The sequence below is a fragment of the Paraburkholderia tropica genome (assembly GCF_900109265.1).
Lineage (GTDB): Bacteria > Pseudomonadota > Gammaproteobacteria > Burkholderiales > Burkholderiaceae > Paraburkholderia > Paraburkholderia tropica.
In genome coordinates this window covers 1-56,057 of sequence record NZ_FNZM01000020.1, presented here as the reverse complement: position 1 = coordinate 56,057, position 56,057 = coordinate 1, and the positions used below count along the sequence as shown (strand labels likewise).

52 protein-coding genes, 1 tRNA gene, 2 pseudogenes and 1 riboswitch (1 of these 56 running past the window's edge) are annotated in these 56,057 nt (G+C 66.6%); of the genes and pseudogenes, 31 read left to right on the top strand and 24 right to left on the bottom strand.

Annotated features, from left to right (window positions below; translation table 11 throughout):
- The 5 genes from BMY06_RS29410 to BMY06_RS29390 all read left to right on the top strand — a co-directional run.
- Nucleotides 1–597, top strand: partial view of an ATP-binding protein gene (locus tag BMY06_RS29410; protein ID WP_065059294.1) — the 3' portion only. The gene continues 705 nt to the left of window position 1, outside the view; 597 of the gene's 1,302 nt are visible here — the last part of the coding sequence; its start codon lies off the left edge, out of view; the stop codon is at nt 595–597.
- A 268-nt stretch (nt 598–865) separates the two neighbouring features.
- The gene (locus tag BMY06_RS29405) at nt 866–2,377 is read left to right on the top strand and encodes a DegQ family serine endoprotease (protein ID WP_065059293.1); all 1,512 of its coding nucleotides are present in this window, start codon (nt 866–868) and stop codon (nt 2,375–2,377) included.
- Between the two features lie 253 nt (nt 2,378–2,630).
- Nucleotides 2,631–3,173, top strand: a complete 543-nt coding sequence (locus BMY06_RS29400; protein ID WP_065059292.1) for a peptidase associated/transthyretin-like domain-containing protein — start codon at nt 2,631–2,633, stop codon at nt 3,171–3,173.
- Between the two features lie 360 nt (nt 3,174–3,533).
- Nucleotides 3,534–3,899 carry a DUF427 domain-containing protein gene (locus BMY06_RS29395; protein ID WP_065059291.1) on the top strand — a complete coding sequence of 122 codons (366 nt, stop codon included), beginning with the start codon at nt 3,534–3,536 and terminating at the stop codon, nt 3,897–3,899.
- 75 nt (nt 3,900–3,974) lie between these two features.
- A complete protein-coding gene (locus BMY06_RS29390; RefSeq protein WP_065059290.1) occupies nt 3,975–4,700 on the top strand; it encodes an SRPBCC family protein in 726 nt (241 codons plus the stop codon).
- Nucleotides 4,701–4,779: 79 nt separating this feature from the next.
- Here BMY06_RS29390 and BMY06_RS29385 read toward each other — a convergent pair whose 3' ends face one another.
- Nucleotides 4,780–5,808 (bottom strand): helix-turn-helix domain-containing protein, encoded by a 1,029-nt coding sequence (locus BMY06_RS29385; protein WP_080180651.1) that lies wholly within the window; start codon nt 5,806–5,808, stop codon nt 4,780–4,782.
- A 248-nt stretch (nt 5,809–6,056) separates the two neighbouring features.
- On the opposite strand from BMY06_RS29385, the gene BMY06_RS29380 reads away from it, so the two are divergent.
- A complete protein-coding gene (locus BMY06_RS29380) occupies nt 6,057–6,692 on the top strand; it encodes a cysteine hydrolase family protein (protein WP_065059289.1) in 636 nt (211 codons plus the stop codon).
- A 92-nt stretch (nt 6,693–6,784) separates the two neighbouring features.
- On the opposite strand, the gene BMY06_RS29375 is transcribed toward BMY06_RS29380, so the two are convergent.
- A complete protein-coding gene (locus BMY06_RS29375; protein WP_065059288.1) occupies nt 6,785–7,432 on the bottom strand; it encodes a TetR family transcriptional regulator in 648 nt (215 codons plus the stop codon).
- A gap of 505 nt (nt 7,433–7,937) precedes the next feature.
- On the opposite strand from BMY06_RS29375, the gene BMY06_RS29370 reads away from it, so the two are divergent.
- The 5 genes from BMY06_RS29370 (at nt 7,938) to BMY06_RS29350 (ending at nt 15,828) form a co-directional block, all read left to right on the top strand.
- On the top strand, nt 7,938–9,194 hold the full coding sequence (locus tag BMY06_RS29370) for an efflux RND transporter periplasmic adaptor subunit (RefSeq protein WP_074986745.1): 1,257 nt from the start codon (nt 7,938–7,940) through the stop codon (nt 9,192–9,194).
- Nucleotides 9,195–9,209: 15 nt separating this feature from the next.
- Nucleotides 9,210–12,479, top strand: a complete 3,270-nt coding sequence (locus BMY06_RS29365; RefSeq protein WP_074986744.1) for an efflux RND transporter permease subunit — start codon at nt 9,210–9,212, stop codon at nt 12,477–12,479.
- A 1-nt stretch (nt 12,480) separates the two neighbouring features.
- Nucleotides 12,481–14,052: an efflux transporter outer membrane subunit gene (locus BMY06_RS29360; RefSeq protein ID WP_065059285.1), complete on the top strand. Its 1,572-nt coding sequence runs from the start codon at nt 12,481–12,483 to the stop codon at nt 14,050–14,052.
- Between the two features lie 263 nt (nt 14,053–14,315).
- Nucleotides 14,316–14,750: a DUF2628 domain-containing protein gene (locus BMY06_RS29355; RefSeq protein WP_065059284.1), complete on the top strand. Its 435-nt coding sequence runs from the start codon at nt 14,316–14,318 to the stop codon at nt 14,748–14,750.
- A gap of 97 nt (nt 14,751–14,847) precedes the next feature.
- Nucleotides 14,848–15,828 carry an alpha/beta hydrolase family protein gene (locus tag BMY06_RS29350; RefSeq protein WP_208490357.1) on the top strand — a complete coding sequence of 327 codons (981 nt, stop codon included), beginning with the start codon at nt 14,848–14,850 and terminating at the stop codon, nt 15,826–15,828.
- A 145-nt stretch (nt 15,829–15,973) separates the two neighbouring features.
- On the opposite strand, the gene BMY06_RS29345 is transcribed toward BMY06_RS29350, so the two are convergent.
- A complete protein-coding gene (locus tag BMY06_RS29345) occupies nt 15,974–17,440 on the bottom strand; it encodes a nucleobase:cation symporter-2 family protein (protein WP_244144308.1) in 1,467 nt (488 codons plus the stop codon).
- A gap of 156 nt (nt 17,441–17,596) precedes the next feature.
- Between BMY06_RS29345 and BMY06_RS29340 the strand changes: the two genes are divergently transcribed.
- The 6 genes from BMY06_RS29340 (at nt 17,597) to BMY06_RS29315 (ending at nt 22,540) form a co-directional block, all read left to right on the top strand.
- Complete coding sequence (locus BMY06_RS29340; RefSeq protein ID WP_074986741.1) at nt 17,597–17,848, top strand: hypothetical protein; 252 nt, start codon at nt 17,597–17,599, stop codon at nt 17,846–17,848.
- 234 nt (nt 17,849–18,082) lie between these two features.
- Nucleotides 18,083–19,555: a xylulokinase gene (locus BMY06_RS29335; protein WP_074986740.1), complete on the top strand. Its 1,473-nt coding sequence runs from the start codon at nt 18,083–18,085 to the stop codon at nt 19,553–19,555.
- Between the two features lie 22 nt (nt 19,556–19,577).
- Entirely contained in the window at nt 19,578–20,423 is an 846-nt protein-coding gene (fghA, locus tag BMY06_RS29330; RefSeq protein WP_065059279.1) for an S-formylglutathione hydrolase, read from the top strand.
- A 189-nt stretch (nt 20,424–20,612) separates the two neighbouring features.
- Nucleotides 20,613–20,996, top strand: coding sequence for a hypothetical protein (locus BMY06_RS29325; RefSeq protein WP_065059278.1), 384 nt, complete (start codon nt 20,613–20,615; stop codon nt 20,994–20,996).
- A 79-nt stretch (nt 20,997–21,075) separates the two neighbouring features.
- Nucleotides 21,076–21,534: a PIN domain-containing protein gene (locus BMY06_RS29320; protein ID WP_065059277.1), complete on the top strand. Its 459-nt coding sequence runs from the start codon at nt 21,076–21,078 to the stop codon at nt 21,532–21,534.
- A 4-nt stretch (nt 21,535–21,538) separates the two neighbouring features.
- The gene (locus BMY06_RS29315; RefSeq protein ID WP_074986738.1) at nt 21,539–22,540 is read left to right on the top strand and encodes a CBASS cGAMP-activated phospholipase; all 1,002 of its coding nucleotides are present in this window, start codon (nt 21,539–21,541) and stop codon (nt 22,538–22,540) included.
- A gap of 99 nt (nt 22,541–22,639) precedes the next feature.
- Here the strand turns inward: BMY06_RS29315 and BMY06_RS29310 are convergent, their stop codons facing one another.
- The 3 genes from BMY06_RS29310 to BMY06_RS29300 are packed head-to-tail and all read right to left on the bottom strand — an operon-like array spanning nt 22,640 to nt 25,325.
- Nucleotides 22,640–23,428 (bottom strand): metal ABC transporter permease, encoded by a 789-nt coding sequence (locus tag BMY06_RS29310; RefSeq protein ID WP_065059275.1) that lies wholly within the window; start codon nt 23,426–23,428, stop codon nt 22,640–22,642.
- Nucleotides 23,421–24,368, bottom strand: a complete 948-nt coding sequence (locus BMY06_RS29305; protein ID WP_110328860.1) for an ABC transporter ATP-binding protein — start codon at nt 24,366–24,368, stop codon at nt 23,421–23,423. The genes BMY06_RS29310 and BMY06_RS29305 overlap by 8 nt, the downstream gene beginning before the upstream one ends.
- Nucleotides 24,369–24,395: 27 nt before the next feature.
- Nucleotides 24,396–25,325 (bottom strand): metal ABC transporter solute-binding protein, encoded by a 930-nt coding sequence (locus BMY06_RS29300; RefSeq protein WP_080180653.1) that lies wholly within the window; start codon nt 25,323–25,325, stop codon nt 24,396–24,398.
- A 336-nt stretch (nt 25,326–25,661) separates the two neighbouring features.
- Here BMY06_RS29300 and BMY06_RS29295 point away from each other — a divergent pair, with 336 nt between their 5' ends.
- From BMY06_RS29295 to BMY06_RS29265, 7 genes are all read left to right on the top strand, one after another.
- Entirely contained in the window at nt 25,662–26,465 is an 804-nt protein-coding gene (locus BMY06_RS29295) for an L-iditol 2-dehydrogenase (RefSeq protein ID WP_074986737.1), read from the top strand.
- A 112-nt stretch (nt 26,466–26,577) separates the two neighbouring features.
- Nucleotides 26,578–27,900 (top strand): ABC transporter substrate-binding protein, encoded by a 1,323-nt coding sequence (locus BMY06_RS29290; protein WP_065059273.1) that lies wholly within the window; start codon nt 26,578–26,580, stop codon nt 27,898–27,900.
- 116 nt (nt 27,901–28,016) lie between these two features.
- Nucleotides 28,017–28,964, top strand: a complete 948-nt coding sequence (locus BMY06_RS29285; RefSeq protein WP_065059272.1) for a carbohydrate ABC transporter permease — start codon at nt 28,017–28,019, stop codon at nt 28,962–28,964.
- On the top strand, nt 28,961–29,839 hold the full coding sequence (locus BMY06_RS29280; protein WP_065059271.1) for a carbohydrate ABC transporter permease: 879 nt from the start codon (nt 28,961–28,963) through the stop codon (nt 29,837–29,839). Before BMY06_RS29285 ends, BMY06_RS29280 begins: the two co-directional genes overlap by 4 nt.
- A 22-nt stretch (nt 29,840–29,861) precedes the next feature.
- The gene (locus BMY06_RS29275) at nt 29,862–30,569 is read left to right on the top strand and encodes an HAD family hydrolase (protein WP_074986736.1); all 708 of its coding nucleotides are present in this window, start codon (nt 29,862–29,864) and stop codon (nt 30,567–30,569) included.
- A gap of 88 nt (nt 30,570–30,657) precedes the next feature.
- A complete protein-coding gene (locus tag BMY06_RS29270; RefSeq protein ID WP_074986735.1) occupies nt 30,658–31,767 on the top strand; it encodes an ABC transporter ATP-binding protein in 1,110 nt (369 codons plus the stop codon).
- A 182-nt stretch (nt 31,768–31,949) separates the two neighbouring features.
- The gene (locus tag BMY06_RS29265) at nt 31,950–32,603 is read left to right on the top strand and encodes a hypothetical protein (RefSeq protein WP_074986734.1); all 654 of its coding nucleotides are present in this window, start codon (nt 31,950–31,952) and stop codon (nt 32,601–32,603) included.
- 28 nt (nt 32,604–32,631) lie between these two features.
- Here the strand turns inward: BMY06_RS29265 and BMY06_RS29260 are convergent, their stop codons facing one another.
- The 5 genes from BMY06_RS29260 to mutL all read right to left on the bottom strand — a co-directional run bounded on the left by BMY06_RS29260 (nt 32,632) and on the right by mutL (nt 40,236).
- A complete protein-coding gene (locus BMY06_RS29260) occupies nt 32,632–33,585 on the bottom strand; it encodes a sugar-binding transcriptional regulator (RefSeq protein WP_065059267.1) in 954 nt (317 codons plus the stop codon).
- A gap of 123 nt (nt 33,586–33,708) precedes the next feature.
- On the bottom strand, nt 33,709–35,196 hold the full coding sequence (xylB, locus tag BMY06_RS29255) for a xylulokinase (RefSeq protein ID WP_074986733.1): 1,488 nt from the start codon (nt 35,194–35,196) through the stop codon (nt 33,709–33,711).
- Nucleotides 35,197–35,366: 170 nt separating this feature from the next.
- Entirely contained in the window at nt 35,367–36,773 is a 1,407-nt protein-coding gene (dalD, locus tag BMY06_RS29250; protein ID WP_074986732.1) for a D-arabinitol 4-dehydrogenase, read from the bottom strand.
- Nucleotides 36,774–37,061: 288 nt separating this feature from the next.
- Nucleotides 37,062–38,030, bottom strand: coding sequence for a tRNA (adenosine(37)-N6)-dimethylallyltransferase MiaA (gene miaA / locus BMY06_RS29245; RefSeq protein WP_375790444.1), 969 nt, complete (start codon nt 38,028–38,030; stop codon nt 37,062–37,064).
- A gap of 16 nt (nt 38,031–38,046) precedes the next feature.
- Nucleotides 38,047–40,236: a DNA mismatch repair endonuclease MutL gene (mutL, locus tag BMY06_RS29240; protein WP_074986730.1), complete on the bottom strand. Its 2,190-nt coding sequence runs from the start codon at nt 40,234–40,236 to the stop codon at nt 38,047–38,049.
- A gap of 235 nt (nt 40,237–40,471) precedes the next feature.
- Between mutL and BMY06_RS29235 the strand changes: the two genes are divergently transcribed.
- Complete coding sequence (locus tag BMY06_RS29235) at nt 40,472–41,158, top strand: DedA family protein (protein WP_074986729.1); 687 nt, start codon at nt 40,472–40,474, stop codon at nt 41,156–41,158.
- Between the two features lie 95 nt (nt 41,159–41,253).
- On the opposite strand, the gene BMY06_RS29230 is transcribed toward BMY06_RS29235, so the two are convergent.
- Nucleotides 41,254–42,078, bottom strand: a complete 825-nt coding sequence (locus tag BMY06_RS29230) for a mechanosensitive ion channel family protein (protein WP_065059261.1) — start codon at nt 42,076–42,078, stop codon at nt 41,254–41,256.
- Nucleotides 42,079–42,453: 375 nt separating this feature from the next.
- Here BMY06_RS29230 and BMY06_RS29225 point away from each other — a divergent pair.
- Nucleotides 42,454–43,068, top strand: a pseudogene (locus BMY06_RS29225) (ParB-like protein); the annotation flags it as partial.
- 122 nt (nt 43,069–43,190) lie between these two features.
- Here BMY06_RS29225 and BMY06_RS29220 read toward each other — a convergent pair.
- Nucleotides 43,191–43,613: a hypothetical protein gene (locus BMY06_RS29220; protein ID WP_074986728.1), complete on the bottom strand. Its 423-nt coding sequence runs from the start codon at nt 43,611–43,613 to the stop codon at nt 43,191–43,193.
- Nucleotides 43,614–43,941: 328 nt separating this feature from the next.
- Nucleotides 43,942–44,859, bottom strand: a complete 918-nt coding sequence (locus BMY06_RS29215) for a LysR family transcriptional regulator (protein WP_065059259.1) — start codon at nt 44,857–44,859, stop codon at nt 43,942–43,944.
- A 106-nt stretch (nt 44,860–44,965) separates the two neighbouring features.
- Here BMY06_RS29215 and BMY06_RS29210 point away from each other — a divergent pair, with 106 nt between their 5' ends.
- The 4 genes from BMY06_RS29210 (at nt 44,966) to BMY06_RS29195 (ending at nt 47,852) form a co-directional block, all read left to right on the top strand.
- A complete protein-coding gene (locus BMY06_RS29210; protein WP_074986792.1) occupies nt 44,966–45,529 on the top strand; it encodes a cytochrome b in 564 nt (187 codons plus the stop codon).
- Nucleotides 45,530–45,611: 82 nt separating this feature from the next.
- Nucleotides 45,612–46,199 carry a YceI family protein gene (locus tag BMY06_RS29205; protein WP_074986791.1) on the top strand — a complete coding sequence of 196 codons (588 nt, stop codon included), beginning with the start codon at nt 45,612–45,614 and terminating at the stop codon, nt 46,197–46,199.
- Nucleotides 46,200–46,274: 75 nt separating this feature from the next.
- Nucleotides 46,275–46,865: a YceI family protein gene (locus BMY06_RS29200; protein ID WP_065059258.1), complete on the top strand. Its 591-nt coding sequence runs from the start codon at nt 46,275–46,277 to the stop codon at nt 46,863–46,865.
- Nucleotides 46,866–47,093: 228 nt separating this feature from the next.
- Nucleotides 47,094–47,852: a hypothetical protein gene (locus tag BMY06_RS29195; protein ID WP_234774956.1), complete on the top strand. Its 759-nt coding sequence runs from the start codon at nt 47,094–47,096 to the stop codon at nt 47,850–47,852.
- Between the two features lie 74 nt (nt 47,853–47,926).
- Here BMY06_RS29195 and BMY06_RS29190 read toward each other — a convergent pair whose 3' ends face one another.
- The 10 genes from BMY06_RS29190 to ydfG form a co-directional block, all read right to left on the bottom strand.
- Complete coding sequence (locus BMY06_RS29190) at nt 47,927–48,373, bottom strand: BspC domain-containing protein (RefSeq protein ID WP_231957504.1); 447 nt, start codon at nt 48,371–48,373, stop codon at nt 47,927–47,929.
- Between the two features lie 157 nt (nt 48,374–48,530).
- Nucleotides 48,531–48,606: transfer RNA gene (locus tag BMY06_RS29185), tRNA-Lys, on the bottom strand.
- A gap of 224 nt (nt 48,607–48,830) precedes the next feature.
- A complete protein-coding gene (ybgF, locus tag BMY06_RS29180; protein ID WP_065059257.1) occupies nt 48,831–49,580 on the bottom strand; it encodes a tol-pal system protein YbgF in 750 nt (249 codons plus the stop codon).
- Between the two features lie 24 nt (nt 49,581–49,604).
- Entirely contained in the window at nt 49,605–50,114 is a 510-nt protein-coding gene (pal, locus tag BMY06_RS29175; protein WP_065059256.1) for a peptidoglycan-associated lipoprotein Pal, read from the bottom strand.
- A gap of 18 nt (nt 50,115–50,132) precedes the next feature.
- Nucleotides 50,133–51,425 (bottom strand): Tol-Pal system beta propeller repeat protein TolB, encoded by a 1,293-nt coding sequence (tolB, locus tag BMY06_RS29170; RefSeq protein WP_065059255.1) that lies wholly within the window; start codon nt 51,423–51,425, stop codon nt 50,133–50,135.
- A 123-nt stretch (nt 51,426–51,548) separates the two neighbouring features.
- Nucleotides 51,549–52,559, bottom strand: coding sequence for a cell envelope integrity protein TolA (tolA, locus tag BMY06_RS29165; RefSeq protein WP_065059254.1), 1,011 nt, complete (start codon nt 52,557–52,559; stop codon nt 51,549–51,551).
- Complete coding sequence (gene tolR, locus BMY06_RS29160) at nt 52,556–53,002, bottom strand: protein TolR (RefSeq protein ID WP_065059253.1); 447 nt, start codon at nt 53,000–53,002, stop codon at nt 52,556–52,558. The genes tolA and tolR overlap by 4 nt, the downstream gene beginning before the upstream one ends.
- 24 nt (nt 53,003–53,026) lie before the next feature.
- Nucleotides 53,027–53,704, bottom strand: coding sequence for a protein TolQ (gene tolQ, locus BMY06_RS29155; protein WP_027817805.1), 678 nt, complete (start codon nt 53,702–53,704; stop codon nt 53,027–53,029).
- 154 nt (nt 53,705–53,858) lie between these two features.
- Nucleotides 53,859–54,362, bottom strand: coding sequence for a tol-pal system-associated acyl-CoA thioesterase (ybgC, locus tag BMY06_RS29150; protein WP_065059252.1), 504 nt, complete (start codon nt 54,360–54,362; stop codon nt 53,859–53,861).
- Between the two features lie 67 nt (nt 54,363–54,429).
- Nucleotides 54,430–55,176, bottom strand: coding sequence for a bifunctional NADP-dependent 3-hydroxy acid dehydrogenase/3-hydroxypropionate dehydrogenase YdfG (gene ydfG, locus BMY06_RS29145; RefSeq protein ID WP_074986727.1), 747 nt, complete (start codon nt 55,174–55,176; stop codon nt 54,430–54,432).
- Between the two features lie 251 nt (nt 55,177–55,427).
- Nucleotides 55,428–55,631: riboswitch (ZMP/ZTP riboswitch) on the top strand.
- A gap of 160 nt (nt 55,632–55,791) precedes the next feature.
- Between ydfG and glyA the strand changes: the two are divergent.
- Nucleotides 55,792–56,057, top strand: a pseudogene (glyA, locus tag BMY06_RS29140) (serine hydroxymethyltransferase); the annotation flags it as partial.

The following is a 56,057-nucleotide window of genomic DNA, read 5'->3' as shown; positions in this document are numbered from 1 at the left end:
GCGCAACTGGTTGCGCGCGCAAAGGACGACGACGCGCGCCGCGAAGCGCTCGGCGATCTGCAGGCGGGCGTCACGCGCGCGACGCGTCTCGCGGAGCAACTGCTCGCGCTCGCGCGCTCGGAACCGGACGGCCATGCGCGCGCGCGCAGCGTCGACCTGCACGCCTTGCTCGACGACTGCGTGCTCAACTACGCGCCGCTCGCGCAGCAGCGCGGCGTGGATCTCGGCATCGAGGAAAGCGCCGATGCGCACGTGGACGGCGACGCCGACGCGCTGCGCGTGATGTTCAACAATCTGCTCGACAACGCCACGAAATACACGCCCGCGGGCGGCCGCGTCGACGTGAGCCTGCTGCTCGACGACGGCCATCCGCTCGTGCGGATCGCGGATAGCGGGCCGGGCATTCCCGTCGACGAACGCGCGCGCGTGTTCGACCGTTTCTATCGCGTGGGCGCGGGCGCGAACCGCGCGCGCACCGATGTCGCGGGCACCGGACTCGGGCTGGCGATCGTCCGGCGGATCGCCGATCAGCACGGCGCGACCATCTCGCTCGGCGACTCGCCGGCGGGCGGTTTGCAGGTCGATCTGCGCTTCTGATCGGGCGCGCGGGCCGCATGCCGCGCGTCGGCCCGCTTTCCTCCGATCGATGCGCGCGCAAGGATTGCGCGGGGGCGTTTGAATCATTGCGCATCGACGTGCCGGCGAAGCTTTAATCGAGCTTTCAATTCGCCCCTTATTCGCCTCGCGCGCCCGCAAAGCCCCTCCGGACGGGGCTTTGCGCATGAGTTCCCAAATTAAGACTCCTTTAAGCGACGCCGCTTAATCTTCGTTACGTCGTGACAGCATCCCGCGCAAGGAGTCCGCTATGAATACCAAAGTCTTTACCCGTAGTGCCGTGGCGATCGCCGTGGCCGTGGCGTTGTCGGCCGGTTACGTTGCCGGTCGCCGCGACGTGCCGCCGCCGCAGGTCATCACGCCGGCACAGGCCGCGATGATGCCCGCCGAGGCCGCGGCCAAGACCGGCATTCCCGACTTCTCGGGCCTTGTCGAAACCTACGGTCCGGCGGTCGTGAACATCAGCGCGAAGCACGTCGTCAAGCAGACGGCGATGCGCGGCGGCGCCGGTGGCGGCGCGCAGCAACTGCCGATCGATCCGAGCGATCCGTTCTATCAGTTCTTCAAGCACTTCTACGGCGGCATGCCCGGCATGGGCGGCGACGGCAGCGGCGGCGGCGCGCAGCCCGACACGCCGAGCACGAGCCTCGGTTCGGGCTTCATCATCAGCCAGGACGGCTACATCCTGACCAACGCGCACGTCGTGGACGGCGCGAACGTGGTGACGGTCAAGCTCACCGACAAGCGCGAATTCAAGGCGAAGGTCGTGGGCGCGGACAAGCAGTCCGACGTGGCCGTGCTCAAGATCGACGCCAAGGATCTGCCGACCGTGAAGATCGGCGATCCGCGCCAGAGCAAGGTCGGCCAGTGGGTGGTGGCGATCGGCTCGCCGTACGGCTTCGACAACACCGTGACCTCGGGCATCATCAGCGCGAAGTCGCGCTCGCTGCCGGACGAGAACTACACGCCGTTCATCCAGACCGACGTGCCGGTGAACCCCGGCAATTCGGGCGGCCCGCTGTTCAATCTGCAGGGCGAAGTCATCGGCATCAACTCGATGATCTATTCGCAGACGGGCGGCTTCCAGGGCCTGTCGTTCGCGATCCCGATCACCGAAGCGATGAAGGTCAAGGACGACCTCGTCAAGACCGGCCATGTGAGCCGCGGACGCCTCGGCGTCGCGGTGCAGTCGATGAACCAGACGCTCGCCAATTCGTTCGGCATGGACAAGCCGCACGGCGCGCTCGTCAGCTCGGTGGACGCGAACGGCCCGGCCGCCAAGGCGGGCCTGAAGCCGGGCGACGTGATCGTGGCGGTGAACGGCGAGCAGATCGGCGATTCGTCGGACCTGCCGTCGCTGATCGCGGGCATGAAGCCGGGCACCAAGGCCGACGTCCAGATCTGGCGCGACAAGACCACCAAGGATCTGAACGCGACCATCGGCACGCTCTCCGACGCCAAGGTGGCGTCGAACGATACGCCGCAGTCGCAGATGCAGGGGCGCCTGGGCGTGGCCGTGCGTCCGCTGACGCCGGAAGAGAAGAGCAACGATTCGGTCGATCACGGCCTGCTCGTCGAGCAGGCGGGCGGCGCGGCGGAAAACGCGGGCATCCAGCCCGGCGACGTGATCCTTGCCGTGAACGGCCGTCCGGTCGGCAGCGCCGAACAGCTCAAGCAGATGATCGCGCAGGCGGGCAACAGCATCGCGCTGCTGATCCAGCGCGACGACGCGCAGATCTTCGTGCCGGTCGATCTCGGCTAGGCGCGGCAACCGTCGTTACGATTCGCTCCAGCGGTCCGACGCGCTTTACGCTTCGTCTACCGGGATTGCCGGACCGCTTTTTCACTGCCGCCGGGGCTTGTGCCCGGCGGCAGTTTTCTTTTGTGCGCGCGTTTTGTGCGCTTTTTGTGCACAGACATGCGTCATGTCATCGGCCGATCTCCTATACCTGTTCTCATGGGCACGCGCTTTGCGCTATCCGCCATACCGGAGAAACTTCCAAGGAGTCGTCACGATGAAGATGTTCCGAAACGCACGCCCCGTCCTGTCGGCCGCCGCGCTCGCGGCCACCCTGGCACTCGGCTACGCGGGCAATGCGGCAGCGCAGCAAGCCATGCCGCCAGGCGGCAACGCGGGCTCGTCAGACATGAACGGCACGCAGGGCAACGCCACGGTCGGCGGCTCGTCGTCCGACGATTCGAGCGCCGGCAACACCAACGGCGGCGGCATGCCGCAAGTGCAGCAGCAAGGCGACGTCTCGTATGTCTCGGGCGGCGTCGGTCAAGACGAGTCGAAGGCGCTGCAGGCGGCGCAACGCTCGTGGCCGCTGTCGCTGCGCTTCACGGGCCGTAACGCCGAGTTCCTCGCCGACGTGCGCGTGCAGCTCACGAACGCCCACGGCGCGAGCGTGCTCGACACCACGTCGCGCGGGCCGTACATGCTGGTGCGGGTGCGCCCGGGCCGCTACACGGTGCACGCGAGCCATAACGGCGTCGAGAAGACCAGCACGGTGACTGTCGGCTCGAACGGCAGCGCGCGCGCCGCGTTCGTCTGGTAACGCGCGGGGAAGTCCGCCGGCTCTTGCAGCGTGTTGCAAGACGGCCCGCGCGGGAAGGCGCGGGCCGTTTTGCGTTCGAGTTTTGCGTTCGTTTCGGGTGCATCGTGCCCGACCGCGCGCAGGAAGTGCGAGGCGGTGTTGCGCCGACGCCAGGCCAGTGTGCGCCAGCCGACGCAGCGCGCCGGCCGCCCTGCGCGGGAAGTCGCGCAAGTGCGGCAAGTTTCGCCGATAATGAAGTGACGGGCCCGCCGCGCCGCGAGCCCCCAGGGAGCCTGAAGCCATCCACAACGACCGGCACGCGTTGCCGGAAGAGGCTGCGCGCCGCACCGGCTGCGCCGCCCATCGATCAGGGAGCGGACCATGACGGTCGAACCGGATGCCGGCCATCGCATCGAGATCGTCGTAAATCGTCATCGCGTGCGCGTGATACACGGCGGGATCACGATCGCCGACACGCTGGCCGCGCTCACGCTCTCCGAACCCGGCGCTATCGATACCTGGTATTTCCCGCGCGCCGACGTGAACATGGCGCGCCTCGAACGTTCCGTGCGCACGAGCGCGTGCCCGCACAAGGGCGAGGCGGTCTACTACCACTTGCGCACCGAAGACGGACGCATCGACGACGCCGCCTGGAGTTACGAAGCGCCGCACGACACCGTGCGCGAAATTGGGGGCTATCTGGCCTTCGACGCCGAACGCGTCGACCGCATCGACCAGACCTCCTGATCCGCGCGCGAATACCGCCTACGACACACACGATTACGACCTACGACCTTCTCGAAACGCGACCGGGGAGCCGCCATGGAACTGAACGACGCACTGAGGATTCCGCTCGAGCCGCTTGCCGTCTGGCAGGCGCTGCAGGACGCCGCGCTGGTGCGCGCGAGCCTTGAGCATTGCGAAATGTTCCGGCGACTGGGCGCGGGCGAGTATGCGCTCACGCTGACGGTGCCGCTCGGGCCGCTGCGCGCGCGCTATGAAGTGCGCGCGCATATCGCCAGCGACGTGGCGACCGTGCCGCTCACGCCGCGCCGCGTGCTGAGTTTTCGGGCGCGCGCCGAGGGCATCGGTTCGATGCGCGGCCAGATCGACGTGGCGCTGCGCGAGGAGGAGGTGGCCGCGGGCAAGCCGCCGAGCACACGTATCGATTATTCGGTGTGGGCGACGCTGACCGGTCCGCTCGGCGAATTGCCGCCGCGCCAGATGGAGCACGCGCTGCACGATCTGGCCGACGAATTTTTCACGGAATTCTGCGCGGTGGTCGCCGCCAAGCACGGCCGGGCGCCCAATCGCGCGCGCGGCAAGGAACCGCGCCGTCAGCACGTATTCCTGCGGCCGATCAATCTCGCGGCGGTCGCGCGGCGCGCGCATCTGCTGCCGCATGCGGGCGGCACACTCTCGGGCCGTGCGGCAAGCACGCTCCATCACGAACCCGCGCCGCACGCCATGCCGAGCTGGGCGTGGGCGGCGATGATCTTCTTCGTCGCGCTGCTGCTCTACGCGGCGCGCTTCTTTACGGGCGGTTGACGCCCGCAGTCGTCGCGGCGTTCCGGCGCCGGCATGCTCACGCCGCGCGCCGGCGCGCCATCCGCTTCCCGTCCTTCGTTCACTGACCCCGGAACTCGCGCCGCCATGCCGACGGCGAGGTGCTGAACGCCTGCACGAAATGCTGTCGCAGCGACGCCGCCGAACCGAAGCCCGCGCGCTGGGCGACGGCGTCGATCGGCTGATCGGTGCTTTCGAGCAACTGCTGCGCACGCGCGAGACGCTCGCCGAGCAGCCACGCGCCCACGGTCGCGCCCGTCGTCAGGCGGAACTGGCGGGTGAAGGTGCGGCGGCTCATCAGCGCGCGTTCGGCCAGCGTGTCGAGCGTGTGGGGCGTGTCCAGATTCGCGCGGACCCAGTCGAGCAGACCCGACAGCCGGTCGCCGCGCCCGCGCGCCGCGACGGGCTGCTGCACGTATTGCGCCTGATTGCCTTGCCGATGCGGCGGGACCACGAGGCGGCGCGCGACGTAGTTGGCCGCGTCGGTGCCCGCGAGGCGGCGCAGCAGATGCAGGCAGCAGTCGAGTCCCGCCGCCGTGCCCGCCGAAGTGAGGATGTCGCCGTCGTCGACGTAAAGGACGTGCGGATCGAAGCGCACGCGCGGGAAGCGGCGTGCGAAGGCGTCGGCGGCGGCCCAGTGCGTGGTGGCCGGACGGCCGTCGAGCAGACCCGCTTGCGCGAGCACGAAAGCGCCGAGGCACAGGCCGACCAGCACCGCGCCGCGCGCGCGGGCGTCGCGCAAGGCGGCGCAGAGCGCCTCGGGCGGCGCTTCCTCGGTATCGCGCCAACTCGGCACGATGACGACGTCGGCGTCGGCGAGCGCGTCGAGGCCGTGCGTCGCGCCGAGCGTGAAGCCCGCCGTGGTCGCGAGCGGGCCGCTTTCCGCTGCGCACACGCGCAGTTCGAACGGCGGCACGCCGCCTTCGGCGCGGTCCTCGCCGAACACGATGCAGGGCACCGACAGATGGAATGGGATGATGCGGTCGAAGGCGACCACGGCGATGCGGCGCGCTGACGTGGACGTCGTCGGGCGAATGGAGGGCGCGGGCGCGGAATCGGACGGCTCGGGCAGAACGGCGGCGGTGGACATCGCTAACTCGCTTTTGGGGACGTTCGGGGAGATCGGCGCGACTTGAACATGCCGCCGATGTTTGGCCCGATTCTAGCGAAACTTGTCATTCGGGCCACTGTGCGCGCTCGCGCCGCCACGCAACAATGCGCCATCGTCGTTGTGCCGCCAGGCCCGGCGATGTTGATCCCAAGCATTCCAAACCATCGCGAATTCTTTCGAACCTTCGCGAACCTTCGCTCACACTGCTCGAATCAGGAGGCCTCACCATGTCCGCACAACCGCGCCGCGCGCTCGTCGTCATCGACGTGCAGAACGAATATGTGAGCGGCGATCTGCCGATCGAATATCCGGACGTCCACACCTCGCTCGCCAACATCGGCCGCGCCATCGACGCCGCGCGTACCGCGGGCGTGCCGGTCGTCGTCGTGCAGAACTTCGCGCCTGCGGAGTCGCCGCTGTTCGCGCGCGGCAGCGCGGGCGCCGAACTGCACGACGTGGTGGCGTCGCGCGAGCGCGATCACTACGTCGAGAAGTCGCTGCCGAGCGCCTTCGCGGGCACCGATCTGGGCGCGTGGCTGGCCGCGCGCGGGATCGACACGCTCACGATCGTCGGCTACATGACGCACAACTGCGACGCCTCGACGGCCTTCGACGCCACGCACGCGGGGCTCGCGGTCGAGTTTCTGGAGGATGCGACGGGGGCGGTGCCGTATGAGAATTCGGCGGGTGCGGCGAGCGCCGCGGAGATCCATCGCGTGTTCAGCGTGGTGATGCAGTCGCGCTTCGCCGCGGTCGCGAGCACCGACGCCTGGCTGGCGGCGCTGGCCGAGGGCGCGCCGTTGCCGCGCGACAACATCTACCTGTCGAATCAGCGTGCGCGCAAGGCGCGCGTGGCGGCGTAAGCGATCAGCGGCGAGTCAGCGCCGAGACGAAGAGGGCGGCGACCGCCGCTCTCGCCAGGACAACGATATCGAACGAAAACGCCCGCGCGCGATTACGCGGGTGCGGCCGTCACGCGCAGCGCCGGACTGAAGCGCAGCGCGTCGAACACCGCTTCGACGAGCCGTTCGGCATTGCTCGCCACGTCGAACGCGTCGGGCAGGATCGCCATGTCGCGCAGCGCGCCCGTGATGAACGAATGCAGCACGCGCGCGGCGCGCGGCGCGTCGAGGTCGGCGGGCAGCTGGCCCTTCGACATCGCGTTGCGCAAGCCTTCCTCGATGCGCATCAGCCCCTCGCGCATATTGCCCTGATGGCGCGCCATCACCGGGCCCATTTCCTCGACGAATTCGCACTTCAGAAACAGGATCTCGAACACGCGGCGGCGGCGCGCGTCGCTGGCCGTATCGCACAGACAGAGCGTGCACAGATCCTTGATGCGCCCGAGCGGGTCGGGCTCGCCCGGATCGACCGAGGCGGCCTTGAGTTCGTCGAGCGGCAGGATCACACGGTCGAACATCGCCGTGAACAGATCGCCCTTGTTCTCGAAATGCCAGTAGATCGCGCCGCGCGTCACGCCGGCGGCCTGCGCAATGTCGGCGAGCGATGTGCGCGAAACGCCTTTTTCAAAAAAGACGTGTTCGGCGGCGTCGAGAATGCGGTTGCGCGTCTCCAGCGCTTCCTCTTTCGTGCGTCGGGCCATGATCGTTGGAATACCGGCGTAAGGGCTGTGGTAAGGAGTTAATAAGGGCGCTTTACGCGAACAAAAGCCCTGAAAACCGAAGGACTATTCGGCAAGAGATGCAAAGGGGCGCAATCGGCAACGTATTGATTTGTAATATAGATGTCATGCGCAAAACGCTCTTGACGAACCGTTCATGAGGAATGATTCGTTCTTTTACATTCGTTCGCGAATGTATCTATAATAGCACCCCACCACCTGGGTACCTCAAGTGGTGATGTCCGGTAATATCCGTCACTGGCCCTTTGGTGGTCGTAGAAACCCCCATGCGCGGCGCCCGACGCGGCGGCGCGCTGAAGAACCGTCCGGACGGATGTAGCTGACCGGTATCGCGCTTTTTTCCTGAAGTACCGGGTCATCCGTCAGGTATTGCCAGATGCTGGCGTGCGATGTTGTCCTCCTGCTTGCTCCCGCTCGCGAGGACGCCGCACGCTTTTAATCGTCAGTTATAGACAGAGGTCGCTCCATGCGCGTCGAACGGGTTCCATTCCGCCTAATCAGCTTCGCGACGGCTGCAATCGTGCTTGCAGCGTGCGGGCAAAAGCAGTCGGCGCCGCCGCCGCAAACTCCCGAAGTGGGTATCGTCACCCTCCAGCCCACCGCCGTGCCGGTCGTGTCCGAACTGCCGGGCCGCACCAATGCCTTCCTCGTCGCGCAAGTGCGCGCACGGGTCGACGGCATCGTGCTGCGCCGCGAGTTCACCGAAGGCAGCGTCGTGAAGGCAGGCCAGCGCCTGTACAAGATCGATCCGGCGCCGTACATCGCCACGCTCAATAACGCCAAGGCCACGCTCGCCAAGGCGCAGGCGAACCTCGTCACGCAGAACGCGCTCGTCACGCGCTACAAGGTGCTGGTGCAGGCCAACGCGGTGAGCAAGCAGGATTACGACAACGCCGTGTCCGCGCAGGGCCAGGCCGCCGCCGATGTCGCGGCGGGCAAGGCCGCGGTCGACACCGCGCAGATCAACCTCGGCTATACGGACGTCGTCTCGCCCATCACGGGCAAGGTCGGCATCTCGCAGGTCACGCCGGGCGCCTACGTGCAGGCGAGCGCCGCCACGCTGCTGTCCACCGTGCAGCAGATGGACCCGATGTACGTCGATCTCACGCAGTCGAGCCTCGACGGTCTGAAACTGCGCCGCGAAATCCAGGAAGGCCGTCTGAAGACCAACGGTCCGGACGCCGCCAAGGTTTCGCTCGTGCTCGAAGACGGCCGCACCTACGCGCAACAGGGCAAGCTCCAGTTCACCGACGTCACGGTCGACCAGACCACCGGCTCGGTGACGATCCGCGCGCTGTTCTCGAATCCGGATCACGTGCTGCTGCCGGGCATGTTCGTGCGCGCGCGCATCGACGAAGGCACCAACGAACGCGCCTTCCTCGTGCCGCAAATCGGTGTGCTGCACGACCAGAAGGGTCAGGCGACGGTGCTCGTCGTCAACAAGGACAACAAGGTCGAACTGCGTCCGATCGTGACGTCGGGCTCGCAAGGCCAGGACTGGATCGTCGAAAGCGGCATCAATGCGGGCGACCGCGTGATCGTGCAAGGCACCGAGAAGGTCAAGCCGGGCGCCGAGGTCAAACCGGTCGACGCGCATCTGCCGCCGCCGCCGCCGCCGGGCGCGCCGTCGGCCGACGAAGCGACGGCTTCGGGCAACGCCAGCGCCAGCGCCGCATCGGGCGCGTCCGCTGCCTCCGCCCCCGCTGCTTCCGCTGCGCAATAACAGGGAGCCTGCTTCATGGCAAAGTTCTTTATCGACCGCCCGATTTTTGCCTGGGTGGTCGCCATCATCCTGATGCTGGCGGGTGTGGCGTCGGTGTTCACGCTGCCGGTCGCGCAGTATCCGACCATCGCGCCGCCGTCCATCCAGATCAGCGCGACCTACCCGGGCGCGTCGGCCAAGACGGTGGAAGACACGGTCACCCAGGTGATCGAGCAGCAGATGAGCGGTCTCGACCACCTGCTGTATCTGTCGTCCACGTCCGATGACTCGGGCACGGCCACCATTACGCTGACTTTCGCGGCGGGCACCAACCCGGACATCGCGCAGGTGCAGGTGCAGAACAAGCTGCAGCTCGCCACGCCGATTCTGCCGCAGGTGGTGCAGCAGCTCGGCATCAAGGTCACGAAATCGAGCAGCAGCTTCCTGCTGGTGATGGCGTTCGTCTCCGAAGACGGCAGCATGACCAAGTACGACCTCGCGAACTACGTGGCGTCGAACGTGGAAGACCCGATCAGCCGTATCGACGGCGTGGGTACGGTCACGCTGTTCGGCTCGCAGTACGCGATGCGCGTCTGGCTCGATCCGAACAAGCTCACCAACTTCCAGCTCACGCCTTCGGACGTGACGGCGGCGATCACGGCGCAGAACGTGCAGATCGCGGGCGGTCAGCTGGGCGGCACGCCGTCGGTGGCGGGTCAGTCGTTCCAGGCGACCATCACCGAATCGACGCTGCTGCACACGCCTGAAGAGTTCGGCAACATCCTGCTGAAGGTGAACCAGGACGGCTCGCAGGTGCGTCTGAAGGACGTGGCGCGTATCGGTCTGGGCGGCGAAAACTACAACTTCGACACGAAGTACAACGGTGCGCCGACCGCCGGTCTGGGTATTCAGCTCGCCACGGGCGCGAATGCGCTGCAAACCGCGAAGCTGGTGCGCCAGAAGATCGACGACCTCTCGAAGTACTTCCCGCACGGTCTCGTCGTGAAGTACCCGTACGACACGACGCCGTTCGTGCGCCTGTCGATCGAGGAAGTCATCAAGACGCTGCTGGAAGGCATCGTGCTGGTGTTCCTCGTGATGTACCTGTTCCTGCAGAACCTGCGCGCGACGTTGATTCCGACGATCGCGGTGCCGGTGGTGCTGCTGGGTACGTTCGCGATCATGGCGGCGGTGGGCTTCTCGATCAACACGCTGTCGATGTTCGGCCTCGTGCTCGCAATCGGTCTGCTGGTGGACGATGCGATCGTGGTGGTGGAAAACGTCGAACGGGTGATGGTGGAAGAGGGCTTGGGGCCGAAGGAAGCCACCCGCAAGGCGATGGGCCAGATCACCGGCGCACTCGTGGGCGTGGCGCTCGTGCTCTCCGCGGTGTTCGTGCCGGTGGCGTTCTCGGGCGGTTCGGTGGGCGCGATCTACCGTCAGTTCTCGCTGACGATCGTGGCCGCGATGGTGCTGTCCGTGCTGGTGGCGTTGATTCTGACGCCCGCACTGTGCGCGACCATCCTCAAGCCCATCCCGAAGGGCCATCACGAAGAGAAGAAGGGCTTCTTCGGCTGGTTCAACCGCACGTTCGAAAAGAGCCGCGACAAGTATCACAGCGGCGTCTATCACGTGATCAAGCGCTCGGGCCGCTGGCTCATCATCTATCTCGCGGTGATCGTCGCGGTTGGCCTGCTGTTCGTGCGCCTGCCGAAGTCGTTCCTGCCCGATGAAGACCAGGGCACGATGTTCGTGATCGTGCAGACGCCTTCGGGCTCGACGCAGGAAACCACGGCGCGCACGCTGGCCAACATCCAGAACTATCTGCTCAACGACGAGAAGTCGATCGTCGAGTCGACGTTCACGGTGAACGGCTTCAGCTTCGCCGGTCGCGGCCAGAACTCGGGTCTCGTGTTCGTGCGCATGAAGGACTACAAGGAACGTCAGCACGCGGACCAGAAGGTCCAGGCGCTGGTGGGCCGCGTGTTCGCGCACTATGCGGGCTACAAGGACGCGATGGTGATTCCGGTGAATCCGCCGTCGATTCCTGAACTCGGCACGGCCTCGGGCTTCGACTTCGAACTCCAGGATCGCGGCGGCGTGGGCCACGAAAAGCTGATGGAAGCGCGCAACATGCTGCTCGGCATGGCTGCGAAGGATCCGTCGCTCGCCCTCGTGCGTCCGAACGGCCTGAACGACACGCCGCAGTACAAGATCAACATCGATCGCGAGAAGGCTGAAGCGCTCGGTGTGACGGCGGCGTCGGTCGACCAGACGTTCTCGATCGGCTGGGCGTCGTCGTACGTGAACAACTTCCTCGACGTCGACGGCCGGATCAAGAAGGTCTACGTGATGTCGGACGCGCCGTTCCGCATGACGCCGAACGATCTGAACAGCTGGTACGTGCGCAACAGCGCGGGCGGGATGGTGCCGTTCAATTCGTTCGCCAGCGGCGAGTGGACCTACGGTTCGCCGAAGCTCGAGCGTTACAACGGTATCTCGGCGGTGGAAATCCAGGGTCAGGCGAGCGCGGGCAAGTCGACGGGCCAGGCCATGACGGCCATGGAGCAGATCGCGTTGAAGCTGCCCGCGGGCATCGGCTACGAATGGACCGGTCTGTCGTTCCAGGAACGTCAGTCGGGTTCGCAGGCGCCTATCCTGTACGGCATCTCGATCCTCGTCGTGTTCCTGTGTCTTGCGGCGCTGTACGAAAGCTGGTCGATTCCGTTCGCGGTCATCATGGTGGTGCCGCTCGGCGTGCTCGGCGCGCTGCTGGCGGTCACGCTGCGCGGTCTGGAAAACGACGTGTTCTTCCAGGTGGGTCTGTTGACCACCGTGGGTCTGTCGGCGAAAAACGCGATTCTGATCGTGGAATTCGCCCGCGACCTGCAGGCCGACGGCAAGATGGGACCGATCGAGGCGGCGCTCGAAGCCTCCCGACTGCGTCTGCGCCCGATCCTGATGACGTCGATGGCGTTCATTCTCGGCGTGCTGCCGCTCGCGATCAGTAACGGCGCGGGTTCGGCATCGCAGCACGCGATCGGCACGGGCGTGATCGGCGGTATGGTCACGGCCACGTTCCTCGCGATCTTCATGATCCCGATGTTCTTCGTCGTGATCCGCGCGAAGTTCGCAGGCGAGAAGGAAGACGCCGACGTCGCGCTCCAGCACTACGAAGAGCACCACGCGCACGACCATGACGACGATAACGCCGGTGGCGCGGGCGGCAACGGCGGCAACGGCGGCAACGGCGGCAACGGCGGCAGCGGTGGTGACAACGGCGGCCCGGGTAAGGAAGGACATTGAGATGCATAAACTATCCGTAATTGCAGGGGCCGCTGCGCTACTGGCAGGTTGCACGATGGCGCCGTGGTACCACCGGCCGGATGCGCCGGTGTCGCAGACCTTCCCGCAGGGCGGCGTCTACGCGACGCAGCCCGGCACCGAAGCCGGCCAGGCCGGCGAAGGCGGCGAGGGCACCACCGCGAAGAGCAGCCGCAGCGCCAACGGCGCGGCGGCCACCGACATCGGCTGGCGCGACTTCTTCGTCGATCCGCGTCTGCAGCAACTGGTCGAAATCGCGCTGAAGAACAACCGCGACCTGCGTGTCTCGGTGCTCAACGTGGAAGCGTCGCGTGCGCAGTATCAGATCACGCGCGCCGAGCTGTTCCCCGCCATCAACGGCGTGGGCACGGACACGCGCACGCGCCTGCCGCAGGACCTGGCGACGAGCTATCCGACCAATCCGTACAGCGTCTACAACGTGGGCCTGCAGGCGTCCTGGGAAATCGACTTCTGGGGCCGCATTCGCAGCCTGAAGGATCAGGCGCTCGCGCAGTATCTGTCGACGGCGTATGCGCGCAAGGCGGCGGAAATCACGCTGGTGTCGGAAGTCGCGGACCAGTACCTGACGATGCTTTCCGACGACGACCTGCTGAAGGTCACGCAGGAAACGCTGAAGACGGCGCAGGACTCGTACAACATCACGAAGGCGCAGTTCGACAACGGCACCGGCACCGAACTCGATCTGCGTCAGGCGCAGACCGTGGTCGAAACGGCGCAGGCCAACCTGCAGGCGCAACTGCGCGCCCGCGCGCAGGCCGAGAATGCGCTCGTGCTGCTGATCGGCGAGCCGCTGCCGGCGGAGATGCCGCAAGGCCTGCCGCTCGACGGCCAGGATCTGCTCGCAGACATCCCCGCCGGACTGACGTCGGACATGCTCACGCGCCGTCCGGACATCATGGAAGCGGAGCAGACGCTGCTCGCCGCGAACGCCAACATCGGCGCGGCGCGCGCGGCCTTCTTCCCGAAGATCTCGCTGACGGCGGCGTTCGGCACCGAAAGCCTGTCGCTCGGCGGTCTGTTCAAGGCGGGCACGGCGGCATGGAGTTTCGTGCCGCAGGTCACGCTGCCGATCTTCGAGGGCGGTTCGAATATCGCGAATCTGCAACTGGCCAACGTGCAAAAGCGGATCGAGATCGCGAACTACGAGAAGGCGATCCAGTCGGCGTTCCGCGAAGTGGCGGACGGACTGGCGGCGCGCGGCACCTACGATCAGCAGATCGCGGCGCTCGAGCGCAACACCTTCGCGAACCAGCGTTCGCTGTCGCTGTCGGAACTGCGCTACAAGAACGGCGTGGACAGCTATCTGCCGGTCCTGACCGCGCAGACGAGCCTGTACACGTCGCAGCAGACGCTGATCAGCGCACGCCTCGCACGCATGACGAATCTCGTCGATCTGTATCGCGCGCTCGGCGGCGGCTGGATCCAGCACGCGGGCGAAACGCCGCGCGCGCCGGATGCGCCGGCCGATTACGGCTCGGCCAGCGCGCCGGCGGCGGCTTCGGCTCCGGCGGCGTCGGCTGTGTCGGCGGGTTGAGCGATATTTCAGCGACGCTTCAGTGCGTCCTGAAGTGAAAACGCCACGGGTGACCGTGGCGTTTTTTTTTGCGCGATGCGTCTTAAAAGCGGGGCGAAGCAGCGCACCGCCGCCAGGAGATTTCTCAATCAACCTAAGGACAATTTAGTAATTATCCTATTTTTATTACGATTTGCTGTCACTAGCATGGACCGACCAGAAGTAAGGCAAAGAATCGCAAGGCAAAGGCCGGCAACGAATTTTTTCAGCTAGTGAGGCAACTGATGCAAACCGAACCGACTTCCTCGACCTACCACGGCCTGCCCAAACGCTGGGTCGATCGCTTCGAATTCTTTGATGCGCATGGCGCGCCGGGTTCGCCCGCCTACAAGGCCGCATTCAAGCAGATTCCCTTTCTCCAGCGCATCAAGATCGGCGGTAACTTCTTCGCGTTCTTCTTCGGGCCGATCTACTTCCTCGTCTGCGGCCTGTGGCGTACCGCGATCGCGACCTTGGGGCTCACCTGCGCCGCCTGTGTCATCGCCGCCGTGCTCATGATGTTCGTGCCCGGCGACCGTGCCGCCGACATGATCGCGCGCATGGCCGGACTGGCCGTGGCGTTGATCTGCGCGCAGGTCGCGAACTACGCCGTTTACCGCAAGGAAGTGAAGCGCGAAGCCGAGCGCTGGAACTTCTTCAAGCTGATCCGCTGGATCTGATCGCCGGCGTTGTTCGCCCGGTTTCCCGTGAATTTTCCGATGCCGCCGCGCGTTGTTCGATGACGGCGGCGGCGCTTCTCGCTTACGCATCATGACCATGAATCTTCGACGTTTCGCCGGCGTCGCGGCGGCGCTCGTGCTCGCCGCGTGTCAGGCGAAAGACCCCTATGAAGTGAGCAGCAGTCTCGAAAGCGCGCGCTCGCAGTTCCAGACGCATATCGTCGACCACTCGTTCCAGCCCGACGGGACGCCCGCCAGGCCACCGGCCGGCGTGCTGGATCTGATCCGCTATCCGGCCAGGGACGGCAAGCTCGCAGCCTACGTCACGCCGGATCCGCACGACGGCAAGCGTCATCCGGCCGTGATCTGGGTTGTGGGCGGCTATGGCGGCATCGGCGGCCCGACGGATCAGCTTTTCTGGACGCCCCAGCCGCGCGCGAACGACCAGAGCGGCGCAGCCTTTCGCAAGGCCGGCATCGTGACGATGATGCCGAGCTTCCGTGGCGAGAACGACAATCCCGGCGCGTACGAGATGTTCTACGGCGAGATCGACGATATCGAATCGGCGCGCGCGTGGCTGGCCGCGCAGCCTTATGTCGACCCCCAGCGCATCTATCTCGTCGGCCACAGCGCCGGTGGCACGCGCGCGCTGCTCGCGAGCGAACTGAACGATCGCTTCCGCGCGGTTTTTTCGCTGGGTGGCGTGCCGGATCTGAAGTTGCGCATCGACGCGGGCGAGATGCAGGTGGCGGTGCCGTTCGATCAGACGCGTCCCGACGAATTCCGCCTGCGCTCGCCGATGACGTTCGTCACGTCGATCAAATCGCCCACGTTCTATTTCGAAGGCGAGTCGAACTACTGGCACGAGTTCGATGCCGTGCAGACGGTGGCGCAAAACCACAAGATTCCGCTGCACGTATTCAAGGTCGCCGAGGGCGATCACTTCTCGATCGTCGCGCCGGTTTCCGATGCGATCGCCCGCAAGATTCTGGACGATCGCGGCGATACGTCGAATATCGCCTTCGACCAGGCGGATCTCGCGCGCATCACGGCGGGCATCAGCCGGGAAGATCAGTAGTGCTGTCGTAGTGCCGACGGTCGTCGTGAGCGCGTTCGCTCACGACGCCACGAAAAAAACGCCACGGTTTCCCGTGGCGCCAAACCAGCAAAAGACCCCGGCCGATGCGTCTCGCGCAGGCGGCCGGAGCACCTCTCGCGTCGACTCAGTGTGCCGCGGTGCGCGGCATGTCATGACCGGCTTCCGGGCCGCCAGGCGCGTCGTGCGCATGGCGGCCGTCGAAATCGTGCCCGGCGCGGCGGATGTCGCGGCCGGCGGCGCGTTCGCTCTTCACGCCGTTGAAGATCAGGTTGAGCACCACCGCGCACACCGAGGCGAGCAGGATGCCGCTATGCAGGATCGGCGAGAGCGCGGGCGGCAGTTGCGCGAAGAAGTGCGGCGAGACCACCGGCACGAGCCCGAAGCCCACGCTCACCGCGACGATGAACAGGTTGTGCTGGTTCTTCACGAAATCCACCTTCGCCAGCACCTTGATGCCGTTCGCGGCCACCATGCCGAACATCACGATGCCCGCGCCGCCGAGCACGAAGGCGGGCACCGAGGCGACCATCTGCGCCATCTTCGGAAAGAGGCCGAGCAGCACGAGGATCACGCCGCCCATCGCGCAGACGTAGCGGCTTTTCACGCCCGTCACGCCGATCAGCCCGACGTTCTGCGAGAACGAGGTGTGCGGAAACGAGTTGAAGATGCCGCCGATCATCGTGCCCAGACCGTCCACGCGCAGGCCGCGTACGAGCGTCGCCTGATCGACGGGACGCTCGACCATGTCGCCCACCGCGAGGAACATGCCGGTCGATTCGATGAAGGTGACGAACATCACGATCACCATCGTCGCGATCGGCAGCACGTGGAATTTCGGCATGCCGAAGTGGAACGGCATCACGAAGCCGACCCACGGCGCGTGCGTGATGCCGTCGAGGTTCACGCGGCCGAGCGCCAGCGCGATCGCGAAGCCCGCCACGATGCCGAGCAGCACCGAGATATTGGCGATGAAGCCGCGGCCGAACTTGTTGATCAGCAGGATCAGCATCAGCACGAGCAGCGAGAGGCCGAGATAGACCGGGTCGCCGTAATTCGGATTGCCCACGCCGCCGGCCGCCCAGTTGATGCCCACTTCCATCAGCGAGAGGCCGATCACCGCGATCACCGTGCCCACCACGACGGGCGGGAAGAAGCGCAGCAGCTTGCCGATCATCGGCGCGATGACGATGCCGATCGCGCCCGCCGCGATGGTCGAGCCGAAGATGTCGAGGATGCCGAGCGACGGATTCGTGCCGATGGCGATCATCGGGCCGACCGAGGCGAACGTGCAGCCCATGATGACGGGCAGGCGGATGCCGAAGATCCACAGGCCGAGCGTCTGGATCAGCGTGGCGATGCCGCACGCGAACAGGTCGGCGCTGATGAGAAAGGCCACCTGATCTTTCGGCAGACCGATGGCGCCGCCGATGATGAGCGGCACCGCCACCGCGCCCGCGTACATCACGAGCACGTGCTGGATGCCGAGCGTCAGCAACTGGCCGAACGGCAGACGTTCGTCGCACGGGTGAACCTGGGCGCCGCCACGCTGTCGGGACTGGGCCGGCTCCCGTTCCATACCCTGGGGATGCATGTCGTCTCTCTCCGTCTTCGTTTGGGAATATGGACTCCAAGGTATGCGCGCAAAAAATATGCAACAAGACCGCTGGGGACTATTCCGTGCTTTCCGGGGGCGATATGCGCGCGGGCCGCGCAGCGCGCGCCACGAGGGCGCGATCGTGCGCGGCGCATGAACGCGATGGCGCGCGCGGCGAGGCCGGGGCGCGTCGCGTCGAGGTGGCCGCGACGCGCGCATGCGCCGTTCGTCCCATGTTTCAGGCGGTTTGCGGCGTTCGGCGGCGCGCGCGCAGTGACGGCGTGCGTCGCGCCGGACGCGTTCGACGCAGCGAAAAGCGACGCTGTCGCGGCGCGGCTGACGCCGGCCGGATGCGCGCACGCATGGCGGCGTGGTTATGATCTCTATTTCGCTTTCCGCATGTGAGCCGTTTTGCATTGCGCGCGGTGCGGGTGGGTTTACCCGCGAGCGCGGGCGGTCCGTGGGGTTTCGCGTGATTTCGTGGCGTGCTCGGCGCGTGCTCGGCGCATATGTGCGCGGACTCGCCGCCTGACCCTCGCGCCGGTATCATGAGCCGTTACACCAGCCGCCATTCGGCCCGTTTCGTTTCGCCGTCTGCGGTTCGCGGCCAGCCCTTCCTCTTCTTTCCAGACGCTTCGCATGCACGCATCGTCCGCGCGTTTTCTCGGCATCGACCTCGGCACCGGTTCCCTCAAAGTCGCGATCGTCGATGACGAAGGCGCGGAGCGCTGCGTGGCGAGCATCGCCTATGCGCTCGAAACGCCGCAGCCCGGCTGGGCCGAAATCGACGTGCGGCGCTGGTGGGACGCGCTCGTGCAGGCCTGCGCGAAGCTGCCCGAAGCGGAGCGCGCGGCGGTGCGGGCGATCGGTTTTTCCGGGCAGATGCACGGCGTCGTGCTCACCGATGCGCGCGGTCAGGCGCTGCGTCCCGCGATGCTGTGGCCCGACACGCGCGCGCACGATCTGCTCGACGCCTGGCCCGACAGCGACGCGCATCCGCAGCCCAATCCCGTCGCGCCCGGCATGGCGGGCCCGCTGCTGCGCTGGACGATGCAGCACGAGCGCGTCGTCGCCGACGCCGCGCGCTGGGCGCTGCAACCGAAGGACTGGCTGCGCGCGGCGCTCGCAGGCGGCGCGCCGGAGGCCTTCGTCGCCGATCCGTCCGATGCCTGCGCGACCGCGCTTGCCGCACCCGACGGCCAGTGGGATCGCGCGTTGATCGAGCGTCTCGGTTTGCCGTCGCACTGGTTCGCGCCGCTGGCGGCGTCGGGCGCGGCGAGCGGCACGCTCAGCGCCGACGCGGCGCGCGCGCTCGGCCTGCCGGTGGGCATCGTGCTCGCGACCGGCGCGGGCGACACACCGTGCGCGGCGCTCGGCAGCGGTCTGCACGAGGACGGCGACGCGCTCGTCACCACCGGCACGGGCGGCCAGATTCTCGTGACGGCGCGCAGCGAGCCGCCTGCGCGGCGCGGCATTCATCGCTATCGTTCGGCGTCGGGCGGCTGGTATGCGATGGCCGCGATGCAGAACGTGGGGGTGGCGCTCGAAGCGGCGCGTGGCTGGCTGGTCTACGATTGGCGCGCCGCGTATGACGAGGCGTTTGCCGCGCCCGCGTCGTCCACGCTCGCGTTCCTGCCGTATCTGAGCGGAGAGCGTTCGCCGTGGCTCGATCCGTCGGCGCGCGGCGGCTGGCTCGGCGCGGGACTCGGCGATACGCGCGGCACGCTCATGCGCGCGGCGTTCGAGGGCGTGGCGTTTGCGTTGCGCGCGGGGCTCGACGCCTTGCGCGAAGCGCAGGTCCAGCCCGCGCCGCTCGCTTCGCTCAAACTCGCGGGCGGCGGTTCCGTCGATCCGCGCTGGCGGCAACTGCTCGCCGACGCGCTCGGCGCCGAACTGCACGCCATCGACTGTCCGAACGCGGCCACGCGCGGCGCGGCGCTGCTCGGCGGCGTCGCGTGCGGACACTGGCGCATGGACGAACTCGCGGCGCTCGCGCCCGCATCGGCGCGCGTCGCGCAGCCGCGCGAGGACGCCGCGCTTGCGCAGCGCCACGCGCGCTTTATCGATTTATATGGCCGGGTGCGAAGCTGGTTCGCACCGGCCAGTTCCTGACTGAGAGCGGAGGAAAAACGGGATGCTGATCCTGATTGAAGAACACGCCTGCTACGGCGGCGTGCAACGCATCTACAAGCACGAGTCGGAAACCATCGGCCTGCCGATGCGCTTTTCGGTCTATCTGCCGCCGCAGGCGCGCAACGCGAAGGTGCCCGCGCTCTTTTATCTCGCAGGCCTGACCTGCACCGAGGAAACCTTCCCGATCAAGGCGGGCGCGCAGCGCTTCGCCGCGCAGCACGGCATCGCGCTGATTGCGCCCGACACCAGCCCGCGCGGCGCGAACGTGCCCGGCGAAGCCGATGCGTGGGACTTCGGCGTGGGCGCGGGTTTCTACGTCGACGCCACGCGCGAGCCGTGGTCGACGCACTGGCGCATGTATTCGTACGTGCGCGACGAGCTGCGCGCGGCGGTCACCGAACATCTGCCGATCGACGGCGAACGCCTCGGCATCTTCGGCCACTCGATGGGCGGACACGGCGCGCTGACGCTCGCGCTGCGCAATCCGGATATCTATCGCTCGGTGTCGGCGTTCGCGCCGATCGCCGCGCCCACGCGCTGCCCGTGGGGCGAGAAAGCCTTCAGCGGCTATCTCGGCGACGACCGCGAAGCGTGGAAGCAGTACGACGCGAGCGAACTCGTGGCGACGGCCGCGCACCAGTTCGAGGCGGGCATTCTGGTCGATCAGGGTCTCGCCGACGCGTTCCTCGCGAACCAGTTGAACCCGGACGTGTTCGAGGCCGCCTGCGCGGCGGCGGGCCAGCCGCTCACGCTGCGCCGTCACGAAGACTACGATCACGGTTACTTCTTCATCCAGAGCTTCATCGAGGACCATCTCGCGCATCACGCGAGCGTGCTGCTGAAGTAAGGCGCACGGAGCGGAGCGCGGCAAAAGCCGTGCAAAAGCGCAAGGGCCGTCACGCAACGCGTCGCGGCCCTTTTTTGCGTCCGGCTTCTGAGGATTCGACCCCGTTGCAAAACTTGGAAATCTGGTCAGGTTGGTACTAGAATCTGGTCAGGTTGAACCTGTTAGTTCTTATTTTTTGGAGCCACGATCATGCGAGCACTGCGAGTCGAACCGGAAGCCGGCAAGGAAACCGTCGAGCGCCGCATGGTCGATTTCCAGGCGGCCGTGAAGGCGATCGCCGCGCGCGTCGGCGCCACCGACATCAACGCGGCCGGCACGCCCATTTCCGCGTTCAAGACCAATTATTCGAGCGTGCTCAAGCGCGTGAAGTCGGGATCGGTGGAGATCGTCAACCAGGGCCAGGAGCCGTTCATCATCCTCGGTCTCGATCAGGCGGTCGCGCTGATGTCCAACACGGTCAGCGACCGCACCGTGGCGGAAGTGTTCGCCGGGCTGCCCTCGGTGCCGGCCACGGGCAAGCTGCCGCGCGACGTGTCGATCGACGCCGAAGATCACTACCGCGTGCCGCGTTGAGCGGCCGCGGTTTCGCGCCGCACGCACCTCATTACAACAACCGATCGACATTCGGGGCATTACGAGACAAAGGCCGTCCATGCCGAGATTCCTGTTGGGCACGAATACGCTCATCGACATGTGCATCGAAGACACCGCGTCGCGCAAATGGATGGAAAGCGGCGTGAAGGCGCGCGACATCAACCTCAGCGTGATCAGCGTGGCCGCCGCGCGCCAGGTGATCGCGCAGCACAAGACCAGCGAGCCGCGCCGCGCCGCCTTCAGGAAGGCGCTCGAAGCGCGGCTGGCTGCGCTCGTCGACGACGGCTCGGTGCTGCTGCCGTTCGACCAGGCCGAGGCCGCCGAGTGGGAACAGTGGCGCGGCCATCAGCCGCTCGAAATCGAGAAGGGCGGCAAGCGCCATGCGGTCGGTCAGGACACGCGCATGGTGATCGCCACGGCCGTCGCGAACGGCTGCACGCTCGTCGAGCCCGAAGAGGCGTACCACCGCGAACTGCGCAAGCTGCAGGTGAGCGTGGTGTCGCTGCTCGAGGAATAAGCCCTTGGATCCGCTGGACGACCAGTTCCGCGTGCCTGGCGGCCGCCTCACCCCCGCGCCCGCCTGCTGCCGCGTGCTGAGCCTGTCGGGCGGCGGCTTTCGCGGCCTCTACACGGCGCGCCTGCTCGCGCGCATCGAGGAAAGCGGCAAGTTCGGCGACGGCCCGATCGGCGCGCGTTTCGACCTGATCGCGGGCACCTCGGTCGGCGGCATTCTCGCGGCGGGGCTGGCGGCGGGCGTCAGTGCGCGCGAACTGCACGCGATGCTCGCGCAGTGGGGGCCGTCGATTTTTCCAAAGCTCTCGCTGCGCACGCTCCAGAAACTCTTCAGCAAGAAGGTGTACGCGGCCGAGCCGCTCGAACGCGCGATCGTCGCGTGTCTCGACGGCCGCGCGCACACGCCGCTCTCCGAACTCGACAAGCCGCTCATGCTGACGACCGTGAGCTGGTCGCTCGGCGAGATCCGTCTGCTGCGCAGCCGCGGTCTCGCGGGCGACGAAGCGGATGCCTGTTCGCTGCTCGCCGCCGCGCGCGCGACCTCGGCGGCGCCCGCGCATTTCCCCGCCGTGATGCTCGACGACGACTGGCACGTGGACGGCGGCCTCGCCGCCAATTGCCCCGACGCGCACGCGCTCGTCCAGGCCCAGCGGCGCGGCGCGCCGGTGCGCATGCTGAGCGTCGGCACCACGGGCGTGCGCCACAAGAGCGTGCCGAGCCGTCTGCCGCTGCGCGGCTTCGCATGGGCGCAGCCCGCGCTCGATCTGAGCATGGAGGCGCAGGAGCACATGGCGCGCGCCACCTGTGCGCGCGAGCTGCGCGAGCGCTATCTGCATCTGAACAGCGAGGCGGGCGGCGATCAGCAGATCCTGCGCGATCTCGACGTCGCCACGCCCGATGCCAGCGCGGCGCTCACGCGGCTCGCCGATCAGCGTTTCGAGGCGCTGCTCGCGGACGCCGAGGAGTCGCGGCGGCTGCGTTTCATCACGGGCGACGGCGAGGCCGTGTAGCGGCATCGGCCACGCGTGGCGTGCCACCGAAGGCGATAAAAAAGGCGTTGTCCCTCGCGGGTACAACGCCTTTTTTCGTTGGAGTGCGCGCGGCGCCGCTTACGACTGCCGCTTGCCGATCAGGCTCGCGCCATAGACGAGCGCGGCGAGCGCGGTGATCCAGAAGCTCGTCGGCCAGTCGGTGTAGTAGGCGAGCGCGACGCCGATCCACGCCTGCGCGAGCGCGAGCAGCGCCGCGAGCACGAGGCCCGCCGAGAGCCGCGTCGTGAGGTTCTGCGCGGCGGCGGCGGGGCCGACCATCAGCGTGAACACCAGCAGCACGCCGACGATCTGCGTGCACGCAGCCACGGCGAGCGCGGCGATGCCGAGAAACAGCATCGACACGAGACGCAGCGACACGCCTTTCGCTTCCGCAAGCTCCGGCTGCAGCGAGGCGAACAGCAGCGGACGCATGATGGCCGCGAGCGCCCCGAGGCTCGCCACCGCGAGCGCCGCGAGCACGCCGAGCGTGTCGCGGTTCACGCCGAGCACGTTGCCGAACAGCAGCGCCGTGACCTGCGTGGCGTAGGACGTGAAGAAGTGCAGGAACAGCAGGCCGAAGCCGAGCGCGAGCGAGAGAATCACGCCGATCGCCACGTCGCGGCCCGCGAGTTTTTCGCCGAGCGCGCCCATCGAGACGCCCGCCGCGAGCGTGAAGCCCACCATGCCCCACATCGGTGAGACGCCCAGCAGGACGGCGCCGGTCGCGCCCGTGAAGCCGACGTGCGAGAGCGCGTGACCCGCGAAGGTCTGTCCGCGCATCACCAGAAAATAGCCGACGATGCCCGCAAGTACGGCGACGATGCCCGACGCCGCGAAGGCGTTCACCATGAAATCGTATTCAAGCATCGTGCGAGTGGCCGTGTGCGTCGTTGTTGTTGTGGGCGTGTGCGTGGCCGTGCGCGCCGTGCGAATGGCCGTGGTCGTGGCCATGATCGTGCTCGTGTTCGTGGTCGTGTTTTTCGACTTCCACGTCGCCGGACATCACGAAAATGCGGCCCTTCATGCGCATCACCTCGATCGGCGAGCCGTAGAGGCGCGAGAGCACGGGCGCGGTGATCACTTCGTCCACGCTGCCGAGCGCCGCCACGCCGTTGCCCAGATACAGCACGCGGTCGAGCGCGTTGAGGAGCGGATTGAGTTCGTGCGCCGAGAACAGTACGGCGATGCCCAGTTCGCGCTGCACGCGCCGCACGAGTTCGACCACGCCGCGCTGATGGTGCGGGTCGAGGCTGATGAGCGGCTCGTCGAGCAGCAGCAGTTTCGGGTCGCCGAGCAGACATTGCGCGAGCAGCAGGCGCTGGCGCTCGCCGCCCGAGAGTTCGGAAAGCGGCCGGTCGGCGAGCTTCGTCGCGCCCACGAGATCGAGCACGCGGGCGACGTCGGCGCGCGTGGCGGCGTCGGCGCGCGGCAGGCCCCAGCGGTGCCCGTCGGCGGCCATCGCCACGAAGTCGCGGCCGCGCACGCGGCGGCTCGCGAGCGCCGTGCGCGTCTGCGGCATGTAGCCGATCTTCGGATTGCCGCGCGCGACCGGTTCGCCGAGCACGCGGATCGCGCCGCGCGAGGCGGGCACGAGGCCGAGGATCGCGCGCATCAGCGTGGTCTTGCCCGCGCCGTTCGGTCCGAGCACGCCGATGAATTCGCCCTGGTTCACGGCGAAGTTGGCGTCGCGCAGGATCGTGCGTTCGCCGAGCGTGAGCGTCACGCCCGCGAGCGTGAGCACCGGCTGCGGCGCGCGGTGGTGATGCACGTCCTGTGCGTGTTGCGGAGAGGGCGCGGCCTCTGTCATTGCTTCTGTTCCCTGAATACTTCGTGTTTAGTGCTGCGCGAGCGCCTTGCCGAGCGCGTCGAGCTGCGCCAGCATCCACTGCTGGAAATTCACGCCTGCGGGCTGCGTCTCGGTCACGCTCACCGTCGGCACCTTCGATTGCTGCGCGAGGCCGAGCATGCGCCGCGTGAGCGCTTCGGTCGCCTGGCTGTTGTAGATCAGCACGTGCACGCGGCGTTCGCGCAGATCGCGCTCGAAAGCGGCGATGTCCGACGCGCTCGCCTCGGTGTCGTTCATCGCGGCCAGCTGGAAGCGCAGATTACGCATGTCGAGACCGATCGCATCCGACATATAGCCGAACACCGGTTCGGTGGCCGTCACCGGCACGCCCTTGTACTGCGCGCGCAGCGCGGCGACCTTCGCGTCGATCGGCTTGAGCGAGCCGAGGAACGTGGCCAGGTTCGCATCGTACACGCTCTTGTGTGCGGGGTCCGCCGCGCCGAGCGCCGCGCTCACCGCGCGCGCCACGGCGGGCATCGTTTGCGGGTCGTACCAGAGGTGCGGATTGTCGCCCGCCTTCTTGCCGACGAGGTCCGCCGCGACGATGGTCGTGCGCTGGCCGCCCTGGGTCGCGCCGAGCAGCTTGCTCATCCACGGGTCGTAGTCGGCGCCGTTGTAGACCACCACGCGCGCGTGCTGGAGCGCGCGCGCCGTCTTCGGGCTCGCTTCGAACAGGTGCGGGTCCTGGTCCGGATTGCTCAGGATGCTCGTCACGCTCACGTTCGCGCCGCCGATCTGCTTGACGACGTCGCCATAGAAGTTCTCCGCCGCCACCACGGGGATGGCGGTGTCGGCCTGCGCCGCGCGCGCCGGGCCGAGCAGGCCCGCGATGGCGGCGAGGGTGGTGAACGTCAGCGTGGCGGCGGCCTGCGCGAGGCGGCTGCGCGTGCGCAGCTTCGCGCCGGAAATTGCGAGCATGGTTCTATCCTTGGACGAGAGGCGAGGCCGATTAAAGACGGAAAGCACGACCGGAAGGGCCAAATGGTGAAAATCCGTGAAGGCGAGATGATATAACGTATCACGCAGGATGGCGAGTCAGCCGGACGGCCGATGCCGGGAGCGCCGGGAGAATCGGGCGCGCGGCGCGCCGGCTTGCGCGGCGCACCATCGAAATCCGACGGCCAAGCGTTTGTCCGCCTTGACATGTCCGCGTCCGTATCCGATCATTCGACCACTAATAGAGCAAATGTTCATGTGTCGGGCGAGTGTTCATCAGCGCGCGCCGGCGGCACGGACGAACTCGGAGACAACCCTGTGGCACATTCCGCAAACCCGGCGGCTGGACGTTTGCAGGACAAGGTGGCGGTGCTGACCGGCGCGGCGAGCGGTATCGGCGAAGCGGTCGCGCAGCGCTATCTGGACGAAGGCGCGCGCTGCGTGCTGGTCGACGTGAAGCCCGCCGACGCCATCGCCGTCGAACTGGCCGCCGCGCATCCCGAACGCGTGCTCACGCTGAGCGCGGACGTCACGCGCCGCGAGGACATCGAGCGCATCGTGCTCACGGCGGTCGAGCGCTTCGGCCGCATCGACATTCTTTTCAATAACGCGGCGCTGTTCGACATGCGCCCGCTGCTCGACGAATCCTGGGACGTCTACGACCGGCTCTTCGCGGTGAACGTGAAGGGCATGTTCTTTCTGATGCAGGCCGTCGCGCGCCGCATGGTCGAACAGGGGCAGGGCGGCAAGATCATCAATATGTCGTCGCAGGCCGGGCGCCGCGGCGAAGCGCTGGTTTCGCACTACTGCGCAACCAAGGCGGCGGTGCTGAGCTATACGCAGTCGGCGGCGCTCGCGCTCGCACCGCACCGGATCAACGTGAACGGCATCGCGCCGGGCGTGGTGGATACGCCGATGTGGGAGCAGGTGGACGCGCTGTTCGCGCGCTACGAGCATCGGCCGCTGGGCGAGAAGAAGCGGCTCGTGGGCGAGGCGGTGCCGCTCGGCCGCATGGGCCTGCCTGGCGACCTCACGGGCGCGGCGCTCTTTCTCGCGTCCGCCGACGCCGATTACATCACCGCGCAGACGCTCAACGTCGACGGCGGCAACTGGATGAGCTGAACCGCCGCGACACGCAGCAACGCAGGACCCGGCAGCACGACGTCACGTCGCATCAAGATTGCAACACGCAACGCACTACGACGCATAACGTAACAAACAAGGAGACAACGTCATGAAACCCGTTTTGAAGACCGTGCTGCGTGCCATGAGCGCGGGTGCAATGATCGCTGCCGCGGGCGCGGCCCACGCGCAGACCGTGACGATCGCGATGTTGAACAACCCGGACATGCTCGAGCTGAAGAAGCTCTCGCCGGCCTTCGAAAAAGCCAATCCGGGCATCAAGCTGAACTGGGTGATCCTCGAGGAAAACGTGCTGCGCCAGCGCGCCACGACCGACATCACGACCAACAGCGGCCAGTTCGACGTGATGATGATCGGCACCTATGAAGCGCCGCAGTGGGGCAAGCGCGGCTGGCTCGCGCCGATGACGAACCTGCCCGCCTCCTACGACATCGACGACGTGGTGAAGACCGCGCGCGACGGCCTTTCGTACAACGGCACGCTGTACGCGCTGCCGTTCTACGTCGAAAGCTCGATGACGTACTACCGCAAGGATCTGTTCGCCGCGAAGGGCCTCAAGATGCCCGATCAGCCGACTTACGACCAGATCAAGGACTTCGCCGACAAGCTCACCGACAAGGCGTCCGGCACCTACGGCATCTGCCTGCGCGGCAAGGCCGGCTGGGGCGAGAACATGGCCTATGTGACGACGGTGGTGAACACCTTCGGCGGCCGCTGGTTCGACGAGAAGTGGCACGCGCAGCTCACCACGCCCGAGTGGAAGAAGGCGGTGGGCTTCTACGTCGACATGCTGAAGAAGGATGGCCCTCCGGGAGCGAGCTCGAACGGCTTCAACGAAAACCTCACGCTGATGTCGTCGGGCAAGTGCGCGATGTGGATCGACGCGACGGTGGCCGCGGGCATTCTGTACAACAAGTCGCAGTCGCAGGTCGCCGACAAGATCGGCTTCGCGGCCGCGCCGACCGCCGTCACGCCGAACGGCGCGCACTGGCTCTGGTCGTGGGCGCTGGCGGTGCCGAAGTCGTCGAAGTCGCAGGACTCGGCGCGCAAGTTCATCGAATGGGCGACCTCGAAGCAATACGTCGAGCTCGTGGCGAAGGACGAGGGCTGGGCGTCGGTGCCGTCGGGTACGCGCATCTCGACCTATCAGCGTCCGGAGTACAAGCAGGCCGCGCCGTTCTCGGAGTTCGTGCTGAAGGCGATCCAGACCGCCGATCCGAATCACCCGACCTTGAAGCCGGTGCCGTACACGGGTGTGCAGTTCGTCGGGATTCCTGAGTTCCAGTCGTTCGGCACCGTGGTCGGTCAGAGCATCTCCGGCGCCGTCGCCGGTCAGATGAGCGTCGATCAGGCGCTCAGCGCGGGCAACGCCGCCGCCGATCGCGCCGTGGCGCAGGCCGGGTATCAGAAGTAACGCAGCGCAGTAACGCAGTTCAGTAACGCCGCGAGGCGCGTCCACGACGGGCCGCCTCGCGCTGCAGATGTGGTGCCGTGCCCCCGCGCGGCGCGCTACAGAGAAGGGTGGTCCTCATGCGTCATCTCCATCTCCACATGCCTCTATTCAATCGAACGCGCGCACCCAAACCGAACGTGCAACAGGTGGAACAGCGCCGCTCGGCGTCGCGCTGGCTGGTCTCGCCTTCGGTCGCCGTCCTGCTGCTCTGGATGACGATTCCGCTCGCGATGACGATCTGGTATTCGTTCACGCGCTACAACCTGCTGAATCCCGACCTCAAGGGTTTCGCCGGCCTCGACAACTACAAGTTTCTCGCCACCGATCCGGCGTTCATCCCGTCGATCGTCCACACGATCGTGCTGATCGTCTCGGTGCTCGCGATTACCGTGATCGGCGGCGTGCTGATGGCGGTGCTGTTCGACCGCAAGTTCATCGGCCAGGGCATCGCGCGCCTGTTCGCCATCGCGCCGTTCTTCGTGATGCCGACGGTGAGCGCGCTGATCTGGAAGAACATGATCCTGCATCCGGTCTACGGCCTCGTGGCCGTGGCGATGCGCGCGGTCGGCCTCACGCCGATCGACTGGTTCGCGGTCTATCCGCTGTTCGCGGTCATCATGATCGTGGCGTGGCAATGGCTGCCGTTCGCGTTCCTGATTCTCTTCACGGCGATCCAGTCGCTCGACCAGGAGCAGAAGGAAGCCGCGAAGATCGACGGCGCGGGCGCGATCTCGATGTTCTTCTACATCACGCTGCCGCATCTGCGACGCGCGATCGCCGTGGTGGTGATGATGGAAACCATCTTCCTGCTGTCGATCTTCGCCGAGATCTACACGACCACGGGCGGCGGTCCCGGCAACGCGACCACCAACCTCACGTACCTGATCTACTCGATGGGCCTGCAGCAGTTCGACGTGGGCATCGCCTCGGCGGGCGGCATTCTGGCCGTCGTGCTCGCGAACATCGTGTCGTTCTTCCTCGTGCGCATGCTCGCCCGCAACCTCAAAGGGGAGTACGAAAAATGAGTCAGGTTACCGCTACGCCCGCCAGCGCGCCCAATTCGCCGCACGCGGTCAATCGCGCCTCGCCGCTGCAATTGCTCGGCCGCGTGGTGCCGGGGCTGCTCGCGTGGGTTATCGCGCTCGCGCTGTTCTTCCCGATCTTCTGGATGACGATCACGGCGTTCAAGACCGAGCAGCAGGCTTACGTTCCGTCGCTGTTCTTCATGCCGACGCTCGACAGCTTCCGCGAGGTGTTCGCGCGCAGCAACTACTTTGCGTTCGCATGGAATTCGGTGCTGATCTCGGCGGGCGTGACGATCGTCTGCCTGATTCTCGCCGTGCCCGCCGCCTACGCGATGGCGTTCTTCCCGAATCACCGCACGCAGAAAATCCTGCTGTGGATGCTCTCGACCAAGATGATGCCGTCGGTGGGCGTGCTCGTGCCGATCTATCTGCTGTGGAAAAACACCGGCCTGCTCGACAGCGTGAGCGGACTCGTGATCGTCTACACGCTGATCAATCTGCCGATCGCGGTGTGGATGTCGTACACCTACTTCAACGAGATTCCGCGCGACATTCTCGAAGCCGGACGCATGGACGGCGCGGCCACGTGGCAGGAAATCGTCTATCTGCTGATGCCGATGTCGGTGCCCGGCCTCGCGTCCACCGCGCTGCTGCTGATCATTCTGTCGTGGAACGAAGCCTTCTGGAGCATCAACCTGTCGAGTTCGAACGCGGCGCCGCTGACGGTGTTCATCGCGTCGTATTCGAGTCCGGAAGGGCTGTTCTGGGCCAAGCTCTCGGCGGCTTCGCTGCTGGCGGTCGCGCCGGTGCTGATCGTCGGCTGGCTCTCGCAGAAGCAACTGGTGCGCGGCCTCACGTTCGGCGCGGTCAAATAATCGAAACCGAACCGCAAACGTCATGACGAACCCGCAAAACACGATGACGATCCAGGCGCTCATCTGCGACTGTGACGGCGTGCTGATCGACAGCGAAGCCGTGGCCGCGCGCGTGCTGGTGCGCGAACTCGAAGCGCGCTGGCCCGGCACGAACGTCGCGCCCGTGCTGATGCCGCTGCTCGGCCAGCGCATCGAGCGCGTGCTGGCGGGCGCCGGCGAAGCGCTCGCGCGCACGCTGAGCGGCGCCGATGTCGATGCGATCCGCGCGGTGGCCGAAACCGAAGCCGCCGACGCGCCGCTCTTTCCGGGCGTGGCGGCGGCGCTCGACGCCATCGAACTGCCCAAGGGCTGCGCGAGCAACAGCTACACGGCGGTGGTGCGCCGCGTGCTCGAACGCAACGGCCTCGCGCGCTTTTTCGGCGAGCGGCTCTATTGCGCCGATACGGTCGCGAAACCGAAGCCCGCGCCCGACGTGTATCTCGCGGCGGCGCGCGGCATGAACGTCGCGTCGGCGGCGTGCCTCGTGATCGAGGACAGCGTGGCCGGCGTGAGCGCGGCGCGCGCGGCGGGCATGACCGTGCTCGGCTTCGTGGGCGGCGCGCACGTGGGCGGCGAGGCGCACGCGCTGGCGTTGCGCGCAGTCGGCGCGCGCGAGATTTTCGATGACATGCGCGCGCTGCCCGCGCTCGTGGCGGACTGGATCCAGAAGGCGGAAGCGGGCGCGCAGTGAGCGCGCGCGTGTTCCGGCAAACGAATCAAGAGTGCAATCGCGGCGGGTGCGATGAAGCCCCGGCCGCCGCAACGAATGGAGACACATCATGGCAAGCGTGATCCTGAGAAACGTGCTCAAGCGCTACGACGAAACCGAAGTGCTGCGCGACGTGAACCTCGATATCGGTGACGGCGAGTTCGTCGTGTTCGTCGGCCCGAGCGGCTGCGGCAAGACCACGCTGATGCGGATGATCGCCGGTCTCGAAGACATCAGCGGCGGCGACCTGACGATCGACGGCACGCGCATGAACGACGTGCCGCCCGCCAAGCGCGGCATCGCGATGGTGTTCCAGTCGTATGCGCTTTATCCGCACATGACGCTGTACGACAACATGGCGTTCGGCCTCAAGCTCGCGGGCGCGAAGAAGCCCGAGATCGACGCGGCCGTGAAGAACGCCGCGAAGATCCTGCACATCGACCATCTGCTCGATCGCAAGCCCAAGCAGCTTTCGGGCGGCCAGCGTCAGCGCGTGGCGATCGGGCGCGCGATCACGCGCAAGCCCAAGGTGTTTCTGTTCGACGAACCGCTCTCGAACCTCGACGCCGCGCTGCGCGTGAAGATGCGCCTCGAATTCGCGCGCCTGCACGACGAACTGAAGACCACGATGATCTACGTGACGCACGATCAGGTCGAGGCGATGACGCTCGCGGACAAGATCGTCGTGCTCTCGGCGGGCAACGTCGAGCAGGTCGGCACGCCGAACCGGCTCTATCACGCGCCGGCGAACCGCTTCGTCGCGGGTTTCATCGGCTCGCCGAAGATGAACTTTCTCGAAGGCACGATCGCGCAGGTCGCGAGTGACGGCATCGTCGTGCGTTACGACAGCGGCGAAACGCAGAAGGTCGCGGTGGAGCCGCGCGGCGCGCGCGAAGGCGACAAGGTGACCGTGGGCATCCGGCCCGAGCATCTGCACGTGGGCGTGACGGAGGACGGCGTGAGCGCGAAGGCGATGACGGTCGAATCGCTCGGCGACGCGGCCTATCTTTACGCCGAATGCGCGGCCGCGCCCGACGGTTTGATCGCACGCATTCCGCCGCTCGAACGGCACGAGCGCGGCGAAGCGCTGAAAGTGGGCGCGCCCGCCGATCATTGCCATCTGTTCGATGCGAACGGTCAGGCGTTCGAGCGGCGCTTCGCGCAGGAACTGGCCGCCTGAGTGTTCGCTTGACTGTAGGTGGAGAAGTTTGTTGTCGTTGTCGTAGTCTGAGGTTGCCTTGCCCCAACGAGGGACGCCCGCTTTCGAGCGGGCTTTTTTTGCGCACGTTTTTGCACGCATGCAGGCGAACAAACGAAATCGGGCGCTATCATCCTGCGTCCGAACCCCGACCGCGTGCCATCATGATTCGTAAGATCGTGTCGACTGTGTCGATCGCGAGTGCGCTTGCCGCTTCGCTTTCATTGTCCGCCCTGACCACCCTGAGCGCCCATGCCGCCGACGTGCCCGTCGCGGTGGTGCAGCAGGTCGATTCGCGGCTCGACAGCCAGCACGAGCTGCAGCCGCCGATCATCGACGCAAGCCCGGTCATGCCAGGCGCGTGGGTCTACTTCACGGACAATACCTCGAAGCGCCCCGGCCAGACCGACAGCACACGGCCTTACACGCTCGACGCGCACCTGATCTACCAGGACGCCGATCACGTCTGGCACGACCAGCTGTTCGACCGCTACGAGGAAGACGGCGGCATTCCGCAGATTGCGTCGGTGTTTTTCGCACACGCGGATCACACGGCGCACAGCCGCAGTCTCGTCGTGCTCGTGAAGACGCCGCAGCAGCACGAGGATTACGGCGGCGATGCCTACGACGGCTACGTCTACAAGCTGACCGGCACGGCGGCGCAGGGCGCGGTGTTCGTGGGCTTGCAGAGCGACGCGAGCGCGCCGTTCATCGGGCAGTGCCAATGCGGTTTCCGCGACGGCCGCACGCAACACGCGCGCTATCCGAACGCGACGGCGATCCGCAACGCGCTCGCCGAAACCTTCCCGGAGAAGTAAGCGCTAAAACACGCGCTAAACCAAGCGCTCAGTCCGCGCCGTCGAGCGCCGCGCGCGCGCAGTTCTCGTCGGTGACGAGGCCCGAGAGCCAGCCGCCCTTGAGCGCGGCGATCACGGCGTCGCGCTTGCGTTCGCCGCCCGCGAAGCCGATGGTCGGGCGCTTCGGCGGCGAATCCAGATACAGGCTCGTCACGCGGCGGCCCGTGGCCGATTCCACGCGCTTGCCGTTCGCGTCGATCGGCAAGCCGAGCATTTCCGCGATCGCGCCCAGTTCCATCAGCCCGTGCACTTCGTCGAGCGTCAGGAAGCCGTCCTCGTAGAGCGGGCAGTGCTCGCCGATATTGCCGATGCCGACGAAGGCCACATCGGCCTCGCTCGACAGCCCCTCGACGATGCGATAGAGCCGGTGATTGCACCATTGCGCGCGCTCGGCCTCGTTGTCGGCGATCAGCGGCGCGGGCAGCAGGAAGTGCTTGCCGCCGGTCTTCTCGGAGATGTGCAGCGCCACGTCGTAACGATTCGACGAGCCGTCCTGCGCGATTGCGCCGACCATCGAAACGAGCCGGTGCTGCGGACGGTCGAGCTGCGCGATCTGATCGACGGCGGCCTTGAGCGTGCGCCCGCTGCTCACGGCCACGACCATCGGCCGCTCCTCGGCGAGATAGCGCTCCATCACCTGCGCGCCTGCCACGGCGAGCTTGCGGTCGATCGCGTCCTGGGTGTCGCCGTCGATGGGCACGATCTCGCACACCGAGAGGCCGTAGCGCTTCGAGAGCCGGTCGGCGAGCGCGAGGCAGTCGGCCAGCCGATGATCGACGCGCACGCGGATCAGGTTCTTCTCGACCGCATAGGCGACGAGCCGCTGCGCGACCGGGCGCGAGACCTGGAGCTTTTCGGCGATCTCGTTCTGGGTGTTGCCGGCCACGTAGTAGAGCCACGCGGCGCGGGTGGCGAGATCGAGTTTTTCGGTGGACTTGGGCACGGTGGTCTTCGCTTCGGAGCGGGTTTCTGCGGACGTGTCGGGACGTGGTCGGGCGGTTCGGTCTTTGCGCGCTGACGTCAAAACGGCGCGAACGCGCGAAGTGTACTGGATACGCCGCCGTTCTTACGCCAACCTTTCGCGCGACGGATCGAACAGCGGACGCACGTGCCGGTACAGCGCGCGATACGCGTCGAGCCGCTCGCGCAGCGCCGCGTGGCGCGAGGCGTCGGGCGCGTATTCGGCGGCCACGGGCGCCTTGGTCAGCACCTCGTCGAACGAGCCGCCCGCCGCGAGCCAGCCGAGCCGAGCCGCGCCGAGCGCCGCGCCGGTCTCGCCGCCGCCGTGCTGGCGCGTGGGCGTGTTGAAGGCGTCGGCGACGAGTTGCGCCCAGTAGGCGCTGCGCGCGCCGCCGCCGAGCATCGACAGCGGGCCGACCGTGGTGCCCGCGGAGGCGAGCGCGTCGAGGCCGTCGGTGAGCGCGAGCGTCACGCCTTCGAGCACGGCGTAGCCGAGCAGCGCGCGGTCGGTTGCGTGCGTCATGCCGAAGAACACGCCCTGCGCGTACGGATCGTTGTGCGGCGTGCGCTCGCCCGAGAGGTAGGGCAGAAAGAGCGGCGCCTGCGCTAGCGTGCGCGCGTCGAGCTTTTCGACTTCGGCGAGCAGTTCGGGCTCGTGCGTGCCCGTGAGCTTGCAGACCCAGCGCAGGCAGCTCGCCGCCGAGAGCACCACGCTCATCTGATGCCAGCGGTCCGGAATCGCGTGGCAGAACGCGTGCACGGCCGAGGCCGGATTGGGCGCGAAGCGGTCGCCGATCACGCACAGCACGCCCGAGGTGCCGAGCGAGACGAAGCCGTCGCCGGGCTGCACCGCGCCGATGCCGATCGCGCTCGTGGCGTTGTCGCCGCCGCCGGCCGCCACCACCACGTCCTCGCGCAGCCCGAACTCGCGCGCGACCTCGGGCAGCAGCGTGCCGGACGGCGCACTGCCTTCGGCGAGCGCGGGCATCTGCGCGCGCGTCATGTTGCAGGCGTCGAGCAGGGCGTCGGACCAGTCGCGCTTCGCGACGTCGAGCCAGAGCGTGCCGGCCGCGTCGGACGGATCGGAGACTTTGCCGCCCGTGAGTTTCAGGCGCAGCCAGTCCTTCGGCAGCAGCACGCAGGCGGTCCGGCGAAACAGCTCGGGCTCGTGGCGCGCGACCCACAGCAGCTTGGGCGCGGTGAAGCCCGGCATCGCCAGATTGCCCGCCACGCGATGCAGTTGCGGCGCGCGCGCGGTGAGTTCGGCGCACTCGTCGACGGCGCGCATGTCGTTCCAGAGGATCGCGGGACGCAGCACGGCGTCGTGGCGATCGAGCAGCACCGCGCCGTGCATCTGCCCCGAGAGGCCGATGCCGCGCACCTGCGCGAATTCGTGCGGATGCTGCGCGCGCAGCGCGGCGAGCGCGCGGCGCGTGCCGTCCCACCAGTCGTCGGGATGCTGTTCGGCCCAGCGCGGCTGCGGACGCGAAACCGTGAACGGCGAGCCCGCGGTGCCGATCGCGCGGCCATCGGGCGCGAGCAGCAGGACTTTCACTTCGGAGGTGCCGAGGTCGATGCCGAGATACGTGGACATGGCGCGCGCAGGTTCAGAGGTGGAGGCGCTACTTTAGCCGCGCGCGCACGGCGGCGCCATGCGCGGCGACCCGGGGACGCGCGGGTGGAACAACGGCGCGGCGGCGGCCGCGCGCGAAAGCGGAGTGTCGGGAGCAGCGACGAGCGGCGACAAGCGCGACAAGCGCGCGATCAAGCCGCGGACCCGCGCCGGGCGAGCCACGCATCGACGCGCGCGAGCGCTTCGCGCAGCGCGCCTTCGAGCGGCGCGCCGCCCGCGAGGCTGCCCCAGAGCAGCTTGTCGGCGGCGAACGCGGCAAGCGGATCGGCGGCTTCGAACAGCTTCGCCACGGCCACGCCGTCCATCACGCCGTCCTGATACTGATACGGCAGCACGCCCTTGTTCCAGCGTTGCAGGAAGCGCAGGAACAGCGCGGGCAGCACGGCGGTGGCGGCAGGCGTCGCGCCCGCGGCGATGCGTTGCGCGATCGTCGGCGCGATGAAGCCGGGGATCTTCGAGAAGCCGTCGGCGGCCACGCGCTGGTTGGTGTCCTGGATATACGGATTGCTGAAGCGTTCGAGCACCACGTCGCGATACTTTTCGAGGTCGAGCGGGCTCGGCGTGAGGCAGGGAATCACGTCCTCGCTCACGTAGGCGTGCGCGAACGTGCGGATATCGGCGTCGTTCGTGCCTTCGTGGATATACGACAGACCGACCAGCGTGCCCGCCCACGCGATGCAGCTATGCGTCGCGTTGAGAATGCGGATCTTCGCTTCCTCGTAAGGCATCACCGATTCCACCATCTCCGCGCCCGCGCGCTCCCACGCGGGGCGGCCCGCGCAGAAGTGATCCTCGATCACCCACTGGATGAAGGCCTCGCCCATCACCGGGCAGGCGTCGTCGACGCCGGTGGCGGCCTTCACGCGCTCGCGCACGTCGGGCGTCGGACGCGGCGTGATGCGGTCGACCATCGAATCGGGACAGGCGGTGTTCGCGTCGAACCATTCGCGCAGGGCGGTCTCGCCGCGCAGCGCGAGAAATTCGCGCATGCCCGCGTGAAAGCGCTTGCCGTTGCTGCGCAGGTTGTCGCAGGTTTGCAGCGTGACCGGGCCGCCGCCGCGCGTCCTGCGCGCGTCGAGGATCGCGGCCAGCGCGCCGTAGATCGTGGTGCGCGCACCGTTCAGATCGGCGGCGAGATCGGGATTGGCGGTGTCGAGACGGTCGTGCTCGTCGAGGTAATAACCGCCTTCGGTCACGGTGAACGCGATGATCTTGCAGGCCGGGTCCGCGCCCGCGTCGATCAGGCTCGCGAGGTCCGCCGACCACGGCAGCACGCGCGTGATCGAGCGGATCTGCTCGTAGGCGCGCTCGCCCTGCGGCGTGACGGTTTCCAGCGTGTAGACGCCGTGCTGCGCCGCGAGCGCGTCCATGACGGGGTTCATATCGGCGCGGATGTTGCCGACGCTCAGCGTCCACTGCGGCTCGTCCGGCTGGCGCGCGAGATTGACGCGGTGCAGATACCACGCCTGGTGCGCGCGGTGAAACGATCCGGCGCCGATGTGCAGGATCACGTTCGCGTCGCTGCGTTCGCTGGCCATAAGGTGTCTCCGTGTTCGCCTGTCTAGGGCGATGTGCGCGCATTGAGCGTGCGCGTCTGGCTGGTTTGGGTGTTCGAATCGACGGGCGGGAAAGACGGAGCATTTGCCCGATTGATGAACGAATGATCGTATTCGGGCGAGGGAAAGTCAAGACGACACGCGCGGGTTTTGGTGGCGCGCTGCGGCGCGCAAGGGCGGGGCGTGCGTGAGAGCGGGCGTGTGCACGCACGCGCGGCAGGCGCCGCGCGCGATGCTGTGATGCACAACGGAAAAGTGGGGGGAAGCGGTCTAAGCGTGAATCCGCTCGATCGCCGACACGGCCTGCGCGGTGGCGTCCGCCGCACAGCAATCGACGACGATGCGCTCGGGCATCGCGCGCAGCCACGTGAGCTGGCGCTTGCAGAGCTGGCGCGTGGCGAACACGCCCTTGTCGCGCATCGTGTCGTAGTCGATGTCGCCGTCGAGATACTCCCACGCCTGCCGATAGCCGACGCAGCGCATCGACGGCAGATTCGCGTCGAGGTCGCCGCGTGCGCGCAGCGCCTTCACCTCGTCGATCAGACCCGCCGCGAGCATTGCGTCGAAGCGCTGCTCGATGCGCCGATGCAGCACCGCGCGGTCCGACGGTTCGAGCGCGACGGGCACGAAGCGGTAGCGCGCGGCCTCGTCGTCGCGGCTCGACGGCGCGGCCAGCAGCGCCGACATCGGCTGCCCGGACAGCATCCAGATTTCGAGCGCGCGCTGGATGCGCTGCGAGTCGTTCGGCGCGAGGCGCGCGGCCGTGGCCGGATCGATTTGCGCGAGGCGCGCGTGCAGCGCGGGCCAGCCGTCGCGGGCGGCCTCGGCGTCGAGTTGCGCGCGCACGGCGGGATCGGCGCCCGGCAGATCGTTCAGACCTTGTGTGAGCGCCTTGTAGTAGAGCATCGTGCCGCCCACGAGCAGCGGCACGTTGCCCCGCGCGACGATCTCGCCCGTTACGCGCAGCGCGTCGGCGCGAAAGTTGGCGGCGGAATAGGCATCGGCCGGATCGACGATATCGATCAGATGATGCGGCGCCGCCGCGCGTTCTTCCGCGCTCGGTTTCGCGGTGCCGATATCCATCTCGCGATAGACGAGCGCCGAATCGACGCTGACGATCTCGACCGTGCGGCCCTGCGCGGCCATTTGCGCCGCATAGCGGAGTGCGGCGGCGGTCTTGCCGGAAGCGGTCGGCCCGAGCAGGCAGGCGACCGGCGTAGGGAGTGCGTGTTGCGTCATGCTCATCGAAGCTCGCTTACTGGCCGCGCATGAACAGGCGGTCGAGGTCCGCGAGCGTGAGCTGATACCACGTCGGGCGGCCGTGATTGCACTGGTCGGCGCGTTCGGTGGTTTCCATCTGGCGCAGCAGCGCGTTCATCTCGTCGAGCGTGAGACGCCGGTTGGCGCGCACCGCGTGATGGCAGGCGAGCGTGCCGAGCATTTCGTGCTGACGCTCGGTGAGCACGCGCGAGCCGCCGTAGGCGTGCAGGTCGGTGAGCACGGCGCGCGCGAGCGCCTGGAGATCGGCGTCCTTGAGCAGCGCGGGCACGGCGCGGATCGCGATCGAGGTGGGCGAGAGCACCGCGAGATCGAAGCCCAGCGCTTCGAGCGTGGCCTTTTCTTCTTCGACGGTGCCGGTTTCCACGGGATCGGCCTGCATCGAAATCGGGATCAGGAGCGGCTGCACGGCGAGCGAGCGCTCGGCCAGCGCCGTCTTGAACTGCTCGTAGAGAATGCGTTCGTGCGCCGCGTGCATGTCGACGATCACGAGGCCGCGCGCGTTCTGCGCGAGCACGTAGATGCCGTGGACCTGGCCGAGCGCGAAGCCGAGCGGATGGTCGTCGCGGGCATCGAAGGCCGGTTGCGCGGCGCTGTCGAAGCGGGCGCCGTCGGCTGCACCATCGGCTTGCGTGACGGTCGAGCCTTGCCCGGCGCCGACGTCCTTGCGGCCGAACAGCGCGTCGTACAGCGCGAGCGGCTGCGCGACGGGCAGCGAGCCTTGTTGCATGCGCGACTGGCGCAGCCAGGTGTTGCCGCTGCTCGAACCGCTGCCTGAGCTAGCGCCCGAGCCGCCGCCGAAGCCCGACGAGCGGCCGCTGCCAGCGCTACCCGCGCCGCCGAAAGCGCTCGACGAACCGCCGAAGCTGCTCGCGACGCTCGCGGTGCCGAAGCGGCCCGCGCCGTCGCCGAGCGATCCCGTCGATCCTGACGACACCCCCGCCGACCCCGACGCACCCGAACTGAGTCCCACCGATCCACCGAGCACGCCCGCGCCCGGAATCGCGCGCGGTTCGATCATCGCGGCGTGGCCGCCCGCCGTGGTTTCCGGCGACGCGCCCGCGTGCCGCGCGAGCGCGCGCTGCACGGCATGGAACACGAACTGGTGAATCGAGCGCGAATCGCGGAAACGCACCTCGATCTTCGACGGATGCACGTTCACGTCGACGGCCTCGGGCGGCAGGTCGAGGAACAGCACATACGACGGATAACGGTCGCCGTGCAGCACGTCCTCGTAGGCCGCGCGCACCGCGTGCGTGAGCAGCTTGTCGCGCACGAAGCGGCCGTTCACGAAGAAGTACTGTTGATCGGCGCGATTGCGGCTCGCCGTCGGCAGACCCGCGCAGCCGTAGACGGCGAGCGGACCCGCGCGCTCGTCGAGCGGCAGATGCGCGGTGGCGAAGGTCTCGCCGAGAATCTTCGAGACGCGCGTGCCCGGATCGCTTGCATTCCAGTGCTCGACGGCGCGGCCGTTGTGCAGCACCGAGATCGCCACGTCCGGACGCGCGAGCGCGCTGCGGCGGATCATTTCCAGGCAATGACCGAGTTCGGTCTGCTCGCTCTTGAGGAATTTACGGCGCGCGGGCGTATTGAAGTACAGCTCGCGCACTTCGATGGTCGTGCCCTGGCCGCCCGCGGCGGGCGAGATCGCACCCGTATGCGCGTCGATCTTGACGGCGTGCGCGTCCTGCGCGGTGCGGCTCGTGATCGACATTTCGGCGACCGAGGCGATCGAGGCCAGCGCTTCGCCGCGAAACCCGAGCGTCGCGACGCTTTCGAGTTCCGCGAGCGAGCGGATCTTGCTGGTGGCGTGGCGCATCAGCGCGAGCGGCAATTCGCCTTCGGGAATGCCGCAGCCGTCGTCGGCGATCGAGATGCGTTTGACGCCGCCTTCGTCGAGCAGAATGCGCAGCGTGCTCGCGCCCGCGTCCAGCGCGTTTTCGAGCAGTTCCTTCACGACCGAGGCGGGGCGCTCGACCACTTCGCCGGCGGCGATCTGGCTGATCAGCTGATCGGGCAGCGCCTGGATCGCGCGCGCGGGCCGCGGGCCGCGCGAGGCGGATTCGGGCGCCGCGGTGGCTGCGTTGGCCGCGTTGGCCTCCTGGGCGTCGGCGGAGGCGGGAGCGTCGGGCGCGGCGGCGCCGGTGGGATCGGAATTCGAAGACATGCGCGCAATTATAGCGAGTCGCGACGCGCCGGCCTGGCGTGCGACTCGCGCCCCTTAAGTATCCGTTAAGCGCCAATATGCGATCTATTGGACGCATTTTTGCCGCCGTTCACGGGAATTTTTCGTGACGGCGGGGCACTTTCTGTATCATGGCGCGGTCAATTTTCCTTCTCGCGCAACACCGGGCGAGGGCGCTTCCTGCAAGCGCTCCGTCCTCGACCAATAAGGGACACTTTTGGATACGCTGCTGCAGTTCGTCAATCTTGTCTTGCACATCGACAAGTTTCTCGGAGTCTTCATCCACCAGTACGGTGCCTGGGTCTATGCGGTTCTGTTCCTGATCGTATTCTGCGAAACCGGGCTCGTCGTGCTGCCGTTCCTGCCGGGCGATTCGCTGCTGTTTATCGGCGGCGCGTTCGCGGCCACGCACGAGATGAATCTCGGCCTGCTGCTCGTGCTCCTGATCGTTGCGGCGGTCACGGGCAACACGCTCAACTACATGATCGGCCGGGCGATCGGACCGGCGGTGTTCAATACGCGCATACGCGGGCTGGAACGCTTCCTCGACCGCGCAGCACTGCAAAAGACCCATAACTTCTACGAGCGTCACGGCGGCAAGACCATCGTGCTCGCGCGCTTCATTCCGGTCGTGCGCACGTTCGCGCCGTTCGTCGCGGGCGTCTCGCAGATGAGCATGCAGCGCTTCCAGCTCTTCAACGTCGCGGGCGCGCTGTTCTGGGTGCTGCTGCTCGTGCTGCTCGGCTATTTCTTCGGCAACATTCCGTTCATCCGCCAGTACCTCAACATCATCGTGCTGGTCGGCATCGGCGCGGCGATCGTGCCGGTCGTGCTCGGCGGCCTCTGGAAGATGATGCGCAAGAACAGCAGCGGCAATGCCGTGCGCGGGCCGAATGGCCACTGACGGCAATTGAAGGTCACAGAACGTCGTTGAGCGGCGTTTCACGCAAAAACGGCATCGCCCGCGAGGACGATGCCGTTTTTCTTTGCGCGGACGCCTTACGCGCCCTGCGTGCCGATGCGCCGGATGATCGACGGCGTTTCCGGCGTCGGATAGCCCGCGTCGCGGAAGGTCTCGACGATCGCGCGGTTGGTGTCGAAATACACTTGCCAGTAGGTGTCGTTGTTGGTGTACGGACGCACCGCGAGCAACGGACCTTCGGGCGTGAACGAGAGAATCTCGACGTCGGGCGCGGGTTCCTGCGCGACGTTCGGGATTTTCGCGAGGGCCGCGCGCAGCCGGTTGGCGGCATCGACGGGATCGACGCCGTTGGCGATCTTCGCGGTCAGCTCGACGCGGCGCACGGGCGTCGCGCTGTAGTTCGAGATGGTGTCCGAGAAGATCTTGTTGTTGCCGACGATGTTGATGACGTTGTCCGGCGAGATGATGGTCGTGCCGAAGATGCCCAGCTCCTTGACGGTGCCGGTCACGCCGCCCGCCGTCACGAAGTCGCCGACCTTGAACGGACGCAGCACCTGCATGAACACGCCCGCCGCGAAGTGCGCGAGCAGACCGCCCCACGCGGTGCCGATGGCGAGGCCGAGACCGGCAAGCAGCGCCGCGAACGAGGTGGTCTGCACGCCGAACACCTGCAGGATCGCGAGCACCAGCAGCAGGTTGAGCACGCCGGCGAGAATCGAGCTGAGGTAGTGCGCGAGCGTGGGGTCGACGCGTTCGTTGCGGCTGAGCAGTTTGCGCAGGAAGCCGGCGATCAGGTTGATGACCCAGCGCCCGACGATCCACAGCACGATCGCCGCCAGCACCTTGGTCCCGAAGTCGATGCCTCGGGTCATGATGAATACGCGGATGGTTTCGAGATCCAAGATGCCCTCGCTTGAGTCGATGATTGAGCCGGAAAGACGCGCGAACTGCAGAGCACTGCGAGTTGATGCGACTGCCTGAAACAAACCTGCGACGACATTGAGGCAAGTCTGCGAAACGGTCGGTGACGCCGACGCTTGAACGAAAGGGCGATAAACCGGCCGGGCGCCGCGCCTTCGCGTCATATCCGTGCATTTATAGGCGAAGTGGCGATCGCGTGCATCCTGCGTGCCCGGCTCGGTCGGGGTTGACCCGACGCAGGCCGCGCGGCTCGTCGCCTCGATTCATGCGCACTGCATATCGGTTCGGTTGTATCGTTGCGCGACGCCCGTTCGCCGCACCCCGTCACCTCAGCACGCCCGATCAGGAGCCCAGCCATGAACCTGCAGAACACGGATCTGCATCTCATCGACGTCAAGCTCGACGAACTGCGTCCGACGCAGCTTACCGTCGGCTTTCGTGAGGTCAACGCCAAGCGCGAGCACTGGGCGTCGCTCGACAAGAAAGGCCGCGCGGCGGCGATCGATTCGCACTGGTTTCCGGCCGTGCTCGGGCCGAAGGGGCGTCACTACGTGGTCGATCATCACCATCTCGGGCTCGCGTGGCTGCACGAGGGCGTGCCGAGCGTGAAGGTCACGGTGCTCAAGGATCTGTCGTGGCTCGACGCCACGATCTTCTGGCGGATGATGGAGCACAACCAGTGGGTGCATCCGTTCGACGCGTCCGGCGAGCGCTGCGATTACGGGAATCTGCCGAAGCAGCTGCTCGGTCTCGCCGACGATCCGTACCGCAGCCTCGCGGGCGAGCTGCGCATGGCAGGCGGCTACGCCAAGGACACCACGCCGTTCAGCGAATTCCTCTGGGCTGACTATCTGCGCAGCAAGGTGTCGGCGGCGCGCGTGCGCAAGGACTTCGACGATGCGCTCAGCGAGGCGCTCGCCCACGCGCACGATCCGGACGCGCGTTATCTGCCGGGCTGGTCCGGCGTGGTGCCGCCGGCGGCGCAGAGCGCGAAATCCGCGAAAAACGCACAGGCGGTGCGAGTGGCGGAACGCGCGGATATGGCGGCGGGCAAGGGCAAGAAGGCGTCGAAGTAGGGCGTCGGGAGCGCGGCCTACATCGGCAAGGTGGATTTGCTGTAGGGCGACGTTTCGATCACGAGGCCGTCGCGCGCGGCGTTGCGCTCGTTGCTGCGCTTATTGCTGCGTTCATTGCTGCGCTCAGCGTTGCGATCAGCCGCGCGCCGGCTAGCCAGACCGCCGGCAACAAGCGCGAACAGCGCGCTCAACACGTAAGCGGCCGCGCGCGGGAAGAAGGCTTCGACCGGATGACGCTCGCGCCACGGGCCGCCCGCATCGGCGAACACGAGGAAGGTGAGTGCGGCGTCGAAGGCGCACGCGAGCACCATCATGCCGACAAACACGCGCGCGCCGCGCACGCTCAGGTCCGGGCGCATCGCGCGGATAAACCAGCAGACCAGTTGCACGGCGGCAAGCAGGGCGAGATTCGAAACCAGGCAGTAGACGAAGTTATCCATGTGACGTATCGAGCAAGGTCGAACGACGCGCGTGGTGGAACACGGCACCGCGCGGACCGTCGCGGCGCGAGGTCGCGCGCCGCCGGCTTCTGGAGCGGCGCGATCATGGCACGAGGGTCTTTCTCGAAAAATGCGCGGATGAGTGAATTGCCGCGCCCGGTGCGTCGTCCGACGCGCAGTAATGGCCGCGGCGCGCCGCGTGGCGCGGCTCAGGCGGGTTTGTGAAGCTTTGTCAGGTGGGCGGGCGGGTTGTATCGGCGCAACTGGGCGGGCGGCGAAGTCTGCGCGCGACTTCAGCCGACGCTGTCAGCGTATGCCGCCGACGATGTCAGGGCGCATCGGGTAGCGGCGCCTGCGGCGGCGTGCCGTTCGTCAGATATTCGCAGAGCCACAGGGTCGCGGGACCGGCGCCCGTGTCGGTGCGGTGGATCAGCGTGACGTTGTAATTCACCGAGCTGCGGTCCGCGAGCGCGATGCGCACGAGGCGGCCCGCTTCGAGATCGGCTTCCACCAGATGGAGCGGCATCGAACCCCAGCCGAGGCCCGCGAGCAGCAGGCGGTGCTTCGCGCCGAGGTCGCCGAGCTTCCACGCGCGGTTGCTGTACACGCCGAAGGTCTGCCCGACCGTCAGGCGGCTGCGGTCGGTGAGCACGAGTTGCGTGTGCTCGCGCGCGTCGGAAATGCGCACGGGCTGCGCGGCCTGCGCGAGCGGATGACAGGGCGCGGCCACCATCACGAGTTCGACGGTGCCGATCGCGCGCGCCTCGATCACGTGCGGCCAGTTCTGGTTCGGCCCGCTGATGCCGAACGCGCAGTCGCCGTCGAGCACGAGCTTGAGCACGCCGCCGAGCGCCTCCATCGTCAAATTCAGCGCGACGGTGGGGAATTCGCGCGCGAAGGCCTGCAGCGCCTGCACCAGCCGTCCCGACGGAAACATCACGTCCACGGCCACCGAAACTTCGCCTTCCAGTCCGCGCTGCAACCCGGCCGCCTTGGCGTTAAGCTGGCCCATCAGCAGGTCGAGGCGGCGCGCGTCGGCGAGAATCGCGCGGCCCGCCGCCGTGAGTTCGGGCTTGCGCTTGCCGCGCTCGAACAGCGCCACGCCCAGCAGCGCCTCCAGATTCGCGATCGTGTAGCTCACCACCGACTGCGCGCGGTCGAGCTGGCGGGCCGCCGCCGAGAAGCTGCCGGTTTCCGCCACCGCGATCAGCGCGCGCAGTTGTTCGAGGCTCGGAGAGCGGTCCATGGGCGATCTATCGAAAAATTGGATGGTAACGATCCATTTTAGACGATTGTTTGAATAGCTCGCATCGGGGTAAAGTGCGCGTTCCCCGTCAAGGATAACCATGCCGATGAATCGAACCGTCAAGTCCGCCGGCCGCTACAGCGGCGTCGCCATGCTGCTGCACTGGCTGGTCGCCGTGCTGATCGTCTGGGGCTTCGCGCTCGGCTGGATCATGACCGACATTCCCGGCATCACGCCCACCAAGCTGCGCTATTTTTCGTGGCACAAGTGGATCGGCGTGACCGTGCTTGTGCTCGTGCTGGTGCGCCTGATCTGGCGCGCGACGCACGCCGCGCCCGCGCTGCCCGCCTCGACGCCCGCGTGGGAGAAGGGGCTCGCGCATCTCGGCCACTTCCTGCTTTACGTGCTGATGGTGGCGATCCCCGTGACCGGCTATCTGTACAGCTCGGCGGCCGGCATTCAGGTCGTGTATCTCGGCATCTGGCCGCTGCCCACGCTGATCGATCCGGACACCGCGCTCAAGGGCACGCTGCGCCTCGTGCACGTGTCGCTGAACTACACGCTGCTGGCCGTGGTGGCGCTGCACGTGCTCGCGGTCGTGAAGCATCAGTTGCTCGACCGGCAGAACATCCTCGCGCGCATGCTGCCGTTCGGCACGCCGCGCGATTGAACACCCCGTGCGCCGCGCCTCGCGCGCCGCGTTCCTTTTCGACGTCTTTTTCACCGCTTCCAGCGTAAATAGCGAACCGATCATGATCCACCGTCTCGTCCAGAAAGCCTCCGTCGTCGCGCTCGGCGCGGCGCTCGCCGCCGGCGCGGCCTTCACCGCTTCGTTCGCCCTGAACGCGGATGCGGCGCCCGAAGCCGGCAAGAGCACCGTCTCGGCCGTGTTCAAGCAGATGAACGTGCCGGTCGAAGGCAAGTTCAACCACTTCAGCGCCGACGTGCATTTCGATCCGGCCAACGCCGCCGCATCGAGCGCGAAGCTCGACGTCGAGGTCGCGAGCTTCGACCTCGGCTCGCCCGACTACAACAAGGAAGTGGCCGGCGACGAGTGGTTCGACGCAGGCAAATTCCCGCACGCGACCTTCGTCTCCACGCAGATCAAGGCCGGCGCGAACGGCGCGTATTCGGTCGCGGGCAAGCTCACGATCAAGGGCAAGACGACCGACGTCGTCGTGCCGGTGCAGTACCACAAGGACGGCGCTAACCAGGTGTTCGACGGCGCGCTGCCCATCAAGCGCCTCGCGTACAACATCGGCACGGGCGAGTGGAAAGACACCTCGATCGTCGCCGACGACGTGCAGATCAAGTTTCACATCGTGGCCGCCGCGCATTGACGCGCACCGGCTGACCGTTTTCATCGCAAATCGCATTCGCTTCGTCTTAACCCCAGCATCAGGACACACGCTCACATGAAGAACACGATCTTCGCTGCGGCTGCCGCCGCTGCACTCGCCGCCGCCATCGCCACGCCCGCCGTCGCTGCGCCGACCACCTACAACCTCGACCCGACGCACACGTACCCGAGCTTCGAGACCGACCACTTCGGCGGCGTCTCGGTGTGGCGCGGCAAGTTCACGAAGAGCTCGGGCACGGTCGTGCTCGACCCGGCTGCGAAGACCGGCACGGTCGACGTGACCATCGACGCATCGTCGATCGACACGGGCAACAAGGCGCTCGACAAGCACGTCAGCTCGGCGGAAATGCTCGACGCAGCCAAGTACCCGACGGCCGTCTACAAGGGCACGTCGATCAAGTACGACGGCGACAAGCCCGTCGAAGTGATCGGCACGTTCACGCTGCACGGCGTGACCAAGCCGCTGAACCTGAAGATCGATTCGTTCAAGTGCTTCCAGAACCCGATGCTCAAGCGTGAAGTGTGCGGCGCCGACGCGACCGCCACGTTCGATCGTTCGGACTACGGCGTGAACTACGGCCAGGCGTATGGCTTCAAGATGGCCACGACGCTGCAGATCCAGGTCGAAGGCATCAAGGCCGACTAAGTTGTTGCCGACTTGAGCCGATGAGCGCGCGTCTCGCGACGCTCATCCAGAGCCGCTGAGGCTCGACGAAAAAGCCCGTGCGCGTGATGCGCGCGGGCTTTTTTCATGGGCGCGGCACGGTCCGTTCGTGCGATGGCGCGACTATGGGATGATCTCGCTTCGTCCGGCGCGGGGCGTGCTCGCCGCGCATCGCCGGGAAATCTCAGGCTCGAAACAGGGAGAAGGGCGATGTCGCGACTCGCATGGACGCGTGCGTGGGTTCGGCGCGCACAGGGCGCGGCGTGCGTTGCTGCATGCGTCGCGGGACTGTGTGCGGTGTTCGGCGCGTCGGCGGTGCAGGCCGCGCCTGTCGTCGAAGCAGGCGACTACATCTTCGTCGAGGGCGGCAGCGGCCACGGCTCGCTGAGCGTGAAGAACGGCCGCTTCAGCATCGAGACGCTGGGCGGGAATTGCCACGAATGCCAGGTCGACGGCAAGATCGTGGGCCGCACCGGCGTCGCGACCGATGGCGAGACCACCTGCCGGATCAGCATGACGGGCGCGAACGGCCAACTGAAACTCGATACCGGCGATTCGGACGCGTGCCGCTCGTTCTGCGGCATGCGCGCGGACTTCCAGGGCGAATACCGCAAGCCGCCCGAGGCGTGCCGCGATGCGGCGCGCGCAACGCGTCTGAAGTCGGCGCGTGCGCTGTATGCGAAGAAGGATTACGCGGGCGCGAGCGCGGCGCTGGGTTCGCTGGTCGGCGAGTGCCAGACGTTCATGAACTGGATCGAGCGGGACAGCGCGCGCAGCGATCTCGCGCTCGCGCAGTATCACCTTGGGCAGAGCGCGCAGTGCGTCGCGACGCTCGCGCAAACCGTCGCGATCCAGAATGGCACGGACGAACTGCCGCCCTGCGACGCCGATAACTATCGCAGCGTCGGCAAGGCGATTCTGTTTAACGAGGCGATGTGCAGGCGCGCCGCGGCGGGCGACAAGCGCTGAGAGCGGCGGTGCGCGATGCGTGCGAATCTTGCGAATCGTTTGATTCGCGTGGATCGCGCAACTGATGAGGCGCGTTAGTGGATCGGCGAATCGCCGCCGTGCGTGCCGTGCGGCGCGAGCGCGACATCGACCACGTGCGTATGCCAGATGCCGCACGTCGCCTTGACGGGCACCCATGCGTACTTGCCGCGCAGTTTCGCGAAGCCGCGCAGGTGAATCAGCGTGTCGATGGGCGAGGCCTGCGGTACCGGGCTCGACGCGCCGTCAGGCAGCGCACCCGCGGGCACCGGGCTTTCGACTTTCGCGGTGAGCGCGCGGCGGTCGGGGACCATCAGCGAATCGTAGCGCGGTGCGCCATGCACCCACTGATCGAGCGCGGCGACGCAGTTCACCACGGCGTCGGGCACCTTCATTCGGCGCAGATATTCGTAGTCTTCGGGCGGGGCTTGAACTTGGGCCTGGACGCGCAGACTGATCCAGAGCAGCGCGAGCATGACGCAGGCGAGAGTCGAGAACTTCATGTTGACGTGGCCTGTGCGGCGGGGGAACGGCGGGGTAGGGAAGTATACACGCTGAGTTGCGCGAGGCTTGCCGGGGAACGCAGGCCGCCGCCATCAGAAAGCGGCGCGCCAAAGCAAAAAGCCCAGTCGCGAGGACTGGGCTTTTTGTTTCAAGCTTTGGTAGGCCGTACGGGATTCGAACCTGTGACCAACGGATTAAAAGTCCGCTGCTCTACCAGCTGAGCTAACGACCCGAAAGAAGCGGGATTATAGCAGACATCCTATACGTGTCAACCCTGAGCCGAGCGTTCATTCGGCGCTCGGGAGCGCATAAGCAAGACATCCCAAAAGAAAAAGCCCGGAATACAGCGTATTCCGGGCTTTTCGGGGAGTGCGAGAGGCGCGTTTGGCGAACCGGTGGTCGTCGACATCGCAACGACGGCCGCATTCGCTTCACGCTACATCGATCCAGCGGCGCTTACTTGAGCTGTGACAGCTTGCTCTGTGCCGTCTGGGCAACTTCCGAACTGCCGTATTGCGAAACGATCTGTTCGAGTGTGCGCTTGGCCGCAGCCTTTTGCCCCTGCTCCATCTGATTGTTCGCGATCGCCAGCAGCGACTCGGCTGCGCGCGGATGTTGCGGATAGTTCTTGACCACGCCCTGCCACGTCGCCGTCGACCCCTTGTAGTCCTTCAACGCATACAGCGCGTTGCCGAGCCAGTACTGCGCCGTAGGCTGATACGGGCTCTGCGGATACTTGGAGATGAAGCTGCGGAACGACGAAGCGGCCTGCTTGAAGTCACCGTTGCGGAACTGCTGGGAAGCGGAGTTGAACGCATCCATTTCGCCCGGCTGAACGGTACCCTGCACGCCGTCCACGGTCTCTTGCTGCGGCTCGAACTTCTTGAGACGCGTATCGAGATCCGTGTAGTAGTCCTTCTGTTGCTTCGTCAGGGTCGTGAGCTCGTTCGCCAGATCCTCGGTCTGTCCGCGCAACGTGGCGACCTGCTGGTTGAGCTGGTCGATGTGGTTGGACTGATCGAGAATCGTGCGCTGTGCGGCGGACAACTGGCTCGACAGATTGTCGGTCTTGGCGCGCAGGTCGAGAATCGCCTGGCGCGCCTGATCGTCATCGAAGAGACCCGCGTGGGCCGGGATCGCCGCAAAGGCGACGCCGGCCACGCAGGCGGCTGCGGCTACCCGCAGCGGGGAGAAACGGTGCGACATACGCCCCTTCATCCAATGCTCAGATTACTGTTGGTACACGAGGTCGGCACGACGGTTTTGCGCCCACGAGGCTTCGTCGTGACCTTGTGCGACCGGCTTTTCCTTGCCCAGGCTCACAGCTTCCATTTGCGAATCGGGCACGCCCATCAGCGACAGCGCCTTGCGGACAGCTTCAGCACGCTTCTGGCCCAGTGCCAGGTTGTACTCGCTCGTGCCGCGCTCGTCGGTGTTGCCCTGGATCAGGACGTGACGTTCCGGGTGCGTCTTGAGGTACTGGGCGTGAGCCTGGATCACGCTCTGGTAGTCGTCCTTGACTGCGTAGCTGTCGAAGTCGAAGTACACGCTGCGCTTGGCGAGCGGGCTGTTCGGATCGTTCAGCGGGTCGACGTTCACTTGCGCGACGGCGTTCGGGTTCGGCTGCGTGCTCATCGAGCCGGCGTTCGCGTTTTCGTCGGTCTTCGGAGCCGACTTACACGCGGCCAGTGCACCGATCATCAAGACGGCCAGCGCCAGGCGGAATTTGTTCGACATCATTTTTGCTCTCCTGAAGTGTTATTGCATAAAAGGACCCCAGGACGGCTCGCGTACGCTGCCGCCCTGAACGGACAGGATTTGCCGCGTACGACCGTCGGTCGATACAGCAGCCAGCACGCCACGGCCGTTCACCTGAGTGGCGTAAAGAATGTACTGACCGTTCGCCGCGAAGCTGGGCGATTCGTCATGTGTCGTGTCGGTGAGCGCGGTTGCGACGCCGGACTGCAGATCTTGAATGTACAGCTTAAATCCGCCGCCCGTGCGTGAGATGTACGCCAGCTGTTTGCCGTCGGGGCTGACCCGCGGGCTCGTGTTATAGCTGCCGGTGAACGTCACGCGTTGTGCTGCGCCTGCGCTCTCACCCTGTGCGGACATCCTGTAGATTTGCGGCTGGCCGCCGCGGTCGCTCGTGAAGTAAATCGAGCGTCCGTCAGGAGAGAAGGTGGGTTCGGTGTCGATGGTCGTGCCTTGCGTCAGGCGGCGCAAACCGGAGCCGTCGGCATTGACGGCGAAGATCTGCGTGTTGCCCGTGCGCGACAGCGCGACGGCGAGCGTGCGGCCGTCCGGCGACCAGGCCGGTGCCGAGTTGTTGCCCTTTTGGTCCGAGATGATGACGCGCCGCCCAGTAGGCAGGTCATGCACGTAGACGATGGGCTTTTTCTTTTCGAAAGAAACGTAAGCGACCTTGGTGCCGTCGGGCGACCAGGCCGGCGAGATGATCGGCTCGGGGCTGGAGAGCGCGATGTGCGCGTCCTGTCCGTCGGAGTCCGAAATCTGCAACTGATAGCGGCCGCCCGTGCGGATCACGTACGACAGACGCGTGGCGAACACGCCGCGGTCGCCCATCAGCTTCTGATAGATGTAGTCCGCGACCTTGTGCGCGCTCATGCGCAGGCCCGCGGGCGGGCTTTGCAGCACGAGGCCGCCGAGGCTTTCGCCCTTGACGGTGTCGTAGAGCTTGAAGCGCACTTCGTACTGGCCGTTCGGCAGCTTGTTGACGCTGCCCGCGACGAACGCGTTGGCGCCCTTGGCCTTCCAGCCGCCGAGGTCGACCGAGTCGGTTTCCGAGACCGGCGCGCTGCCGGCGTCGACGTTCGTGAATTTGCCGCTGCGCGCGAGGTCGGCGCGCACGATCGCGGCGACCTGCTGCGGCGAATTGGCTTCGCCCGCGAAGGTCGCCGTGGCGATCGGAAACTGGGTGGAGCCCACGCCGGTGACGAGGACGTTGAGTTGGGCGTTCGCGGCGCCGCCCACTGCGATCAGGCAGGAAGCGACGAGGGTACGCAGGCCAATTTTCGTCATCAGACTCATGCTGTGATGTTTCCTGAAAAAGCGATATTTGTCACACCGCGCGACAGCAGACAGACCCGAAAAGCATCGAATCGTTCCTGCCTGCCGCCGCGCGCCAGCGTTTTTGCACTCTGACTTGCGCCGTCAACCCGCCGGGCGCAAGGTAATCTTGAAGCTCGACGGCGTCTTGCCGTCGGTGTCCTGCGGCATCGGGTCCGAGCGCTGGACCGCGCGCAACGCGGCGTCGTCCCAGGACGCATTGCCGCTGCTGCGCGTGACCGTTGCCGAGAGCAGCGTGCCGCTCGGCGAGCAGCGCACCGCGATTTCCGTCTCGAGACCCGACGTGTCGCCGGCCCAGACGATATTCGGACGCACGCGGCGGCGCACCTTGTCGGCATAACCCGGCGTGGCTGCATTGCCGCCCGAACCGCTGCCGGTGCCGCTCTTCGCGAGACCGTTGCCGCTCGTGCCTTCGCCGCCGCCCATCGAGCCTTGCATCTGCGCGATGCGCGCGCGCCGCTCGGCGTCGAGCTTCTTGGCCTGGGCGTCGGCTTGCGCCTTGGCCTTGGCGGCCTTCTCGGCGTCGGCCTTCTTCTGGGCGTCGAGCTTCGCCTGTTTCTGCTGTTGCTCTTCTTCCTGCTGCTTCTTCAGCGCGTCCTGCTGCTGTTGCTGCTGCTTGAGCTTCTCGGCGGCCTGCTGCTGCTGTTCCTGCTGCTGCTGCTGTTGCTTGAGCTTCGCGGCCTTTTGCTGCGCGGCGAGCTGCGCCGCCTGCTGGGCGGCCAGTTGCTGCTGGCGCTTCGCATCGGCTTCCTGCTGCTGCTTGATGCGCTGCTGCTCGGCCAGTTGCGCCTCGCGCGCCGCTTCCTGCTGCTTGCGCTTTTGCTGCTGCAGCGCGATGTCGGCGTCTTCCGTCTGCGGCGGCGGCGGGGCAGGGGCCACCGGCGCGGGCGGCGGCAGCGGCTTCGGCGTCGACAGGTCCGGCACCTCGGTCCAGAGCTCCGCCTCTTCACCCGCCGGCGTGCTGTTCTGCCAGTGGATGCCGTGGTAGAGGAAGAAACCGAGCAGCACGTGCATGACCACGGCGAGCGCTATAGCACGTCCCGTGCCACGCTCGCGCGGAGGCTGCAATGGATAAGTGTCTTTCTTGCCGGTCATTGCGATTTGACGAGCAGTCCGACACGCTTGACGCCATGCGCCTTCAGATCGGACATGACGTTCATCACCGTCTCGTACTTCACGGACTTGTCGGCGGCGATCACGACGGGCTGGTCGGGATGACTCTGCTCGCGGTCGGCGACGAAGCCGTTGAGGTCGGCGCGCGACATGGTTTCCTGCTGCGTGGCGCCCGAGTCGTCCTTATATTTGACGCTCAGATTGCCGTCGGGCCGGATATTGACCACGACGGGTGGAACCTGCTGCTGCTGCGACGCGCCGCCGACGGTCGGCAGATTGACAATGGACGGCGCCACCAGCGGCGCGGTCACCATGAAGATCACGAGCAGCACCAGCATCACGTCGATGTACGGCACGACGTTGATGTCGGCCATCGCGCGGCGCGAGCGGCTGCCTCGCATGCTCGAACGGACTGAGCCTCCCATCTTCGACTCCTTGCTTCGTGAAGATTAGTGGGCCTGACGCTGCAGGATGTTCGAAAACTCTTCGATGAAGGTTTCGAAGCGGATCGCCAGACGGTCGATGTCGTGCGCGTAGCTGTTGTACGCAACGACGGCCGGAATCGCGGCGAACAGACCGATGGCGGTGGCCGTCAGCGCTTCGGCGATGCCGGGCGCGACGTTCGCGAGCGTGGCCTGCTGCACGTTCGCGAGACCGCGGAACGCATTCATGATCCCCCACACGGTGCCGAACAGACCGATGTACGGGCTGACCGAGCCGACCGAGGCGAGGAACGAGAGATTCGCCTCGAGCGCGTCCATTTCGCGCTGGAAGGCCGCGCGCATGGCGCGGCGGGCGCCGTCGAGCACGAGGCTCGGATCGTTCAGACGCTTCTCTTTGGCCTTCAGGAATTCGCGCATGCCCGACTCGAAGATACGCTCGAGCGCGCCGATCGTGTGGCGGTTGTTCGCTGCGCTCTGGTAGAGCGCCTGCAGGTCGCCGCCCGACCAGAAGTCGCGTTCGAAGCGCTCGGTCTGCCGGCGTGCGCGGCGGATGGCGAACCACTTGCGGAAGATGAAGGTCCAGGAGATCAGAGACAGCAACAGGAGAAGTCCCATCACCGCCTGTGCCAGTATGCTCGCATTAAGAACGAGTGAAATGATCGACAGATCTTGTGTAGTGTTCATAGAGGTTCGTTGTAACGTCCCGGAAGGGGCGAGCGGCTGCAAGTCAACGCGAAGCTTCCCGAAGGCAAACGGCAAGGCAGCGCGCCGTCGCGGCCGAACCCAGCTTGGTCCTGCAAAGACCCGCGCGAGTTCACTGGCGTCGTATCAACGGCAATTAAGCGGATGCCGTTGACACGGTTGGTAAGACTTTCTTCATGCCACGCTCCAAAGCCTCGTGAACGTGGTCGGGAATGGCGGTCGCGCGCATGGTGCCGTCGACGCTCGCCACGCAGCCAACGCGGATCTTGCCCGTGGCCAGCAAGGTGTCGCCGCGCCACGCTTCCTGCATGAAATCGACTGACGCGCGGCCGAGCTTGTCGAGGCGGCTCACGATCGTCACGACGTCGTCGAGACGGGCGGGCACCCGGTAGTCGAGCGCGGTGCTGCGCACGACGAAGAGGGCGCCGGTTTCCTCGGCAAGCCTGCGTTGATCAACGCCGCAGGCTCGCAGCCATTCGGTGCGCGCGCGTTCGAAGAACTTCAGGTAGTTCGCGTAGAACACGATGCCGCCGGCGTCGGTGTCTTCGTAGTAGACGCGTATCGGCCATCTAAAACCGGACGCGGCCTCCGAACTTGGGGCCGTACCCGGCTTGCTGGTGGAGATTTCCATGCCGCGCATTCTACCGGAACGTGCGGCGCGAACGCCGTTCGGACGACTGACATACGCAGGAAAATTGAAAGCAAATTTATCCGCGGTGGATACTCAGTCCGGCGAACGATTGCGCGACCGGCATGAGCTCGATCGTATTGATATTGATATGCGCGGGGCGTGTGGCGATCCAGTAGATGGAGTCGGCGATATCTTCAGCCGTGAGCGGCTGTACGTCCTTGTAAACATTGGCGGCTTTGGCGTCGTCGCCACGGTAGCGCACGTTCGAGAACTCGGTGCCGCCGCACAGGCCGGGCTCGATGTCGGTCACGCGCAGCGCGGTGCCGGCGAGGTCGGCGCGCAGGTTCAGGCTGAACTGGCGCACGAAAGCCTTGGTCGCGCCGTAGACGTTGCCGCCCGGGTACGGCCAGCGGCCCGCCACCGAGCCCAGATTGAAGACATGGCCGCGGTTGCGCGCCACCATGCCGGGCAGGAAGGCATGCGTGACCTGCACCAGACCGGTGCAATTGGTCTCGATCATGGTCTCCCATTCGTCGAGGTCGGCCTTTTGCGCCGGCTCCACGCCGAGCGCGAGGCCCGCGTTGTTGACGAGCACGTCAACGTCGGCGAATTCGGGCGGCAGCGCGGCGGGCGCGGCTTCGACGGCGGCGCGGTCGCGCACGTCGAGTTCGAAGGGCAGAAGCGCGTCGCCGAGTTCGGCGGCCAGCGCGTCGAGGCGGTCCTTTCGGCGTGCCGTGGCGACGACGCGATGGCCGCCCTTGACGAAGGCCCGCGCGATGGCGGCGCCGAATCCCGCAGATGCGCCGGTGACGAAAACGATCATGGTTGCTCCCTGGTCGGTGGTAGGCGAAGAAAGGGGAAAGCCTACTTCCATTGCGGCGCTGCGGCAAGGAAGGGTCAGAACGCGCGCCAGCCCCGTGTCGGCATGTCGGCGCCATGCCGCGACCGGCTTTGCGCCTGTCTGCGCGGCCGCCTGCGCGCGATAACCGCGATACGCCTCACCACCGTCGCCGACGCCCGCGCGCGGGTCGCCTCGGTTGCCTATTCCGGGCCGTTCCAATACACTTACGCGCTCAATCCCTGCGTGACTGGCGATAGGGTTCCTGAATGACGGCGCGTGCATGTTTTGCTGCACGCGATGCCGAAAAAGGCGCTGTAAAGGCCGCTGTAACAAGCGCGCGTCATGCTGCGTCTGGCGCGGCTCGATCAGGAACTCAAGGTGGAACGACCCACCGTGAAGCGCAGGGTGCCGTTTTGCCGTTCGCCTGGGCAGCCGAGATCCGCGCGCTTCAATGAGCGCTGCACGGGCTGTCCTGCCTCGCGTGTGCGGCACCTTCTTCCGCCACGTCAAGGCTGGCCACTTCGCCAGCAGCGCCGCGTACCCGCTACGCGTTCCGCGCGAGACCCGGTCAACCTGAACACACTTAACGGAACCCGTATGTTTGACAGAGCCGAAAGCACCATCGCCAACGTCGATCCCGAACTCTTCGCCGCGATCGAACTCGAGAACCGCCGCCAGGAAGAGCACATCGAGCTCATCGCGTCGGAAAACTACACCTCGCCCGCCGTCATGGCCGCGCAGGGTTCGCAGCTCACCAACAAATACGCCGAAGGCTATCCCGGTAAGCGTTATTACGGCGGCTGCGAAAACGTCGATATCGTCGAGCAGCTCGCGATCGACCGCGTCAAGGCGCTGTTCGGCGC

What these genes read in the sequence shown, in the direction of transcription:
- BMY06_RS29360 (WP_065059285.1), top strand. Translation starts at nt 12,481, where the DNA reads ATGCATAAACTATCCGTAATTGCAGGGGCCGCTGCGCTACTGGCAGGT.
- tolR (WP_065059253.1), bottom strand. Translation starts at nt 53,002, where the DNA reads ATGGGAGGCTCAGTCCGTTCGAGCATGCGAGGCAGCCGCTCGCGCCGC.
- dalD (WP_074986732.1), bottom strand. Translation starts at nt 36,773, where the DNA reads ATGGCCAGCGAACGCAGCGACGCGAACGTGATCCTGCACATCGGCGCC.
- BMY06_RS29350 (WP_208490357.1), top strand. Translation starts at nt 14,848, where the DNA reads ATGAATCTTCGACGTTTCGCCGGCGTCGCGGCGGCGCTCGTGCTCGCC.
- BMY06_RS29365 (WP_074986744.1), top strand. Translation starts at nt 9,210, where the DNA reads ATGGCAAAGTTCTTTATCGACCGCCCGATTTTTGCCTGGGTGGTCGCC.
- BMY06_RS29210 (WP_074986792.1), top strand. Translation starts at nt 44,966, where the DNA reads ATGAATCGAACCGTCAAGTCCGCCGGCCGCTACAGCGGCGTCGCCATG.
- BMY06_RS29385 (WP_080180651.1), bottom strand. Translation starts at nt 5,808, where the DNA reads ATGTCCACCGCCGCCGTTCTGCCCGAGCCGTCCGATTCCGCGCCCGCG.
- BMY06_RS29355 (WP_065059284.1), top strand. Translation starts at nt 14,316, where the DNA reads ATGCAAACCGAACCGACTTCCTCGACCTACCACGGCCTGCCCAAACGC.
- BMY06_RS29195 (WP_234774956.1), top strand. Translation starts at nt 47,094, where the DNA reads ATGTCGCGACTCGCATGGACGCGTGCGTGGGTTCGGCGCGCACAGGGC.
- ybgF (WP_065059257.1), bottom strand. Translation starts at nt 49,580, where the DNA reads ATGTCGCACCGTTTCTCCCCGCTGCGGGTAGCCGCAGCCGCCTGCGTG.
- BMY06_RS29290 (WP_065059273.1), top strand. Translation starts at nt 26,578, where the DNA reads ATGAAACCCGTTTTGAAGACCGTGCTGCGTGCCATGAGCGCGGGTGCA.
- BMY06_RS29405 (WP_065059293.1), top strand. Translation starts at nt 866, where the DNA reads ATGAATACCAAAGTCTTTACCCGTAGTGCCGTGGCGATCGCCGTGGCC.
- BMY06_RS29370 (WP_074986745.1), top strand. Translation starts at nt 7,938, where the DNA reads ATGCGCGTCGAACGGGTTCCATTCCGCCTAATCAGCTTCGCGACGGCT.
- xylB (WP_074986733.1), bottom strand. Translation starts at nt 35,196, where the DNA reads ATGTCCACGTATCTCGGCATCGACCTCGGCACCTCCGAAGTGAAAGTC.
- BMY06_RS29190 (WP_231957504.1), bottom strand. Translation starts at nt 48,373, where the DNA reads ATGAAGTTCTCGACTCTCGCCTGCGTCATGCTCGCGCTGCTCTGGATC.
- BMY06_RS29375 (WP_065059288.1), bottom strand. Translation starts at nt 7,432, where the DNA reads ATGGCCCGACGCACGAAAGAGGAAGCGCTGGAGACGCGCAACCGCATT.
- BMY06_RS29205 (WP_074986791.1), top strand. Translation starts at nt 45,612, where the DNA reads ATGATCCACCGTCTCGTCCAGAAAGCCTCCGTCGTCGCGCTCGGCGCG.
- BMY06_RS29220 (WP_074986728.1), bottom strand. Translation starts at nt 43,613, where the DNA reads ATGGATAACTTCGTCTACTGCCTGGTTTCGAATCTCGCCCTGCTTGCC.
- ydfG (WP_074986727.1), bottom strand. Translation starts at nt 55,176, where the DNA reads ATGATCGTTTTCGTCACCGGCGCATCTGCGGGATTCGGCGCCGCCATC.
- BMY06_RS29200 (WP_065059258.1), top strand. Translation starts at nt 46,275, where the DNA reads ATGAAGAACACGATCTTCGCTGCGGCTGCCGCCGCTGCACTCGCCGCC.
- BMY06_RS29265 (WP_074986734.1), top strand. Translation starts at nt 31,950, where the DNA reads ATGATTCGTAAGATCGTGTCGACTGTGTCGATCGCGAGTGCGCTTGCC.
- BMY06_RS29400 (WP_065059292.1), top strand. Translation starts at nt 2,631, where the DNA reads ATGAAGATGTTCCGAAACGCACGCCCCGTCCTGTCGGCCGCCGCGCTC.
- BMY06_RS29320 (WP_065059277.1), top strand. Translation starts at nt 21,076, where the DNA reads ATGCCGAGATTCCTGTTGGGCACGAATACGCTCATCGACATGTGCATC.
- fghA (WP_065059279.1), top strand. Translation starts at nt 19,578, where the DNA reads ATGCTGATCCTGATTGAAGAACACGCCTGCTACGGCGGCGTGCAACGC.
- BMY06_RS29285 (WP_065059272.1), top strand. Translation starts at nt 28,017, where the DNA reads ATGCGTCATCTCCATCTCCACATGCCTCTATTCAATCGAACGCGCGCA.
- BMY06_RS29390 (WP_065059290.1), top strand. Translation starts at nt 3,975, where the DNA reads ATGGAACTGAACGACGCACTGAGGATTCCGCTCGAGCCGCTTGCCGTC.
- BMY06_RS29310 (WP_065059275.1), bottom strand. Translation starts at nt 23,428, where the DNA reads ATGCTTGAATACGATTTCATGGTGAACGCCTTCGCGGCGTCGGGCATC.
- BMY06_RS29380 (WP_065059289.1), top strand. Translation starts at nt 6,057, where the DNA reads ATGTCCGCACAACCGCGCCGCGCGCTCGTCGTCATCGACGTGCAGAAC.
- BMY06_RS29300 (WP_080180653.1), bottom strand. Translation starts at nt 25,325, where the DNA reads ATGCTCGCAATTTCCGGCGCGAAGCTGCGCACGCGCAGCCGCCTCGCG.
- ybgC (WP_065059252.1), bottom strand. Translation starts at nt 54,362, where the DNA reads ATGCGCGGCATGGAAATCTCCACCAGCAAGCCGGGTACGGCCCCAAGT.
- BMY06_RS29340 (WP_074986741.1), top strand. Translation starts at nt 17,597, where the DNA reads ATGAACGCGATGGCGCGCGCGGCGAGGCCGGGGCGCGTCGCGTCGAGG.
- miaA (WP_375790444.1), bottom strand. Translation starts at nt 38,030, where the DNA reads ATGACGCAACACGCACTCCCTACGCCGGTCGCCTGCCTGCTCGGGCCG.
- mutL (WP_074986730.1), bottom strand. Translation starts at nt 40,236, where the DNA reads ATGTCTTCGAATTCCGATCCCACCGGCGCCGCCGCGCCCGACGCTCCC.
- BMY06_RS29325 (WP_065059278.1), top strand. Translation starts at nt 20,613, where the DNA reads ATGCGAGCACTGCGAGTCGAACCGGAAGCCGGCAAGGAAACCGTCGAG.
- BMY06_RS29305 (WP_110328860.1), bottom strand. Translation starts at nt 24,368, where the DNA reads ATGACAGAGGCCGCGCCCTCTCCGCAACACGCACAGGACGTGCATCAC.
- pal (WP_065059256.1), bottom strand. Translation starts at nt 50,114, where the DNA reads ATGATGTCGAACAAATTCCGCCTGGCGCTGGCCGTCTTGATGATCGGT.
- BMY06_RS29275 (WP_074986736.1), top strand. Translation starts at nt 29,862, where the DNA reads ATGACGAACCCGCAAAACACGATGACGATCCAGGCGCTCATCTGCGAC.
- BMY06_RS29335 (WP_074986740.1), top strand. Translation starts at nt 18,083, where the DNA reads ATGCACGCATCGTCCGCGCGTTTTCTCGGCATCGACCTCGGCACCGGT.
- BMY06_RS29395 (WP_065059291.1), top strand. Translation starts at nt 3,534, where the DNA reads ATGACGGTCGAACCGGATGCCGGCCATCGCATCGAGATCGTCGTAAAT.
- BMY06_RS29270 (WP_074986735.1), top strand. Translation starts at nt 30,658, where the DNA reads ATGGCAAGCGTGATCCTGAGAAACGTGCTCAAGCGCTACGACGAAACC.
- tolA (WP_065059254.1), bottom strand. Translation starts at nt 52,559, where the DNA reads ATGACCGGCAAGAAAGACACTTATCCATTGCAGCCTCCGCGCGAGCGT.
- BMY06_RS29345 (WP_244144308.1), bottom strand. Translation starts at nt 17,440, where the DNA reads ATGCATCCCCAGGGTATGGAACGGGAGCCGGCCCAGTCCCGACAGCGT.
- tolQ (WP_027817805.1), bottom strand. Translation starts at nt 53,704, where the DNA reads ATGAACACTACACAAGATCTGTCGATCATTTCACTCGTTCTTAATGCG.
- BMY06_RS29215 (WP_065059259.1), bottom strand. Translation starts at nt 44,859, where the DNA reads ATGGACCGCTCTCCGAGCCTCGAACAACTGCGCGCGCTGATCGCGGTG.
- BMY06_RS29280 (WP_065059271.1), top strand. Translation starts at nt 28,961, where the DNA reads ATGAGTCAGGTTACCGCTACGCCCGCCAGCGCGCCCAATTCGCCGCAC.
- tolB (WP_065059255.1), bottom strand. Translation starts at nt 51,425, where the DNA reads ATGAGTCTGATGACGAAAATTGGCCTGCGTACCCTCGTCGCTTCCTGC.